Here is a 57,671-nt window from a genome sequence, read left to right as displayed (position 1 = left end):
GCGGAAAAGCGTCCCCTGCTGCAGGGATATACTGAGACTGAAAAGCTGGCCATATTCCTGGAAGAAAAGTTTGCCTACCGCCTGCCCTTTTATAAAAAAGCCAACCTGCACTTCCATAACCATGCTCAGGCAGATGTGCAGGAGCTGGTCGGGAAAATACAGGCCGGCCGACATAAGCAGAAATTTTAGAAAGTAAAGCCAGCAGTAAGTATGGCTGTTGTCTGGCGTTTGCCGATATTCACCAGTGGCGATTCGCTGCCAAGTGTATAAGGGTAATAATATTGCTGTCCGGTTTCGCGGGCAATGGCAAAGTCTACATAATAATTCCTGAATTTTAAACCGGCACCACCTGTCAGAATGTTGGAGTACCTGTCCATGCCATCCCTGTTCTGGTAGGGGTCGCCCTGTAAAGCATAACCGGCTCGTAGTCTGAAAATATCGAAGCGATATTCACCCCCTAATCGAAAGTTTACCACAGAAGTAAAATCATCCTGTATCGCCTGGTTATCTTCTCTTAAAGAGTTATCGTCATCGGTAAGGCGATTATTGCTGTAGTCGACGAATTCAACATCAGCCGAAATCAGGCCAGACTTTCCTACAAAATAGGCGGCTCCTAAGCCAAGCTTGCCCGGGGTGCGGAGCCTGTAATTAAATGCTCCTTCCCGGAAGTCGTAAGATTCGCCGTTAAGGTATACTTCTTCGTCCTCCTGTTCAGGTGTAAAATCGCTGATAAAAAGATCATTGTAATTAACAGTCAGTTCAGTAAAGCGATCTTCCTCTAGAGAATAGATAGTTGGGGTTTTATAGGTGACGCCAAGTGTTACATCCGGGAGGGCACGGGCAATAAATCCAAGAGAAGCATTAATACCGGAGCCTCTTACAATCTGCTCTTCAAATACATTAAAATAAGTAACATCATCTTCCGGCAGGTATTCTTCTGTAAAGTTCTTTTCCAGACGGTAATCTAAGCTGGTAAACCCTAATCCTGCCCCTATATAAAACCGGTCACTAATATTGCCTCCATAGGCAACGTTGAACTCATTTTGTGTTCCTGAACGGCTTACGGTTTCAGACTGCAGGTATTTGGCATCCTCTGTAGGATCATAGACAAAAGTGTAAAATGAATAAGGTTCTCCGGTTTCATCTACCGCTTCATAATCTCCCACAAGGTAAGTGCTGTAGGCAAGGTCTGTTAAAAGGTCCGGAGCGCCGCTAATATAATTTTCTTCCAGTACATCGATAAGCCCGTTATTGGCATTCTGGCCCTCATAGCTAAACTGGTCAGTGAAATTATTTGTCTGCTGATAGCTTAATGAAAAGTTTCCGCCCAGCCAGCCTTCAGTATTATCATTTTTTCCTCCGGCCAGTACCAGGCCTATATTGCTGATGTTGAAATCAGTATCGTAATTATAAGTATCCATGCCAAGATAAGTTGCATCATTGGCGCTGGAAAAAAAGCCGGGTGAAAGGGAGAATTCTGAGCGATTGTAAAATCCAAGTCCTGCAGGGTTGGTGTAGGCAGAGCTGATATCTCCGCCGAGGGCAACACCTATGCCTCCCATTGCCCTTATGCGGGCAGTGCCTGTAAGGCCAGTGCGGCTAAACAGCAGGGCTTCATTTGCATAACGAAAAGACTGGGCTATAACCTCCTGCAAGGGCAAAAGGGTAACTGCACTTAAGAAAATAAGTGTTAATATTTTTTTCATAAGAAAGTAAAAGTTGTTGGATTAAAAAGTGAAGGAAAAGGGGAGGCCTTTTCTAATTACCTCCCCTGCTTCTACTTCTTGTGTTATTGCTATTGCTGCGGGTATCGCTATCGTCGCTGGACGAAGAGCTGCGATGGCTTGGGGCACTGTAGCTTCGCTGTGCCGGGGCCGGAATGCTATAAGAGCGGCTTCTCCTGGGCGTAGCCGTAGAAGGGGCCGGAGCGGAATAGGTATTCCGCTCGCGGTATGAATTGTTATCCCTGCTGCTATTATAGCTGGGTTGTTCTATGCTGCTCTGCCTGTTATCATCTCTTCGGCGTGAGCGGGTATTATTGTCATTGTCATTGCTGCGCCGCTCATAAGAGGGAGAATTATCGCGTGAGCGGCTTGGAGTACTGCGCTCATTGCTACGCTCTCTTCTGTTATAATCATAGTCGCGGCGGCGCTCATTGGAGCGGGAATTGTTGTCGCGGCTCCTGCTTCTTTCGTAAGTAGGCGTTTCGCGACGCTCCCGTGTGCGGGTATTCCGTTCCGGCGCACTTCTGCGTGTATTGCGTTCATGGTTTCTCCAGCTTTCATCATTCTGGCGGCTTCTGCGTTCGTCTGGCGAAACTCTGCGGTTGTCCCTGTCAGTTCTGTAGTTTCTGTTTTCGTCGCTTCGGGTCCGGGTTCGAGTGCGAAGATTGTCGGCATCCATGCGAGCCCCACTGCGGGTAATATTTACCCTTTCGGCTACCGCACCACGCTGGCCTACTCCTAACTCACGGCTGGCAGAGCGAACGTTGCGGGGGCCATAATTAACATTACTGTTACGACCTTCGCCTACTACCACCACTGTATTCGGGTAATAAGAGCCCCAGTAGCCTCTTCTGCCGTAAAACCCATCGTAAAAGCCGTTTCTGTACCCATAGGCATAGGAGTTATGATAACCCCAGCTGTCAAATCCCCAGGGGCGATTCCAGTAAGAGGTGTATGAATAAGGGTTGTAATAAAAAGGATCGTAAAAGAAAGGATCATAAAAGCTGCCAAACCCATAGTTGAAACCGAAAGAAATCGAAAAACGGCTGTCCCATGGACGGCTCCAGTATGGATCGTACATCATCCATGGATCATAGAAGTTGCTTCCGCTATAGTAGTAGTTGTTATAAATGCGGGGAGCAGCATCCTCTTCATAATACTCATCTTCGTATCCCTCTTCCTCATAATATTCATCCTCGTAATAAGCTTCTGAATCATATTCATCCTCTGCATAATAATCGTCGGCGGCATCGGGATTTGTCTGGCGGGCAGAGGCGGGATCCTGTCCATTATAAATGGCACTTCTCTCAGCTCTGGCTTTTTCCTGCTCGGCGATGGCCTTAAGGCGTGCTTCTTTCCGTTCGTTGGCTATTTCTATCGCCATCTGCCGGTCTGCCGCCGTAAAGTACATATCATCGTACTCCACCCGACTGGCCGTCTGGCTGGTGCTGCAACTTGCCAGGAGCGCCAGGACAAGTGTAAAAGTGAGGGTATGGGTTATCGCTTTCATAATCTATCTGCCTTTCAGTTCAGTAGTAAAAATATACATATATTATTTAACGTGACACAGCTAAAAATAAGTTTTTTTCTCTCGAAAAACCTATATTTGATATCTGATATCATGAGAATTAATACAATAATCATACCAACTATAACAAAATGAGCAAAGGTTTACCAAAAAGAAGCGAAGATTATTCCCTGTGGTACAATGAGCTGGTAAAACGAGCCGATTTAGCTGAAAACTCTCCGGTGCGGGGCTGTATGGTCATTAAGCCTTACGGCTATGCTATCTGGGAGAAGATGCAGCAGCAGCTCGATAAAATGTTTAAAGATACAGGACATTCGAATGCTTACTTTCCCTTGTTCATCCCTAAATCCTACCTGAGCCGTGAGGCCAGCCATATCGAGGGCTTTGCCAAGGAGTGTGCGGTGGTTACCCATTACCGCCTGAAGAATGCAGAAGATGGCAGCGGAGTGATTGTCGATCCGGATGCAAAGCTGGAGGAAGAATTGATTGTTCGCCCTACCTCCGAAACGGTTATCTGGAATACCTACAAAAACTGGATTCAGTCTTACCGCGACCTTCCGCTGCTGATAAACCAGTGGGCAAACGTGGTGCGCTGGGAAATGCGTACGAGGCTCTTTCTTCGTACGGCTGAATTCCTCTGGCAGGAAGGGCATACGGCTCATGCCACCTCACAGGAAGCGGTGGAGGAAACCGTGAAAATAATGAATGTATATGCCGACTTCGCCGAAAACTGGATGGGGGTACCTGTTATCAGAGGACTTAAAACAGAAAGCGAACGTTTTGCCGGCGCTGTCGATACCTATTGTATAGAAGCCCTGATGCAGGATGGTAAGGCCCTTCAGGCCGGAACCTCACACTATCTGGGGCAGAATTTTGCTGAAGCCTTTGATGTGAAATATGCCACCAAAGAAGGCGGGCTTGAATATGTATGGGGAACCTCCTGGGGTGTAAGTACCCGCCTCATTGGTGCGCTTATTATGGCGCACTCCGACGACCAGGGGCTGGTGCTGCCGCCAAAGCTTGCTCCTATTCAGGTAGTAATTGTGCCTATTTACCGGAGCGATGAGCAGCTGGCGCAAATCAGCGAAAAGGCGCATAGTATAAAGGAAGCGCTCGAAGATTTGGGTATCAGTGTTAAATTCGACGACCGCGATACCCATAAGCCTGGTTTTAAGTTTGCCGAATGGGAGCAGAAAGGAGTGCCGCTTCGGATTGCTTTAGGCCCTAAAGACATGGAGAATGGGACCCTGGAGCTGGCCCGCCGCGACAATGGTACCAAAGAAACGGTTCCGGCCGATGATTCCCTGCCTAAAAGAGTAAAAGAACTGCTGAAGGAAATCCAGGAAGGTATATACAATAAAGCTTACCAGTTCCGCAAGGACAGTACCCATAAAGCAGACGATTACGATACCTTCAAGCAACTGCTGGACGATAAAGGAGGCTTTATCCTTGCCCATTGGGATGGTACAGCCGAAACCGAAGCACGTATCAAGGAAGAAACTAAAGCGACCATTCGCTGTATACCGCTGGGAGCAGAGGAAGAGGAAGGAAAATGTATCCTCACTGGTAAGCCCTCCAACAGGCGGGTGGTATTTGCAAGAGCCTATTAAACATAAGTTCTCCGGGAGCCCTGCCTGTGCGCAGGGCTTTTTTTATGCCTTATAGAAAATAAGGAATTAATTTGTAGATTTAGTGCAACAAAACAAGCTTTCGTAATGGTGCTGGAGTGGATTATTGTTATTTTTCTCATCCTGTTTGGCGTAGGCTTAATTATCGCGGAGATTATTATTGTTCCCGGTATGACCTTCGTGGGGATTTTAGGGCTTTTGCTGGCGGGAGCAGGTGTTTATATGGGCTTTACCAGTTTTGGTGAAACCGTGGGTTACTGGCTCATGGGTTTTAGCTTTGTTGTGGCCTTAGGTGCTATCTGGTACGGCTTACAGCATGATACCTGGGGGCGTTTTTCCCTGGAATCTACCAATAAAAGCCGCTTTAATGAAGAGATTGAGCATCAGTTAAAAGTAGGTATGACAGGAAAAACTGTTTCCGAGCTTCGTCCGCAGGGTAAAGCAGCCTTTGGGGATAAAATATATGAAGTCCGGACTTTTGGCCAATACCTGGAAAATGAAATGGAAGTGCGCGTTGCCAAAGTGGAATCGCTGACTGTTTATGTAGAACCTTTAAGCCTTTATAAATAAATTAATGGAAGGATTATCTTTAATACTCATCATTGTCGCCGTTGTTGTTGGCATCTTTATTTTCTTTTATTTCGTGCCGATCAATCTCTGGATTACGGCCCGCTTCTCGGGTGTAAAAATTAACCTCTTTGAGCTGGTTTTTATGCGGATCCGAAAAGTGCCGCCGCGTGTAATTGTTGATTCGCTGATTACTGCTCATAAAGCCGGCTTGAGCGATATTACCTCCAGCTCCCTGGAAACACACTACCTTGCCGGCGGCCACGTGCCTTCTGTTATCAGGGCACTTATTTCAGCTGATAAAGCAAATATCAACCTGACTTTTAAACAGGCAACAGCTATTGATTTGGCCGGCCGCGATGTATTTGAGGCCGTTCAGATTTCCGTGAACCCGAAGGTAATTAACACCCCTTCCGTGGCTGCGGTAGCGGCCGATGGAATTCAGCTGGTGGCTAAGGCGCGGGTAACGGTTCGGGCCAACATTCAGCAGCTGGTAGGTGGTGCCGGAGAAGATACCATTCTCGCCCGTGTAGGGGAAGGTATTGTTACCTCTATTGGTTCTGCCGCTACTCATAAAGCCGTGCTGGAAAATCCTGATAAAATAAGTAAACTGGTGCTGCAGCGTGGTCTCGATGCCGGAACGGCTTTCGAAATCCTCTCTATCGACATAGCCGATGTGGATGTGGGAGCCAATATTGGTGCGAAGCTGCAGATTGACCAGGCGAATGCCGATTTAAAAGTTGCCGAAGCCAAGGCGGAAGAAAGACGTGCCATGGCCGTAGCAGAAGAGCAGGAAATGCGCGCTAAATCGCAGGAAGCCCGTGCCAAGGTAATTCTGGCCGAAGCCGAAATTCCAAAAGCCATGGCCGATGCTTTCCGTTCCGGCAATCTCGGCATTATGGACTACTACAAAATGCAGAACATCCAGGCCGATACTGATATGCGCGAAAGCATCAGCGGCAATGACGAAGGCAGCAGCAATGCCAAACAAAATAAACTAAGAGGCGGTAACCAGGAGGGGGAGAATAGATAAAGGACATTCCTGTACAAATGCCGGCAAGAGCATTTGTACAGGAATTGTTGTCAACACAAGAGGTGAGAATAGCTGGGGTGATTGTGGAAGTATTGATAAAAGCGGCTGTAAATTCAGTTCCGGATAAATTTACAGCCGCCACTCCAGAAGGGGGTAACTTTTGCTCTCTTCACTATAGAGGAGAGGGTAAACTGCCAGGTTTTGCAGAACACTGATTAATGCAAAGAAAATCTTTTTAGCGAATAACCTTCCGCTCAATCTTTTCTCCCTCAGCGGATGCCAGGTACAGCTGGTTCAGTTCATCCCACAGCAGGATGTCGTACATCAGCGGAATAGTACTGATGCCCTCATAGTTGACTAGACCTTTCCTGCCATTCCGCTCCACCAGGAAATAGCCGTTCTTCAGGTCCTCGATATGGTCGTATTTTGCTGATAAGAGGGAGCGGGCATTTTTGTCGGTAATTCCCATCTGTCCATCTTTTACAATCAGGAAACGTCCGCTTTGTAGTGACTGAATCTTTTCGTATTCCGGCCGGATAATAACTTTTCCATTTTCATTGATAACCCCATAGGCGCCATTTTTGCGAATAATGGCCATTCCTTCTTCAAAAGGACCTGCCGCTTCGTAAAGAGGCTGAACCCTCAGGCGCTCCATCTTATCAATATAGCCCCACTGGCCCATGAGCTTGATTGCAGCAAAGCCGGCAGAGAACAAGCTAACACTATCATAGCGGTTGCTGATGCGTAAGCGGCCCTGTGTATCGACAAAGCCCTGCTGCCCTCCGATTTCAACCGCCAGAAAGCCCTCGCTCATGTCGAAGAGCTGGTCAAAAGTATCGGCCGACTCCGGAATGAAGCTCTTGCCGTCCCTGCTCAGAATACCTTTCCTGCCATTTTTCCTGGCCAGGAAGATGTCCCCTTCCTGTAGTTCCGAAATCCACTCATAGGTAGTGGGTGTCAGGCGTTTTCCATTGAGGTCGAACAAACCATACTGGAGTTGTTCGTTAATTTCCAGTAAGCCTCCCTCTACAGGCTTTAGCGCATGGGGAGTACGGAGGAGTTCTTTTCCCTCTTCATTGAGCAGGAGGTAGGCATTGGGTGTTCGTGCCACAAAGCGTGTGGGTGTTGCCATGCTGATATGCTCAGCCATCGGACGTACCTGCCACAGGCCTTCACGGTTTATGATTCCCATGCTTCCGCTGTAGCGGACGCGGGCATATGCCCCTTCGAAGGCATTAGTACTGTCGTAGCGGCAAATTAATACTTCTTTTCCCTGCTGGTCGATATAGCCCCAGCGGTCGTTTAGCTTTACCGGCATCAGGTCATCTTTTTGCGGAACAACGGCCCGGTAGGTTTCTCTGCTAACTTTCTTTCCATTAAAATCAAACACATGCCAGTACCACTCCCTGTTTACCCGAAGCCCTGCTACTATTGCCCGGTTGGTGAGTGCAATGGAGTCGAACTCTGCCGGCAAAAGATATTCGCCCGCCGCATTTATAACTCCAAAGCGACCTTTTTCTTCAATTTTTGCCACCTGCTTTTCCCGGCTGTCGTCAAAGGGGTAAATAAACATGGGGCGGTAGCCGATAAGCTGTTCCCACTTGCTATTCGTAAGGGCGGTCATGAGGGTTGGCTGGCCGGCGGCATTATAAAAGTTTATGCTGGTGGCCCAGCGGTCTTTTCCCAGGGGGCGGATGCTGTCGAACTGAAGCTCATTAAGGAGCTTGTTTTGCCCGTCAAGAATTTTCCAGTTCCGTAAATGAACGGCATCTACTGTGCTGTCGCTGCGGATAATAACATCTTTATAACGGGCATCGAGCAATATTTCCCCTTTTTTGTTGATAACACCCGCTTTTCCATTCTGGTAAAAGCGAGCCAGCTCTCCTTTAAAGGCCGTAATTGCCGCAAACTTAAAGTCCGTCTTTTGTTTGCCATCGCTGTCAAAGAGGGCTGCGGTACCGCTAAAGTTTTCTACCGAATAAAGTGTAAGGGCTACCGGAACAATATGGTTATAATCAATAGGAATGATTTTTTTATCGCGCTCCGAAATAACACCAGCCACTTTCTGGTGCTCCTGTCTGTCGAGGTAAGCGATGTACTGGTCCTGCAGCTCTGTATATAACAGGCTGTCGTACTTGGCCGGGATCAGTTCTTTGCCCTTCTGGTTAACTAATCCGTACTTGCTTCCTTCTCGCTTTATTAAAATTTTACGCTCAAGCTGATATAGCAGGTCGGGAATTACTTCGTAAGCAGGCTCAGTAGCGAAAAGGGAGCTGCTGAAGAAGGGGAGTATAATGAAAAGGAAGCCCTGTAGTACTCGTTTTTGCATGAAAATAAAGATTAGATGCAGCTGGACGGATTTCGACCACAACAGATAGCTGCGGCTGAAATGAAGATTGAAAGAGCTTATAAAATTAAGGCAGATTATTTAGAATTAATAATCTGCCTCTATCTTTTTTTATTCCTTTTCGGAGGGATGGTTTTGATTCTCAAGGTTAAACAGGTCGTTTAACACATCAATGAGGGTTTCGGCTTCGCCGCGCTTACAGGCTGCTTTCAGCTGTAGAACGGGCAGCTTCATAATCTTCTGCATCATGCTCCTGCTAACCATTTCCACTGCTTTGGCTTCCTTGCTGTTAAGATTTTTGAGATAGCGGGTCATTTCCTCCTGTCGAATCTGTTCCAGCGCATTCTTCAACTTATGGATGGTCGGGGAAACCATCATTTCTTTACTCCAGTCGTTGAATTCTTCGATGGATTCGGCAATTATCTCTTTTACCTGTGGAATGGCTGCCTTGCGTTTTTCCAGAGCTGCAGAGGCCTTACTTTCAATCTCATCTACATTGTAAAGCAGTACACCCGGAATATCTTCTGTGGAAGCTTCTATGCTGCGGGGTACAGACAGGTCAATCAGGAATTTGTGGCTCAGAATTTCCTGCTCTTCAATAAGGGCCTTGGTAATAAAAGGCTGATCGGCAGCTATGGAACACAGCACTACATCGGCTTCGGCAATAGCAGAACCAACCTCGCTGAAAGGAGTTGTTTGGAGGCCGCATTCATGGGCCAGCTCTTCGGCTTTTTCCATACTGCGGTTAGTGATGCGTACGCTGCCTCTTTCGAATTTGGCAAGGTTGCGGCAAACGTCGGTTCCTATTTCGCCCAGGCCAATTACCAGCACCCTCGGCTCAACTATATCGGCCGTAAGTTCATTAATGAGTTCCACCGCTGCATATGATACAGAAGCGGCTCCATCGCGGAAAGTAGTTTGCTGTACCACTTTCTTATTCGTAAAGAAAATGGTGTGCATGAGGCGGTGCAGGAACGGACCAGCCATATTTTCATCGGCCGACCATTGATAAGCTCTTTTTACCTGGTTGGCAATCTGCATATCGCCTACTACCTGTGCGTCCAGGCCCATGGCTACATGGAAGAGGTGGCTGATGGCCTCCTCCGGCTGAGTAAGCAGGTTAAAGTAAGCAGAATAGTCTGCAACATTTGCAATGTTCTTCTGAATTCCGAGCAGTTTAATAATGTCGCTGCTTAGATCTTCCTCGGAACTGTAGTATACCTCCGTACGATTGCAGGTAGAAAGTACCAGTACATCTGTTGCCATGGTGTAATCAGACAGCAGGTGCAATAAACCCTTGCAGGCCTCTTCACTCAACGAAACAAGCTCCCGTATTTCAAGCGGGGCTTTTTTGTAAGATAAACTAACTGCTTTAAAATGGTTTTGCATGCCTTATAAATTCGCTGACAAAATTAAGTGATAATGCGCTGAAAGTAAACTGCCTGTTAAACTCAAGTCCTTATTTAGAACAGTTTTAAATAATTTTATCTCCAGTTTCAGTGTCCTAACATCAAGATAAAGTGCTTAGTTCTGCTGTCTTCCGCACAGGAGGCAGCTTTCCGCGCTCTGTTTCCAGTTTCCTTACTGCAAAAGTACAGCAGGGAAGGAGGGTAAAAAATGACCTTCATCAGTATTTATAAAAATTGCGCAGGAAAAAAGCAGATGTTCGTCAGCTTTTCCGGCAAAGTATAGGGCTACCTGCTTTAAAAGAGGCTTTTGTTGCCGATACTATTTGTAAAAGATTCTTTGTTTTACAAAAGAATTGCATCTATTTTCGGGATTCTCTTTCCTGTATTTTACAGTGCAGGAAAATGGAGCACTTAATACTGCTCCTATACCTTAATCATTCAAGTTATTATTTTACGTAAATGAGCGCAAACAACGAATCCTGGGGAACCCGTGTGGGCCTGATTTTAGCCATGGCAGGGAATGCTGTCGGGCTTGGCAACTTCCTGCGTTTTCCGGTACAGGCCGTGCAAAATGGTGGCGGGGCCTTTATTATCCCTTATCTGATCTGTTTCCTGGTAATGGGTATTCCGTTATTGTGGATAGAATGGTCCATGGGGCGCTACGGTGGCCGCTTCGGTAACCACTCCACCCCTTTTATCCTCGACCAGATGACCCGCCGCAGGTTCTGGAAGTATTTCGGGGCCTTTGGTATCTTCACCAACATTGCCGTGGCCGCTTATTACTGCTATATTGAGAGCTGGACGCTGGCCTATGTATTCCACTCTCTCATGCAAACCTTTGCCGGCCTAACGCAGGGCGAGGTAGCCGCTTTTTTTGACCGTTATACTACCATCACCTCTGCTACTACAGGTGTACCTTATGAATCGGTGGTATTTTACATCCTTTGTCTTGTTCTCAATACCTACATTCTGAGCCGTGGCCTGAGCGGAGGGGTAGAAAAGGTAGCTAAAGTAGGCGTTCCGCTCCTGATTGTATTCGGCGCTTTCCTGGCCGTTCGTGGGTTTACCCTTGGCGATGCCGGTGCGCCTGAAGGCTGTACCGACTGTAACTCTTACCTTGGCCTTAACTTTCTGTGGGAACCTCAGTTCGACTCGCTTCTTGACCCGACCGTTTGGTTGGCTGCGGCCGGCCAGATTTTCTTTACACTTTCTGTAGGTATGGGTACTGTACAATGCTACGCCTCTTATATCCGTAAGAATGATGATATTGCCCTGAACTCCATGTCTGCCGGCTGGATGAACGGTTTTGTGGAAATTGTTCTGGGTGCTTCCATCGTTATTCCGATTGCCGTAGGGTACCTTGGCCTTGATTGGGTAAAGGAAAATGCAGGTTTTGCCATGGCTTTCCAGACCATGCCGTTCCTGTTCGACCAGTGGGGTACGGCCCTTGCAACGCTTGGAGGGGTAGCCTGGTTTGGCCTGCTCTTTTTCGCCGGTATTACCTCTTCCCTCGCCATGGGTACCCCATGGATGGGCTTTATGGAAGATGAGTTCGGCTGGAAGCGTGAAAAAGCAGCCTGGTCTTTCGGTGGTCTTGTATTGCTAATGGGTCTTCCAACGGTATACTTTTATAATGAAGGCGTACTGTGGGAGTATGATTACTGGGCAGGAACCGTTTCGCTGGTAGTATTCGCCCTTGCCGAAAGTATTATTTTCGCTTATATATTCGGCATTAATAACGGCTGGGAAGAAATTAATCGTGGAGCAGACATTAAAGTCCCTGCCATTTTTAAACCACTTATTAAATTTGTTACCCCTATTTTATTGTTAGTGGTGTTCCTGAGCAGTCTTGTTACGCCTGTAAACGGCGACTGGGGCAGGGCTTTCTCCGGCGACTGGGAACTTGACGATAACAGCATCATCGGTAAAATTACCAATCAGGGCTTCGATGCCAACCGCGAATACTTTGCCGACCACTTCGAGGCAACGGTTCCGGGAGAAATTGTAGCCATTGAAGAGGGGCCCGAAGGAGAAACAGTGGTAGCAGTAGCACAATTGCTGCCTTACCACCGGACTGCTACAAACGAAGCAGAACCGGTAATGGAAGCCAGCCAGCTGGGTAACCTGGAAACTTTCGATTCCCTGACCGTGGTGCAGACCTATAAATTTGAACCGGAAAACGAAATTATCGTTAGTGTAGGCGATGAGGTGGAGGTGAGGGAAACCATTGCACTGGGCGATTTTACGAACCCCATCTTTTACATTGATCTGGCTAAAATATTATTAACCCTGCTCTTTGTCTTTATTTGCGCCATTATTTATGTGGCTACTGTAAGAAGAGAAAAACAACCTGAAAGGAGATAAATTATGAGTACTTCAGCTATTATTACCATGGTGCTGGTGCAGGTATCAGTTACCATTATTACAGCTTACTTCTTTATGAAGGTCCTTCGCACACCGCCTAAGCCGGAGCCGAACTCCTACGATGAGGAGTAGGAGCTAAAGGATAAAACTAATCCATGAAGGCCTGTGTAGTTCTTCCGGTGGACATTACACAAAGCCCCTGCCTAACAATGTGGGGGCTTTGTGTTTAAAAGGTGTACCCAATTACCACAGCCACTAGAAGAATAACCAGAAACATCCAGAATATACCACTAAGGGTAGCTACTCCAATGCCAAAATCTTTTCGGGAGGCATTCTCGTCCATTCCATTGTCGCTGGCCGAAGTTTCGGTATTTGCTGGCGGGGAAGGCATAGCTGACAGAAGCAGGGCAACGATGATGCCAATAAACAATAAAGGTATCCAGGCAATTCCCCAGTAAACCGGCCCGAATGGGCTCACCCACAGGCTGGCGGCCCAAATGGAAAGAAAAAGCACAACGAAGAAGGTCCAGAAGTTTCCCCAGGGTCCTTTTACTTTCAGTACAAAGTAAAAAATAAGAGCAATGGCCACTGCAGTGAGAATGACCCCTGTTATAGCACCAAAAGTTTCCATGGTTCAGCTTATTTAGGTTAAAAATGTGTTACTATATGTATACGTGTTACAGCCAAATTGTTCATGCCGGGTTCCATAACAAGTTTAGTTGCTGGCTTAAAGAATTGCCGTTTATTTCTCTGGTCAGGGAAAGAGTCTCATCAATCCTCTATTTTTCAGGTACTTATCGTGCATGACCAGCCTGGCCTTTAGAATAGCAGCCAAATTTTCTAACGAAAAGAACATTTAAATGAAGAAGCGGTTTATCTCTTATGCTTCAGCGGCTGCTTCGGTATACCAAAATCTTCTTCAACTTCAGTAATGCAGAAGCCAAAGGCTTTTTGCTGATGGTAGGATTGCTGTTTGCTTACTTCCTGGGCTTCCTGCTGTATCGTCAGCTGCCTGCGGAGGGTTATACCTCCTTTCAGCAGGACCAGGCGCTCCTCGATAGCCTGCTGCTGCAGATGGAGGCCGCAGAACAGGAAGCTCCCTTGCAGTTTGCCGGGTATGATAGCAGGCAGGACTGGAAAAAGGAGAAAGAAGCTGCCAGCCTGCCTCGCCTGTTTATTTTCGACCCGAACAAGGTATCTGTCGATAGTCTGCAGTTGCTGGGTATGCCTCCATGGCTGGCCCGCCGCGTGGCCAACTTCAGGGAAAAAGGAGGAAAATTCAGGAAAAAAGAAGACCTGATGATTATTTACGATATGCCCGACAGTCTTTACCAAAAGCTGGCTCCATTTATTCACCTTCCGGCAAGCCTTACTGCCACTAAGAAGCCTGCAGAAACAGCCGGAGAGGAGGCGCGGCCGGTGTATAAGGAGAAGAAACTTACTGCCTTTGATCTGAACGAGGCCGATAGTCTTTTGCTGCAACAGTTAAAAGGAATTGGGCCGGTGCTGTCTTCGCGCATTGTTCGTTTTCGTGAAAAGCTGGGAGGTTTTGTGTCCCTCGATCAGCTGTCGGAAGTGTGGGGGCTCGATAGTGCTGTGGTACAGGACCTCAGGCAGTATGTTTTTATCGAAGAGAACTTCCGTCCTGCGCAGCTCAATATCAATGAAGCCAGCCAGGAAGAAATAGCGACCCATCCTTACTTTTCCCCGCTACAGGCACGCCTCCTGTATGCTTACCGGCAGCAGCATGGTCCTTTTCAATCCGTCAACGATTTGTTAAATATTCATACATTCGATTCTTCATTTGTCCGGAAAGTTGCACCTTACGTAAAGGTAGAGTAGGTGGGCCTGGATTTGGATAAAGGTACTGTAAGCTTTATTTTACCTACTGTTTAATAATTACTCAAATGCCTCCTAAGCTGCATTTTAAGCAGTGGAGTAGAGAGGCTGACGGATTTTACCTTATATGGAACAGCTGCTCAGGCAATATCTTCGCAGGCTCACGAACCTTACCGGCAACAACCGCTCTATTCTGTTGCGGAAGCTGCTGGCCGATCAGTTTATTGATCTGCACGACATGGACTTCTTGCACGATCAGCAAACAGCTTTCCAGCTTATTGAACAACTAATTGCCCGAACATCTGCTATTACCCTGGGGCCGGTGGCCGACAGCAGGCATAGCGCTGCCAATGTGGTGAGCAGGAAGCTCAAAAAGCTCCAGCGGATCAATCGGTTTATTTATGACGAAAGAGGCTCAAAAGACCTTTATGTGGGCTGGCCGTTCGTTCGGGGCCAGCTGGCCGATGGCACGCTCATTCGCTGTCCGCTCCTCTTTTTTCCGGTAGATATCGTTGAGGAAGACAGGCAGTGGAAAATGCAGCTGCGGCAGGATGTAAGCATATCGCTGAACAAGAGCTTTCTGCTGGCTTACGCCCACTTTAATGAGACAAGTATTTCGGAAGAGCTCTTTAGCCTTACTTTCGATGATTGGGAAACCGACAGCCGCGAGTTCAGGACTCAATTGTACAAGCTGTTCCGTGACCAGCCGCCGGAGATCAATTTTAATCAGGAAATTTTCATCGATAAACTCATTCCTTTTCAGGAATATAGCCGCACCCAGCTGGAGGAGGAAACAAAGTCTGGTGAGTTGAAGCTATATCCGGAGGCAGTAATTGGAATTTTTCCGCAGGCAGGTTCTTATTTTGTGCCGGATTACAACCACCTGCTCAGGCAGGAAAAGATACAGAGCATCGAAGATCTTTTTGTCAGCCGAATTCAGCGCGAAGAGCGGGAGCAGCTCTCCGGGCCGGCAGCTTCCCCGGCCGCACAGCACGAAGAGCTGAGTAATATACGGGAGGAAACCATTTTTGCCCCATTTCCGATGGATGCCAGCCAGGAAGCAGCCATCCGGGCTATAAAAGCCGGCCGATCCCTCGTAGTTCAAGGACCTCCGGGTACCGGAAAATCGCAGCTTATTGCCAATGTAATGGCCGACGCCATGGCCAAGGGAAAGCGGGTGCTGTTGGTGTCGCAAAAGAAAGCCGCGCTCGATGTGGTACACAAACGGCTCGACCAGAAGCAGATTGTTGATTTTGTGGCTTTGGTGCACGATTTTAAGTGGGACAGAAAAAAAATATTTGAGCAGATTGCCCGCCAGGCCGACCGGGTGCCGGAATATAAAGACCGTAACTATGGGCTGGATACCATTCAGCTGGAACGGAAATTCCTGCAGACCAGCCGTAGAATCGAACAGATAAAAGAGGAGTTACGGGAGTTTAAGCATGCCCTTTTCGACGATACCGAATGTGGCCTGCCGGTAAAAGACCTTTACCTGAGTTCTGATAAGAAAGGACCGGTGGTGGACCTGCGCCAGGAGTACAAAGACTACCCTTTTGCAGCCACCGAAGATTTTATCCGGAAGCTCAAAACCTCCAGGCGGCTGGCTGCCAGGCTTAACCAGCCGAATTACCCATGGCGCGAGCGCCTTTCCTTTGGCAGCTATGGTGTGGCTGACCAGCAGAAAATACAGGATGTCATCCTGGAAGTGCAGCCTTTTCAGGAACAGTTAAGTAAACAGCTGCAGGACCTCCTGCAGTCTGAGGTGAGCTTTGAAACCGCTGTTTACCTGTTAAACAGAAGAAAACAGTCCGATGAACTGCTGGAGCTTTTACAAGATCCTGCAGTTTATGAGTGCTTCCGGCATATGGTGGGTTTTAAACAATCGGCCATCGATGGGGAGTGGTTAGCTGGTATGGAAAGAAGCCTGCTGCAGTGCTTTGTGGGAGAAGGGCCTGAGTTAAGCCTGAATACCGGAGACCTGGGAGATTTTCAGGAAATACTGCAGCGAAGAATAGCTGCCCGGCGCAGCATTCTCAGGTGGGCCTCATGGCGCTACCTGGGCAAAGAAGAGCAAAAGGTGCGCAGGGTGCTGGTTACAAATAAACTAAAGGGGAGTAGCCGCGAAATGGCGATACTGGAACAGAAGATTGACAACCGCCTGAACCTGGAGCATAATCTCACCCAGCTAAAAGAAACTCCCTGGCTTTGGCAGGTGCCGGAAACCTACCAGAAGCTGGACTTTCAGCAATGGTTTGCTATTCAGAAAAATGCTATTGCGGCCCTTGAACTTTTTTACCAGATCCGGGGCTATGGCCACTATTTTAACGTGCGGAAGATCAGCTACAAAGAGCTTAAAGAGAAAATAGAAGCGCTCTATATTTTACTGGCGCAGGTACCAGAGGCAAGGGAGCGATGGCTGCAGTATTTAAGCCCCATGCAGCTGGAGCAGCTGCTTCAGACCGAAGGATATGCCGAGCAGCTAATGAATAGTCTGGAAGAGGACTTTGACTTTATTGCAGAGTTCGACCGGATGCAGGAGTCTCTTTCGGAGGAAGAGCGCTCCCTCATCAGAAAGTTAATTTCAGCGCCCGGGGCAGCAGGAGAGGAGCAGGTAGTGGCGCTGTTTGCAAACAGCCTGAAGATTGCATGGATTAATCATATTGAAGCCAAGTACCCGGTTTTACGATCTGTAAGTACACAAAGCCTTCAGCAACTGGAAGAAGAGCTGCGGCAGTGTATAGAAGAAAAAGCATCCGTGAGCCAGGAAATGTTGCTCATGAAAGTGCGGGAGCAAACTTACCAGGAGCTTGAGTACAACCGCCTGAACAATGTGGTTACTTACCGCGATTTGCGGCACCAGGCAGGGAAAAAGCGCAAAATATGGCCCCTGCGCCGCCTCATTCAGAATTTTGGCGAAGAACTACTGCGCCTGGTCCCCTGCTGGATGGCCTCTCCGGAAGCGGTATCGGCCATTTTTCCGATGGAAGAACTATTCGACCTGGTTATTTTCGACGAAGCCTCTCAGTGTTATGTCGAGAAAGGGCTGCCGGCGATGTACCGGGGGCGCCAGGTGCTGATTACGGGCGACAGCAAGCAATTGCAGCCCAGCGATATTTACCAGGTGCGATGGGAAGAGGAGGACGCGGAAGAAAGCGTGGACCTGGAGATAGATTCTCTGCTCGACCTTGCCGACAGACACCTGATGCAGATTAAGCTGAAAGGCCATTACCGCAGCATGGCCCCGGAGCTGATCGATTTTTCTAACCGCCACTTTTATGAGAATACCCTCCAGATGGTTCCGCAGCGGGAAATCGTCAACAAGAAGAAAGCCGCTATTCGCTTTCAAAAAGTGGAAGGGGTGTGGGAAGATCAAATGAATAAGCCAGAGGCAGAAGAGGTGGTTCAGCTGGTTATGCAGCTGATAAAAAAAGAGAAGGATAAATACTTTCAGTCGGGGCAGGAGGGCAAAGCCTGGTATGAGCCTAAATCAATAGGGGTACTTACCTTTAACCTTCGGCAGCAAAACCTTATCCAGGACCTGCTGGAAGAAAAAGCCCTGCAGGAGAACCTCCTGTTGCCGGAGGATCTGTTTGTGAAAAACATTGAAAATGTGCAGGGTGATGAGCGCGATATAATTGTGTTTTCCGTTGGTTATGCCCCCGATAAAGAAGGCCGCATGAGCATGCACTTCGGCAGCCTGAATATGGCGCAGGGCGAAAATCGTTTAAATGTGGCGGTTACCCGTGCCCGCCATCGTATTTACGTGGTGAGCAGCATCTGGCCGGGAGAGCTAAAAACGGAAAACAGCAAAAATGCGGGGCCGCATTTATTTAAAAAGTACCTGGAGTACGCGCTGGAAGTGTCGGAAGGAAAGTATCTGCCAGTGCCCAACCAGCCTGCTGCAAAAGGCTTTGGCCTGTACCTGAAAGACTACCTGAAGGAAATGCCCGAAGATCCTGCTTACCTGCTCGAGGAGCGCCAGCCTTTTGCCGACTTAACCGCCCTGAAAGATGGGAAGTATGGCGGAGTGGTATTTACCGACGATGCCCAGTATTTTGCACAGCCCTCCCTAAAAGAAATTCATGTATACCGGAAGCAGGAGCTGGAAGAGAAGCACTGGCGCCACCTGTTTGTATATAGCCGGGAGTACTGGCAGGACCCCGTCGGACTCCGGGAAAAGTTAAACCGTTTTATGCACCATTTATAAATGTTCAGGCAAAAACTCATCGGCCTCCTCCTGTTTGGCTATACCCTCTTTTGTAACTGCCCGGCCGACTGGCCTGAGGGAGAAGAGGTGGTGGAACCTGCTGTAAAAGGGTATGCCGTAGATGCTATTGCACGGCTGCCCCCATCTCTAAAGGAAAGTTCCGGTTTGCTGCCTGCTGGCAATGGCACCTTCTGGACCATGCTCGATGGAGGAAATCCTTCTACACTGTACCGTATTGGACCCGATGGAAGTTTAATCGATTCGCTTCCTCTGCCTTTACCCAACCATGACTGGGAGGATCTGGCAAAAGACCCGGCCGGGAACATTTATATTGGCGATTTTGGCAATAACCTCAGCAACCGTAAAAATCTCCGTATTTTCCGTCTTTCTCCTGATGGTGCGGATATAGATACCATTTCTTTTACTTATCCGGATCAGCAGACTTTTCCTCCGCAGGAAAAGAGCGAGCGGAACTTTGACAGCGAAGCCCTGATTTGGATGGGCGGTCGGCTTCACCTCTTTAGCAAGTCGTATGGAGATAAGGTTGTAAGGCATTACAGCCTGCCTGACACGGCCGGAAATTATTCGGCCCAGCTGGAAGAGAAATTACCGATGAAAGGCCTGATTACCGGGGCCGACATACGGCCTGACGGTCAGGAACTTGCGCTCCTCTCTTATGGAAAACTGTACCTTTTTAATGTAACGAAAGAAGGTCAACTGCTGGAAAATCCCTCCGGCTGTATCAACCTCTCCGGCAGGGGGCAGACCGAAGGAATTACCTATATAAATAACAGTCATCTGTTACTGACGAATGAAAAGGGACGGCTATTTTATGTGCATAAAAGATAAAAAAAGGCAGGTGTAATATATGCCGTTACAATTGCTCTCCTGATGGCCGGTAATTGATTAAAATTACAGAAAGAAAATCGAATATGATGAGAGCATCAGGAATCTTCATCCTGGTATTTTTTTGCTGGATAAAGAGCTTTTCGCAGGATTCACTCTCAGGCCTTGGGAAGGCGATAATTGATAGTGACAGTATTCATAAATACAACCAGCTTTCCAGCGAGCTCCTGGGCCGGGAGCCGGAAAAGGCTTTAGACTACAGCAACAAAGCACTAAGCGCTGCTACCATACTTAACTTTAAGCCTGGCATGGCAAAGGCAATGGCTAACCTGGGGCAGCTTTACCTGGATAAAGGAGAAACCAGTACCGCCCTGGAGTACTTTAACAACTATTACAGGCTCAGTCTTGAGCTGCAGGACAGCTTGCTGCTGGCCGATGCCTACTGCCAGTTAGGAGGGGTATATCGCCGGCAGCAAATATACCAGACGGCTCTTTCTTATTATTATGATGCTCTTTCCATTGCAAAGGAAAAGGATTATGAGGGTATATTAAGGCAGTGCTATAACCAGCTGGGTGGGCTGTACTACTTTAAAAAGAATTATAGGCTTGCCAACCGTTACTTCTTCAGGAGCCTCCATTTTATTAATCCCGAAACAGATAAGGCTGAATATGCTGCTGCCCTTAATAACATTGGAGTTGTCTATAAAGCCGATAAGCAGTACCGGAAATCGTTAAGTTACTTAAAGCAGGCCCTTACTCTTTTAGAAGAGCTTAAAAATACGCGCGACCTGAGCGTAGTAATGATGAATATCGGCGAAATTTACCAGGTTTATAATGATTATGATCTGGCGGAGATGTATTTCAATAAGGCGCTGGAGGCAGCCCGGAAGGTTAAGGCTGTGGACAGGATTGTAGAGAGCTATGAGTACCTGGCAGGTTTAATGGCCGAAAAGGAAAATTTTAAGCTTGCCTACGAGTACCAAACCTTGTATGCAGCTTATAAAGATACCCTTGCCCTTAATGAGCAAAGAAATCGCCTGCAGGAATTGAGTAAGAAACTGGAGGTAGAGAGGCAGGAGCAGTCTTTTAAGCAGCTGATGAAGGACAAGGAAATAGAACTGCTGAACAAGGAATTTAAAATCAGCAAGCTGGAGGGCATTCGCAAAAACCACCTGATATACCTGTCAGGCATCATTTCCATGCTGGTTACGCTGCTGGCCCTGGTTTTTTATAGTGGAAACAGAACGAAGCGAAAGCAAAACGAACAGCTGGAAGACCAAAACCGTCGAACGCATTTCCACAACAGGCAGCTACAGGAGGTTAATGAAAAGCTAAAGCAATCGGAACACGAGCTGAGGAGCCTGGTTGAGACTAAAGATAAGTTCTTCAGCATTATTTCGCACGATCTGCGGGGGCCACTGTATACACTTTCCGGTTTTATCCAGATTATGAAAAAGGATATCGGTGTGTTTACGCCAGCGGAGTTGAGCCGCTTTTCGATACAGATGGAGCGTTCCCTGCAGGGGACCACTGCTTTGCTCGATAATCTTTTTCAGTGGGCTTCCAGCCAAACCGGTCTGATTGAGTTCGCTCCTGCGGAACTGAAGCTTAATAAGGTGGTCGAGGAAAATAAGCAGCTGCTTCAGTCTGCGGCCGACCTGAAGGAAATCAGTCTCATTAATTCCGTACCTCCGGATTTGTCTCTGACGGCTGACATACAGATGATGCGCCTGGTGTTGCGTAATCTTATGGCGAATGCCATTAAGTTTACAGAAAAGGGGGGCTGGGTGAAGGTGCAGGTCCGGGAGGCAGAAGAGGAAACCATTATTTGTGTTGAAGATAATGGGATCGGGATGAGCAAAAAGGACCAGGATGGGCTGTTCAGGCACAAAAGAATTCCATCCCAAAGGGGTACCGATAATGAAAAAGGGAGTGGTTTAGGGTTGCTACTCTGCAAAGAGTTTGTAGAAATGCATAAAGGAAGCCTTCGTGTGCAATCTTCTGAAGGAGGGGGTAGCATCTTCTGTATTCATATCCCTAAGGTGGCCTGAAAGTTTACTGTCCACTTATTTCATGGTGCCTGTTGGTGGGGCAGGTAATCAACTTCCGGAAAGCACTCCTCCAGAAAAAAAGCTCCGGCTCCATCTTAGGTGGTGCCGGAGCCGGTAACTTTTTCCTGTTTAGCCGAAGGATTTTACTCTTCTTCCGGAGCAATGTCCTTTTCTACACGTACGCCAACAGACATAATGGAGGGGAGGTGGTTGTTGACCATTACCTTGTCGCGCATTTTGTGTTGCACTTCAATTAAATAGGTGCCTGGTTCAGGAAAACGGAAGCCGTCCAGCACTTTCACCTGATGATCAAAAATATCTCCCAGTCCATCGCCATAGGGCTTCCCTGTCTTTGGGTCGAACAATTCGATATTATTGAGGTCGCTGGTAAGCACCCTTCCTGTAGAATCCTGTACCTCTATCCGGAGGTATAGATTCTGGGTCGGGAAGTCTACGCCATTCCGGATATTATAATAAACATTATAAGGGATGGACGCATCGGCTATCTCCGTCTTAAACTGTAAGACAGAATCTTTATGCCAGGTATGGTCGGCAATATCAATGTTCTGTTCAAACACCCGCTGTTCGTCGCAGGCATAGAGCCCTGCGAACATCAGTATACCAAAGGCAAATGTCCTAACGCTTCTTCTCATTTTTCTGGTTCGCTTGGTCTTTGCGTGGTCCTTTACTCTTTCTTTTTTTCTTGCGCTTCGTACTTTTCGACTTTTTCTCAAAGCGCTTATCAAGCGTTTCGAGGTCGTGGTTCAGGCTTTTGAACTGTTGTTCCGGATCGGGCAGCTCATTTTCCAGTAAGGTGGCAGGCACTAAGTCTCTGCTGTTCATTTCCAGAATTTCCTGCACACGGCTGGCAGGCACCGGGTGCCACTGGTCATCGCCGGCAAAGCCAAACCACATTGTTTTCCGGAAGATATCGGTTTTCTGCAAAACGGCGGCTCCTCTGGCTGTGCGCAAGGGCTGGTTCACTGATGGTATATCCTCCAGTGCATCCATATAGGTTTCGAGCTCATAATTGAGGCAGCACTTCAGGCGCCCGCACTGTCCGCTAAGCTTGCTTGGGTTCAGCGAAAGGTTCTGGTAACGGGCCGCTGTGGTACTTACACTTTTAAAGTCGGTAAGCCAGGTGGCGCAGCAGAGTTCACGGCCACAGGAGCCGATGCCGCCCAGCCTGCCGGCTTCCTGCCGCAGGCTGATTTGCCGCATTTCTACCCTTAGCTTAAACTCACCGGCCAAAAGCTTAATCAGCTGGCGAAAGTCTACCCTGTCGTCGGCAGAGTAGAAGAAGGTGGCTTTGGTGCCATCGGCCTGGTATTCTACTTCGCTGAGCTTCATTTCGAGCCGGAGGTCGCGGATAATTTCGCGGGTACGATAGAGCACGGCCATTTCCTTGCTTTGCAGCTCTTCGTATTTTTCAAGGTCTTTAGCGGTAGCAATGCGGTAAATGCTGCGAACATTGTCGTCATTCCTGATTTTCCGCTTCTGCATTTGCAGTCGAACGAGTTCTCCCTGCAGTGAAATGTGGCCGATGTGGTGCCCGTTGGGTACATCTACCACCACGGCATCGCCGGTAGTGAGGTCTATCTGGTGGGTGTTTCTGAAGAACTCTTTACGTCCGCCCTTAAATCTTACTTCGGCAACGTCAAATTTATCGATAGCCGGCATATCCATATTGGAAAGCCAGTCAAAAACATTCATTTTATTGCAGCCGCCTGTCTGGCATCCGCCATTGCTGCGGCAACCGGCTACTTTTTCGCCAGTGCCGGTACTGCACGATTTACATCCCATTTCAATCTATATTAAAAATAAACCCGCCGGATTGTCCGGCACAGCTTATTGAAGTGTATACTATGAATCTATCTATAAACCCCTTCCGGCGCCGGAAGTAAAACACTTCTGTAGGGCCGGGTAAAGGGGCGCTAATCTTATAAAAGAACACAAAATATCAGGAATATTAGCAATAATCCCGGACTTTCCAAATTAAAGGATTACATCCTGCCCGATATCTCTTCTGTAATACCTGTTTTTCCAGTTAATTTTTTCCACCTGCTGGTACGACTTTTCCAATGCCTCCTTCAGTGAATCCCCTAAGCCTGTAACGGCCAGTACTCGCCCGCCATTGGTATGGAGCTTTCCATCTTTTTCAGTGGTGCCTGCATGGAAGACCATGGTATCTTCTGTCGCAGTCTCTTCCAGTCCGCTTATCGGATGCCCCTTTTCATAGGCTTCCGGATAGCCTCCTGCCACCATCACCACCGTGGTGGCGGCTCTTTGCAGCGTATGGATCTCCTTCTCATGCAGCTTGCCGATGCTCGTGGCAAGGAACAAATCAACCAGGTCGTTTTCAATGCGCGGAATAACCACTTCGGTTTCCGGGTCGCCCATGCGCACATTGTACTCAATAACGAAAGGTTCGCCTTTTACCTTCATTAACCCGATGAACAGAAAGCCCATAAACGGAATACCTTCCTGTTGAAGCCCGGTAATGGTACGTTTTACCACCCGGTCCTCGACCATCTGCATAAAGTCTTTATCGGCAATATGCACTGGCGATACCGCCCCCATGCCGCCGGTATTCAGGCCGGTGTCTTTTTCGCCTATGCGCTTATAATCTTTGGCTTCGGGGAGGATGAGGTAATCTTTTCCATCGGTTAACACAAAAACCGAGAGTTCCGTGCCATCAAGGTACTCTTCTATCAGCACTTTTTTTCCGGCTTCGCCAAATTTCTCCTGCATCAGCATTTCCTGCAGCGCGTCTTTGGCTTCATCGGTTTGCTGGCAAATGAGCACCCCCTTGCCTGCCGCCAGCCCATCGGCTTTTAATACTACCGGGGTTGGAATTTCTTCGAGATAGTTCAGTCCCTCTTCAAGCGTTTCTTTGGTAAATGTTTTGGCACGGGCAGTAGGGATCTTGTGGCGAACCATAAAGGCTTTGGAGAAGTCTTTGCTTCCTTCCAGCTGCGCTCCTTCCTTGCCAGGGCCTATTAAGTGAATGTGCTGTAGCTCTTCGTCCGCCTCAAAAAAATCGCGGATGCCGGCTACCAGCGGCGCTTCGGGCCCTACAACAACCAGTTCTATCTTTTTCTCGATTACCTGCTTTTTAATTCCTTCAAAATCAAGCGGGTCGAGCGGAAGGTTATGTGCCATGCCAGCGGTGCCTGCATTGCCGGGAGCGACATACAGCTGATTACACAAAGCGCTTTGGCTGATTTTCCAGGCAAGGGTATGTTCGCGTCCGCCTGATCCGATGATGAGAATATTCATGAGGAATCCTTTTTAGGGCTTAAAAGTCAGGTTATGTAAAATAAAAAAGCAGGCTCTCGATTTTAGCGCCGAGCCTGCTTCAAAATTAAGATTTATGCTTTAATTGGCATATTCCGACAGAAATTTAATTCGCATCAGCCGTAGTTCTTCTTCTGTATAATCATCGCCCAGTTCTTCCAGGGCCGTACGAATATTATCGGTTTGGGCATTCAGGAAATAGTCTGCAATATCGGCCTGCTGGTCCTCGTCGAGTATGGACTCGAGATAATAGTCGAGGTTAAGCTTGGTACCTGAGTAGCAGATATGCTCTATTTCAGAAAGCAGCTCGTCCATGCTGATATTCTGCGATTCGGCAATTTCGAACAAGTCAATTTTTCGGTCTATCTGCTGAATAACAAAAATCTTGGTTTTAGAGCGGTTTACCGACGACTTTACCACCACATCGGCAATGGTGTCGATATTATTTTCCTCCACATACTGCTGAATGGCCTGTATGAAAGGAGTGCCAAATTTGGCGACCTTGCCCATGCCTACGCCATTGATATGGCTGAGCGCATCTTTGGTGGTAGGGAAGAAGGTAGCCATTTCTTCCAGGGAAGGGTCCTGGAAAATAACATAGGGAGGAAGTCCTTTCTGGCGGGCAATGGTTTTGCGCAGGCTTTTAAGAATGGCCACCAATGCTTCGTCGTGCGGCTTCAGTACCGGTACTTCTTTTTCTACCTCTTCTTCCTCTTCTGTAGTAGAATAGTCGTGGTCGCGGGTAAAGGTAACGGAATAAGGCATAGCCATAAAATCGCGGCCTCTCTGGGTGAGTTTAAGGGTGCCAATATTCTCAATGTCCTTTTCCAGGAATTCGTACAGGAGCGATTGCCGCACCACAGATTGCCAAAGCTCCTGGGTTTCTTCCGCACCCTGCCCATACACCGGCAACTGGTTATGTCCGTAGCTCAGCACATACTGGTTCTCCGATCCTCTGATAACATCGACCAGGTGGTTTAAACCAAAGCGCTCTTCGGTTTGCTGTACAGCCCGTAAAACCTGCAGAAGGTAGTTCTCGGCTTCGTATTTTTCGCGGGGAACTTTGCAGTTATCGCAAAAGCCGCAGTCAGTATCGAACGATTCGCCAAAATAATGCAGCAGCTGGCGTCGGCGGCACACCGAAGATTCGGCATAAGATGACATTTCCTGCAGCAGCAGCTTGGCATTATCGCGTTCGGTAACGGGTTTATCTTTGCTGAATTTCTCCAGCTTTAAAATATCGTTATAGCTATAGAACATGAGGCAGTTGCCTTCCAGCCCGTCGCGGCCGGCACGGCCTGTTTCCTGGTAATAACCTTCAAGCGATTTAGGGGTGTCGTAATGCACTACAAAGCGTACGTCTGGCTTATCGATGCCCATGCCAAAGGCAATGGTGGCCACGATAATATCGCAGTCTTCGTTCAGGAAAGCATCCTGATTTTGCATCCGCACATTACTGTCGAGGCCGGCATGGTAAGGAGCTGCCTTAAAGCCATTTACCCGGAGTAGTTCCGCAATTTCTTCTACCTTTTTCCGGCTCAGGCAGTATACTATTCCCGATTTTCCTTTATGCTGGCTCACAAAGCGAACCAGCTGCTTTTTGATGTCCTTCTTGGGCCTGATTTCGTAGTACAGGTTTTTACGGTTGAAGGACGACTTGAAGAGGTCGGCATCTTCCATTTGCAGGTTACGCTGAATGTCCTGCTGTACCTTTGGTGTGGCCGTAGCGGTAAGGGCAATAACGGGGAGGTTGCCCAGCTGGCCAATGATTTGACGAATACGGCGATACTCCGGGCGAAAATCGTGACCCCATTCCGATATACAGTGTGCCTCGTCGATGGCGACAAAGGAAATGTGTACCTTATGCAGGAAGTCCAGGTTATCTTCCTTCGTTAAAGACTCTGGTGCAACATACAGGAGCTTGGTTTTGCCCTCAAGCGTTTCCTTCTTTACCCGGTTGATTTCAGACTTGGAAAGAGTGGAATTAAGGAAATGTGCATTGATGCCGAAGGCATTCAGCTGGTCGACCTGGTTCTTCATCAGGGCGATGAGCGGAGAAATAACAATGGCGGTGCCAGCCTGCACCAAAGCGGGTAACTGGTAGCAGAGCGATTTGCCTGCACCGGTTGGCATAATAACGAAAGTATTTTTTTTATCTAGAATATTTTGAATAATGGCTTCCTGATTCCCCCTGAACTGATCGTAGCCGAAAATCTCCTTCAGCTTATCTTTTAGTATCTCCTTTTGGTCTACTAACATCTTGCACACTTCTAACAGTTAACCTATGATTTTTATATATTTGCAATTTAATTAAAAAAGCATTCCAATTTGTCAAAAGATAAGAATTTAACGAAAATCGCACAAAAAGTATTGCTGCAGGAAGCCGATGCTTTGCGGCGGATGAGTGAACTGCTGGATGGCAGCTTTACGGCCTGTGTGGAAGCGATTTTGCAACTAAAAGGAAGGGTGGTTATTACAGGCGTTGGGAAAAGTGCCATCGTGGCGAACAAAATTGTCGCCACCCTCAATTCTACCGGAACGCCTGCTCTTTTTATGCATGCGGCCGATGCCATCCACGGCGATTTAGGCATGGTGCAGCAGGACGACCTGGTGGTTTGTATTTCTAAAAGTGGCAACACCCCTGAAATAAAAGTGCTGGTGCCCCTGCTCAAAAGAACAGGCGCAAAGCTGGCCGCCCTCGTCAGCAACACAGGCTCCTATTTAGCCCAGCAGGCCGATTTTATACTGAATGCCACCATTGAAGGAGAGGCCTGCCCGAATAATCTTGCCCCCACCACCAGTACCACCGCTCATATGGCCCTGGGCGATGCACTGGCCGTATGCCTGGTAGAGACCCGCGGTTTTACCAGTCAGGATTTTGCCCGCCTGCACCCGGGTGGCTCGCTGGGCAAGCAGCTTTACCTGAAGGTGTCAGATATTTATCCGGATAACCAGAAACCTGTCGTTTTTATGGAAGATTCGGTGGAAAAGGTGATTGTTGAAATTTCGGGCAAATGCCTGGGAGCCACAGCGGTGGTAGGAGAAGACGGGAAGCTGAGAGGTGTAATAACAGATGGCGACCTGCGCAGAATGCTGGGCCGCACGACCGATTTCAGGAGCGTTAAAGCCAAGGACCTGATGTCGGCCAATCCTAAAACGATAACGCCCGATGACTATGCGGTGAAGGCGTTAAACATCATGCAAACAAACAATATTAGCCAATTGATAGTATTAAGTGATACCGAAGCAGAAGAAGTAGTAGGCTTTGTGCATATACATAATCTTATCAAGGAAGGCATCATCTAAACTCTACATAATGAACCCAAACTGGTATGTGGTAATCATGGCCGGCGGTATAGGGAGCCGCTTCTGGCCATACAGCCGTAATAACTTCCCAAAGCAGTTTCTCGACGTGCTTAATACCGGGCAATCGCTGCTGCAAATGACGGTACAGCGTTTTAAAACGGTTTGTCCGGCAGAAAATATCTATATCGTAACCAATAAAGATTACGAGAACCTGGTAAAAGAGCAGTTGCCGGAGCTGCAGCCGGAGCAAATACTTAGCGAGCCCGTTAAGCGCAACACGGCCCCCTGTGTAGCCTATGCTTCCTATAAAATCCGGCAGAAGAACCCGGAAGCCACCATGGTGGTTGCCCCTTCCGACCACGCCATTTTTAATGAAACTGAATTTATTCAGTCCATCAAAAAAGCCCTTACAGAAGCCCAGCAGGGCAACAAGCTGATTACCCTTGGTATTAAGCCAAACCGCCCTGAAACTGGCTATGGTTATATCCAGTACATAGAGGATACCGGTTCAGAGATGAAAAAGGTAAAAACCTTTACTGAAAAGCCCCAGCTCGAACTGGCCAGAAAGTTTTTGGAAAGCGGCGATTTTGTATGGAATGCAGGTATTTTCATCTGGCGGGCCGATGCCATTATTCGGGCATTTGAGGAGCATTTGCCTGAGCAGGCCGAGATTTTTGAAGAAGGAAGCAGCCTGTATTACAGTGAAAGGGAAGAAGGATTTATCAGGAAGGCTTATTCGCAGTGCAAGAATATATCGATTGACTACGGCATTATGGAAAAAGCCGGCAATGTATACGTTATGCTCGCCGATTTCGGCTGGTCTGACTTAGGCTCCTGGAACTCCCTGCACGAAATAAGAGAGAAAGACCAGGACAGCAATGCCATAGACGGCAATGCACTGCTTTTCGATAGCCGGGAGTGCATCATTAAAGGCGATAACGACCGCCTCATTGTGGCCCAGGGCCTTGAAGGTTACCTGGTGGCCCAGTGCGATGATGTAACGCTTATCTGCAAAAAAGATGATGAACAGCGCTTCCGCGAATATGTAAGCGAGGTAAAATCGAAGAAGGGTGATAAATATTTATAAGCGTATTTTACCTAAGGAATTGGAAAAAAACCTGCTGTTACCGGCAGGTTTTTTTGTGCAGAAAAGCTTGTTTTGTCATGCCCGAAGGGCATCTTATTAAGTATCACTAATAAAGTAAAGCCAAATGAAGGAGGTGGAGTCCGGTTTCCACTACCTTGTTTTATCTTTTTATTTTACCTTTTACTCCTCAGATGCCCAAAGGGCATGACACTACGGGCTGTGTTTCCCCAGGAGCTCCGGGCGCGACGCCTGTATCAGGAGATGGGATAGGAATTGAGTTTGACCAGCTAAAGTTAAGATAATCTCCTTTGCCGGTCTACTTCGTACAGGCACATTGCGGAGGCGACCGAAACATTGAGCGAGGCTATCTGGCCCCGCAGCGGGATTTTAATCTGTTCATCGGCCAGTTTTAAATATTCAGGGGATATGCCATCTTCTTCAGAGCCCATAATCAGGGCCAGAGGTCCCTGCAGGGAGGCTTCCCAGCTTTCTTTTTCGGCTTTTTCGGTACAGGCAATCAGCTGAATGCCGCTGTCTTTCAGGTAGCGGAGAGTATCTTTTAAGTTGGCTTCTCGGCAAACAGGTATGTAGTGCAGGGCACCGGCAGAGGTTTTAACGGCGTCGGAACCAATGCGGGCATTACCGCGGCTGGGAATTACCAGGGCATCGACGCCCATACATTCGGCGGTGCGGGCAATGGCGCCAAAGTTGCGCACATCCGTAACCCGGTCCAGTATCAGGAGCAGGGGCATACGGCCCTCCGCAAAGGTGCTGTTAACGATATTGTCGAGCGAGGCATAGGTAATGGGCGACAGAAAGCACACTACTCCCTGGTGGTTTTTGCGCGTTACCCGGTTCAGCTTCTCGGCAGGCACCTTTACAAACGTAACCCCATGTTCGGCGGCGGTCGCTTTCAGTTCCTGTATCAGCTCATTTTGCAGGTCCTTCTGAATGAGCAGGCTCTCGACTTCCTTGCCGGAACGGATAGCCTCTATCACGGCCCGGGTTCCGAAAATCATATCTTTATCGAAGGCGGGCGCCTCCGGTGCTTTTGGTGTGCCTGTTCTTACAAAGTTTTTCTTCCTCTTCTCCATTGACTGATGGTATCGTAATGTGCTTTTGTGTATTCCTTGCGCCTTAACAGCACCAGGTGCCGGTCGGTAAACGGATTTTTTACGCGCACAAAAGTAAACTTTATTTCCGGATTGATCGTGGTTTTATGGTATATCCATTCCTCCTGCCCTTCCGTTACATTTACCACATCCGGCGCGCCATAGAGGATGTAAATCATTCCCTGGTCGGTTTTCCAGCCTTCTTTATAATTGGTGAAATAACGATTGGCGGCCTCTACGCCTTCATAATAGCCCTTAATCATCTTTTTGGCCCGCTCCTCGGTCTGGCCTATTTTGAGCCAGAAGCGATCGACAGCCTCTTTGCTAAAGTTATTTTGTTCCAGCCGCTTCCACTCCTCCCGGGTGCTGATGTAGCGGATAGGACCGCTGAGGTCTTCCAGGGTTCCTACTTCGGGGTAGAAAGGGTTTGTCACCCGAATGCTTTGCCCGCTCATCCGGCTGGTGTCTTGCTGAATAAAGTAAAGCCCTTCTGTGTCAAGGGTGAAGAGAGAGTCGGCCGAAAGCTGAAAAACACTGTCGACGGCCAGAACATCGGAGGCGGCAGGAGTGGCGGACATGGGCGGGGCTGCCGGGTCAAAAGCTTTCCGGTAGAGAAAGGCGGTATAGGTAGTATCCGCTCCCCTGAGCAGCAGCGGCTCATTTTTGTTGATGAAGGTTTGCATAACAGGAAGAGAATCGGCTACCCGTGCAGGATAGAAAGAGGGCGGCGGGAAGTTCCGCTCCGGGTCCAGTACGGCCATTGCCAGTATATTACCACCATCCTCTGCGCCAGCCTGAGCTTCCAGTAGCAGGTAATGAAGACTGTCGGAGAAGGGGAGGGAGGCGCGGAAGTAGGATTGGCCATTTTGACGGCGGAGAGGCTGAAGCTGTAGGGAATCGAACGCTTGCCGGGCATCCAGCCGGACAGAATCAAGGCTGTTCAGGAAGAGCAGCTGCAGGCGAACAGAATCAGAATTCTCCGGCAGGCGAGCAAAGACGGTAAGAGAGTCGGGGGCTGAACGCCACAGGAGGAGCTGGCCTTTGGGTGCATCGGCCTGGTACCACCCGGCCAGATTAGTGTCGGAAATATCCTGTGAATATGCCTGAACAGGGCTCAGACAGCACAGAGTGACCAGCAGAAAGCTGGCCGGAATAAGAGGGCTTTTCAATCGTTTCATCATTTAAAAAGTATCAGGGCCTGAGCAGTAAAAGTAAATTGTAAAAAGATTCCTATTTTTGTACATCACAGCCCTGGTTGTGGCGTGGCTGTTTGCAATGAGCGGAGCTTTGCCTGTATGGGACTGCGGAGCAAGGAAGCAATCTGTTGAAAGTTCAAAATGAAGTTACCTGAGGAAACCTGCCTTTTAAAACCAACTATCCCGCTTTATAAGGGAGATTACTTCGTCGAGCCACCTTGTAATAACAGCTTTCAACCAGCCACATAAACCAGGAATGTAAAATTATCGACGACCAACAAACAACGACACCATACCAATAAATATTCTTAAAAAATGGCATTTTTCAAAACGGAAGTTACCTCTGACGAGATTCAGTCTGACAATCCCATCCATCAGCGGCTCCTGAAGCCATACATTTATGTAAAGGATAAAATAGGCGGAACTGTTGTGGAAATAGGCTGCGGCGACGGCCGGGGTATTGAACTACTGGCCCCTTTGAGTGAGAGGTATATTGCCCTCGACAAGAATACAGCCGTTATTGAGAAGAAAAAAGAAGCTCATGAAAACCTGGAGGTGGTGGAGGCAACCATTCCGCCCATCCGCCAGCTGGAGGATAATACAGCCGATGTCCTGATTTCTTTCCAGGTAATAGAACATATACTGGACGATACTCTTTTTCTGGAAGAAATATACCGGATATTGAAGCCAGGCGGAAAGGCTTACTTTACCACGCCCAATATTAAAATGACGCTGAGCCGAAATCCATGGCACATCCGGGAGTATACCGCCGATGAGCTGACGCGCCTTTCGGCGGCTATTTTTGATGAAGTGGAAATGCTGGGGGTGGCCGGCAACGAACGGGTGATGGCTTACCATGAGGAGAACCGGCGTTCGGTGGAGAAAATTACCCGCTTCGATATTCTGAACCTGCAGCATAGACTTCCCTCAAGCCTGCTCAAAATTCCGTATGAGGTGCTGAACCGTCTGAATCGGAACCGTCTAATGAGCAGTAACAATCAACTGGTCGATTCTCTGAGCCATGAGGATTATCTTATCAGCCGGAATGCTGACAGCAGCCTTGATTTATTGCTGGTAGCAAAGAAGAAATAAAGAAAGATCGAATTCCCTCAGCCAAAGAGCCCATTTACTTTCTGATTTGCAAAATAAGAGAAACAAAAAAGAGAGGGTTGCTTTTACAGCAACCCTCTCTTTTTTGTTAAATGGGAGAAAACCGGATTAACGGAGACCGGGGCTTGCACTGAGGCCACCGTAATGTTCGCCCAGAATGGTCTGGTATTCCAGTGCTTTTTCCTGTAAACCGGCGGCGGCCATGCTTCGGGCCAGCTGGCTCAGAATAATCAGGTTTTTTTGCCGCTCATTTCCTATTTCCGTATTCTCCTCGTTCAGGTAAGCCAGTAGTTCATCTGCCCGCTGGCTCAGGAGGTCGGCAATTTCGATGGCCTTTTCCTGTTCACCTACCTGTAGCAGCAACTGCACCGTTAAAGCAGTTACATAATCGAAAGGAACCCCTGCATCCGGCATTACCTTCAGGTTGTACAGCAGTACCTCACGGGCCTTCTCTGTCTTTCCTTCTTCAATTAAGGCCTGGGCAAGGGTATTGAAGCTGGAGCGGTGGTTTAGTACGAAGTTGCGGTAATCTTCATTATAATACACATCCGGGTTGTCCAGCTCCCGCCAGAAGAAGTCGTTCATCATATTGTCGTACATCACTTCCGTATTCACCATTTCGGCCTGCGGGTTAGGGTTTCGAATGGGAAGCAGGCGATAAGCGGTTCCTTCATGTATCACATATTCCGTTAAGTCGAAATTGATGCTTTGCAGCGAAGTATTGTTGAAGTAAATCGGCCGCTCCCAGTCATTGGTGGCAATGAGGTCCAGGATCATAAGGTCGTTTTTGTAAAGTGCGTTTCCTTTCAGCTGGAAAACCATTTTGTCTACAATCAAATCTTCCTTGCTTTCGGGTATAATTCCGCTTTCCAGTACCTCTTCTTTATTTACATCCAGTGCTATTACCTTACTGGGAATAGTATTAAACTCTTCGCCTCCGTTGGAGATACGAATGGCCGGATGGTTTTCCTTTACCAGCTTAATATACTGCTTCAGCGGCAGGGCCCCTTTTACGTTCTGGTTCTCCACATAGTAGATAACATCATTAAGGCCGCCCTGGCGGTAGTTAGGTTCTTCAAGGCTGAATGGAAGCGGTTCCGATTCATACACCTGTCGCGTCATCTGGTCGATATACCAGTCGGTATTGAAGTAGGTAAGTACAATTACCCGGACATCGGTGCGGAATCCTTCTACCTCCTGCGCATACCAGAGCGGAAAGGTATCGTTATCGCCACCTGTAAATAAAATGGCATTGGGCGCCAGCGACGCCAGGAAGTTTTTAGCCGAATCGACCGAGAAGTAGCGATCGGAACGGTCGTGGTCGTCCCAGCCTTCTGCGGCCATAATACCCGGCACCAGCAGGCAGACAGCGGTGGCGATGGCCGGTATAAGGGCCGACCGCTTTTTCATTACTTTTACCAGGCCTTCGGCAATGGCATATACGCCAAAACCAATCCAGAAGGCAAAGGCATAGTAAGAACCTACATAAATATAGTCGCGCTCACGGGGCTCTACCGGTGGTGAGTTCAGGTAAAGAACCAGTCCAAGGCCGGTCAGGAAAAACAGTAAAGCCACTACACTAAAGCCTCTCACGTCGCGCTTATATTGAAAAACAGCACCAATAAGGCCGAGAATAAGCGGAAGCATCAGGAAGTTATTCCTGGCTTTATTTGTCTCCAGCATGTACGGAAGCTCTTCTTCTCCAAAAGCATCGGCAGGAGACAGCCAGGCGGCATCTTTAATATCACTTTCTCTGCCGGCAAAATTCCACATAAAGTAGCGCCAGTACATATGCCCCATCTGGTAGCTGAACATATATTCGAGGTTATCGAAGAAGGAGGGTGCCTCATTTGGTCCCAGGCCAAGGCGCTCGCGATAGAGCTGCTTATGGTTTGGTTGGATGCTGTAGATACGGGGAAGGAGCATTTTATTTCCGTCGGAATACACATACTCCTGCTTATGATAAGCCACCTCATACTCATCTTCCCCTTTGCGGTATACCGGTTCTCCTTCTTCGTAGTCCACTACTTCTGAATTAAAGGTGTGGCCGTACAACAGAGGGCGATCGCCATACTGCTCGCGCTTCAGGTAAGATACGAAGGAGATCACATTCTCCGGGTTGTTCTCATCGATAGGCGGGTTGGCATTTGAGCGGATAACAATAATAGCATAGCTGGAATAGCCAATCAGCACAAAGGTTAAGCAAAGAAGGGCGGTGTTCAGGAGCACCTTACCTTTTTTGTGAGAGTAGATAATGCCATAGATAAGAGCGCCCAGGAATATCAGGGCAAAAAAGATAATCCCGGAGCCGAAAGGCAGTCCAAAGCTATTGACAAACAACAGCTCAAACCAGCCGGCCACGGAAGGCAGTCCGGGGATGATGCCGATCATGACAATACCGACAAGCGCAAGTCCGCCGGCCAAAGCAGCAATTACTCCTTTAGTGGTTACTTTCGGGTACTTCTTGAAATAATAAATTAAGGCCAGGGATGGGAAGGCTACCAGGTTGAGCAGGTGTACCCCAATGGAAAGGCCCATAATGTAAGCAATCAGGATCAGCCACTTATTTTCCAGCTGGGGGTCTTTTATCAAATCCCATTTGAGTACGGCCCATACCACAATGGCCATAAAAAAAGATGACATGGCATACACCTCTGCCTCTTCGGCCGAAAACCAGAAGGAGTCGGAGAAGGCAAAGGCCAGTGCACCAATCATTCCGCTGCCAATCAGGGTTACGGTTTGGTAAGGCGTTTCGCGCCCGATTTCTATTTTGCCAATTTTACGGGTAAGCAGTACAATAGACCAGTACAGGAACATAATGGTAAAACCGCTGCTGAGGGCGCTTACCATATTTACCCAGAAGGCGACGGTATATACATCGGCTGCCAGCATGGAGAAAAGCCTGCCGATGAGCAGGTACAGCGGAGCCCCGGGAGGGTGAGGCACCTGTAGTTTATAAGCAACCGCGATAAATTCCCCGGCATCCCAGTAACTGGCTGTTGGCTCAATAGCCAGGATGTATACCAGCGAGGAAATCAGGAACAAAGCCCAGCCTGTAAGGTCATTAAGTAGTTTGAAATTACGCATAAATGGGGTTTTTTCGATTGCAGCAGGGTTTTACTGTTTGCTAATGCCAACGAAGGTCTTTGCTGCAGCCGTATACAATTGGCCTTTTAAGAATGTTAAAATTTGTTAAATTTTGCCGCACAAGATACTTTCTCCCCGGCTAAATTCATACAAAATTATTTTTTTTAGCCACAATATAAAATTTCTGCCTCCCCTGTTTTCCTGAAGGAGCGATAAAGAGCCTCTCCTAAATAAGGAAGTGGCCTTTTAAGCGTTTCCCTGAAAAGAAGAAACTTCTTTTTGGCAAAACCGGCTTTCTGTAAATTTTGCAATGACGGGCTGCTATCGGTAACAGGGAGGAAGGTGTTGCCTGTTCTGTATCCTTTTGATTAGCTGCAGGTTTTAATTTTGGTTCTAAACTTACATATCTGAACTAATTAAAAGGATTAATTCTTTAGGAGAAGGGTAGGAAAGGGGCAGGAATTCCGCCTCATTAAAAAGAAATTACCCTTAACCGCTTCTGTGGCAGGCAAACCTGTGGCAGGCAAACCTGTGGCAGGCATAGTTGAACTCCTGAAGGTTTAAGGGAATGGAGCCTGACAGATATTCAGAAAAAAATATTGATAATAGCATGCAAAAAGTAATCTCGTTTATACTGTGTTTCCTTATGGTAGGTGCTGCCATGGCCCAGACCCAGTGGGAGGGTGAAGCTTGGGTGGATCAAAATGCCAAAAAGCAGGAAAAAGAAATGCTCCTGCTGAATATGAACCTCCAGATAGAAGCGACACAGGCGGTAAACGATATGTATAATTTTAAGTTTGAGAAGGCTGAACAGCAGTTTCGCTGGCTCAAGCAAAAGTATCCTACTCATCCCTTACCTTACTTCCTGATGGGCCTGAGCGAGTGGTGGAAGATTATGCCCAATATTAATGTGGAGCGTTATGACGAGAAGTTCGTCGCCTATATGGATACGGCCATTTACTGGGCCGATCGTCGCTTTCAGGCCGATCCGGAAGATGCCGAAGCTTCCTTTTTCCTTTCAGCTGCCTATGCCTTTAAAAGCCGCCTGCATTCAGAGCGAAAGAACTGGCGGAAAGCGGCCTCAACAGGAAAAGAGGCTCTGGATTACCTGGCCATGAACAGGGATAAGGAAGGACTGGGACCTGAATTCCTTTTTGGCGACGGGCTCTACAATTATTATGCAGAGTGGGTGCCGGATAATTACCCGCTCCTGAAGCCGGTGCTCATGTTTTTTCCTGATGGCGATAAAGAACTGGGGGTAAAACAGCTGCGGGAGGTGGCAAATAATGCCTTTTATACCCGTACCGAAGCACAATATTTCCTGATGCGTATCCTTGCCATGGATGAGAATGAGCCGCGCGAAGCCCTGCGGATATCGGAATACCTGCATACCTCTTTTCCTGATAACCCTTACTTCCATCGCTATTATGCCCGTATGCTGTACAGCACCGGCCGCTATAATAAGATGGAAGAGGAATCGGTGGAAATTCTGGCGAAAATCGATAGCGGCATGGTGGGCTATGAGGCTACCAGTGGCCGCTATGCCTCCTTTTACCTCGGGCAGATGAATATGAATTTTAAGCGTTGGGAAAAGGCAAAGCACTACTTCGAACGGACCGTTGAATTTGCCCAGGATAATGAGGCCTATGATTCAGGTTACCTGCACTACGCCCTGCTGTCTTTAGGAGATATTGCCCGGGAAATGGGAGAAGAGAAGGAAGCAAAGCGCTATTATAAGAAAGTAAAAAAATATGCCAAGCGGCGGGACAATTCTCATGAACGCGCCCGCGAACGCCTTAAGGATATGTAAAAAGTTGCTTGCTGGTTGTTAGTGGCTTGGGAGTGGTGCAATAGGTATGGCTGTAATGGTGACTGTCATTGCGAGGGATTAAACTTCGGGAAGTACGAAAAGTTACGATGACAATTCTTTTGCTCGTCATGGCGAGGCACGAAGCCATCCCTGCTATGGTCTTTCTGTAGCTTTAATTTATCCAATACATAACTTGTCATTGGTAGCGCAGTGAAGCAATCTGCTGCCTACTTGCACGTACTCTTATTGTTGCGGAGACGGGAAGCTGCTCTTTTAAACTCCTTTTCACATAGATGGAGATTGCTTCAGCCTCCTGCGTCACCTTCGCAATGACAGCAGTTTACAGGCTTTTCCCGTTCTACATCTTACATCCTGTGTCTTATGTCTTAAATCCAATGTCTCAAGTCTCCCGTCTCAAATCTCCTCCTTAAATTCTATAAAATTCCTTATCTTTCCTCTCAACAATGAGCTAGTTTAGCAACCATGGAACTGCGCGACCTCCTGCTTACACCCATTTACCTGGGGCTGTTTACCTTCCTGGCTCTCCTGTTGCGCCCCCTGGTGACCGATCGATACACGAGGAAATACTTTCTTCCGGGGCTTGGGGTAAAAATTGTGGGAGCGCTGGCCGTTGGTTTCATTTACCAGTTCTATTACAGCGGGGGCGACACTTTTGCCTATTACCATGATGCAAGCCTGGTGTGGAAAGCTTTTCTCGATTCGCCCCTGAAAGCGTTTCGGCTCATCACAGCCAGTGGAGAGTACCTGCCGGGAACCTTTGATTATGCCTCGCAAATGTATTTCTTTCATGACGCCTCCTCCTATGCGGTGGTACGTTTTGCCGGCCTTTTCTCCCTTTTCTCCTTTAACACCTACGCAGTTATTGCCTGTATTTTTGCTGTGCTGAGCTACAGCGGCCTTTGGGCCCTGTACCTGACCTTTTACAGGCTGTATCCGCATTTGTATAGACCCCTGGCCTGGGCAGTACTGTTTATTCCATCGGTGTTCTTCTGGGGCTCGGGCCTTCTAAAAGATACCCTAACACTGGCAGCAGTTGGCTGGGCAACTTATGCCGTATACAAAATTTTCTTCAGGCGGGAGTATGTCTGGTGGTTTAGTGTGGTTCTGATCCTGAGCTGCTGGGTCATTTACAGTATTAAAATATACATCCTGCTTTGCTTTTTGCCTGCCGTTATTTTATGGGTGTTTTTGTCGAGGCTGAAGAAAATCAAATCAGCAGCCGTAAAGCTGGTGACAGGGCCTTTAGTAATTGTCGTCGCTGCAGGACTCGGGTACCTGGCCATTATCGAAATAGGAGAGGAAAGTCATCGTTATAATATTGATACTTTTTCCTATACCGCAGAATCCACCGCCCGCTGGCTTACGTATGTGGGGCAGCAGCAGGGAGGTTCTGTCTATACACTGGGCGATTTCGACTACAGCCCTGTGGGAATGCTGAAAAAGACACCGCTGGCCATTAATGTAACCCTTTTCCGGCCCTATCTGTGGGAGGTTGATAATCCGGTGATGCTGCTTGCTGCCCTGGAAAGCTTTGGCCTTCTTTTTTTTACCCTTTACGTTTTTTATAAGAGAGGCGTGGGATCTACTTTTAAGGCGATTGCCGGCAGTCCCTTCCTAATATTCTGCTTTATCTTTTCCATCAGCTTTGCCTTTGCTGTAGGCATTGCTACCTATAATTTCGGTTCCCTGGTGCGCTATAAAATTCCGCTCCTGCCCTTTTATGTGGCGGCCCTAGTGGTATTACTGCCTGCAAAGCCTGCGAAGAGATCTAAAAAATTACCGGCGTTCGCTTCCACCGAAAAACGGCCGGTAACCGTCTGACGCCCCCGCTGCCCCAGCTCCTGCCTTAATTCAGGGTCCTGAATGAGTTTGCCCAGGTAAAGGAGCCATTCATCAGGAGTATCAGCCAGAAAGCCATTCCGTCCATGCTGAATGATCTCTTTATTCACCCCCACCGGGGAGGCCACCGCCGGAATTCCCAGGGCCATATACTGCAGGGCCTTGAAGCCGCATTTGCCTTCCGACCAGCGATCAGCAGTTAAGGGCATCAGCCCTATGTCGAACCGCTGTAGGTCTTTCATTTCTGTGGATTTCTTCCAGGGGATGTATTCCATGCGGGGCAGCTGAAAGTCGGGCGGCTGGTTCGAGATCAGCTGAAAGCTTACCTGCGGGTATTCTTCTGCTAATTGGTGTAGGGCCGGCTGCAGTTCCTTCAGGTATTTTAGCGTGGAATGAGTGCCGGTCCAGCCGATAACAAGCGGCTCGTTCGCCCGCTGCTTTTTAGGAGGAAGCTCCAGGTGGAGCGTATCAATGGTAGTAGGATTGACTACCACCCTGGCTGCGCTATGCTGCCGGGCAAAACGGGCCAGGTAGCTGTTTCCACAGCTAATGGTATGGCTCCAGCGGCAAACAGCCGCTACCTTCCGGTGAAATTTAAAGAAAGAGGCCAGCCGGTTGGCCTCTGAAATGTTGGGGATCCAGATAGCATCATCAAAATCGTAAATAATGGGCTTCCTCCAGGCCTTTGCAATCAGCCACTCGAAAAGAGGAGGGCCCATCGGGCTTGCTTCCCGGTGGATAAACACTCCTGAATAGCGGTGCAGGCGAAAGAGCATTTTAAAGCGGCGGAAGAAGCCAGCCACTACCCCCCCTGCTTTCTGCCAGCCGCTCCCTTTTTTGTACAGCACTTTCCAGCTTTCTGCAGAGAGAAAGGGCTGTACGGTATAGTCTATGCCATGCTCCTTTAAGAGCGGCAGGTACTGCTCAAAACGGAAGCGCTGCGAAGGCGCTTCTCCCGGCGGGTAGGGTACAAGAAAGAGAATCCGCATGGACAATTATTGCTTATTTGAAGCCCCGGCAGAGGAAGGAGGGGTTTCGTAAGCTTTCCTTATTGTATCGCAGTGCATTCCCTCCGCTGAGCACCTTTCCGCCCGCGGCTTCCAGTATGGCCTGTCCGGCCGCCGTATCCCATTCCATGGTAGGGCCGTGGCGATAGTAGAGGTCGGCCGTGCCATCGGCTACCAGGCAAAACTTAATGGAGCTGCCGGTAGCGACATAATGCTCCACCGGAAATGAGCGGATAACTTCCATTTCATCTTCGGAGGTGTGGGAGCGGCTGCGAACGGCGGTAAGAGCTTTTGATCTTTCTGCCACCTTTACAGGGGCTTCTTCACTGTCGGTACTCTTTTTAAAAGCCCCTGTCCCCTTTGTGCCGTAGTAAAAGGTTCCTGCTTCCGGAATGAAGATAACACCCAGCAGGGGGGCATTTTCATACATCAGGGCAATATTAACGGTAAACTCTCCATTGCGCTTAATAAACTCCTTGGTGCCATCCAGCGGGTCCACCAGCCAGAAGGCTGTCCAGTTTTTACGCTCCGCATAGGGCGTTTCTTTTCCTTCTTCAGAAATAAGAGGTACATCAGGATAGGCTTTGCTGAGTCGTTCTTTTATTACCTCGTGGGAGCGCTGGTCAGCCACGGTCAGGGGCGAATCGTCCGATTTATAGTCGACCCTGTCGAAAAGCTCTTTCTGGCCATATACTTCCATGATGGCCTCTCCGGCCAAACGTGCTGTCTCCAGCAGGTAATCCATTTTTATCTGGCTGAGTAATTCTTTTTCTGTCATTCTTTTTGTTGGTGGTTGCTCGTTGTTCGTTTTTGGTGCTGGGTGTGTTAATAAGCCAATGATAGAATGAGTGAATAAAAGTTTGGCTATTCATTTGCTCTTACTCCTGTCATTGCGGAGGAGGGGCCTGCCCTTTGACGCTCCCTTTCAGTTTGATAGAGACTGCCGCGCTTCGCTCGCAGTGACAGTGCTTTGTTAGTTATTTAAATCAATAAACCAAATACACCATCTGGCGATCAGTAGGCAGACTATCTTCTATTCTCATATCTCCAGTCTAAAATCTCCTGTCTCCGTGCCGCAGCGGCCGACCGCCCACTACTCATGACTCACCAGCCCTGTAAAATGTTCCCGTAAAATTAAAGAAAGTCCGGAGCAATAGGGAGGTGTTTGGGTAAAAACCTTAATTTTGTATTTACACGGATAAATAAAAGCATCAGTGGAAAATATACACCCGATTTTTGATACTGTTTTACAGCGGGAAGAGAAGGAAGCGCTGCTCCGCCAGAAAAGTGTGGTACTCTGGATGGTTGGCCTCTCGGGCTCCGGTAAAAGTACCATTGCCCGTGCCCTTGAAAGAAAATTACATGCTGAGGGTTACCTGAGCCAGCTGCTGGACGGCGATAATATGCGCAGCGGGATAAATAGTAATTTAGGTTTTTCGGAAGCGGACCGGGCGGAAAACCTGCGGCGCTCGGCCGAAACCGCCAAACTTTTCCTTCACTGTGGCGTCATTACCATCTGCTCCTTTATCAGTCCCACGGCAAAGGTGCGGGAACAGGCCCGGCAGATTATCGGAGCCCCTGATTTTCTGGAGCTTTCGGTAAAGTGTTCCTTCGAGGCCTGTGCCCGTCGCGATGTAAAAGGTCTCTATAAAAAGGCCCTCAGGGGAGAAATTAAGAACTTTACAGGCCTCGATGCTCCCTTTGAACTTTCGGAGCACCCATGGCTGGAGGTAGATACAGAAGAGCAATCGCTGGAAGAAAGTGTGGAAACAATTTACCGCCAATTGAGTATTAGAATCAGGAGAAATTAGTAGCTGGTCATCCTTAAGGTTCATGCTTAGCGTGTCCCGACCGTTTCGCCCGGGTTTTACAGCGTGTAATGATACGGAACCTTATACCAGCATCCATACTAAAAACGACCAACCAACAACGAACAAATCAGCACATAAATATGGCATCCTATAATTTAACACACCTGAAGCAGCTCGAGGCTGAAGCTATTTACATTATGCGCGAAGTAGCTGCCCAGTTCGAGCGACCTGTTTTACTTTTCTCCGGAGGGAAGGACTCTATAGTCATGACCCGCCTGGCGGAAAAAGCTTTCCATCCGGCAAAAATGCCCTTTCCGCTGATGCACATCGATACCGGGCACAACTTTCCGGAAACCATCGCTTTCCGCGATAAGCTGGTGGAGCGTTTAGGCGTGCAGCTGATTGTTGGCAGCGTGCAGGAATCGATTGACCAGGGTAAGGCACAGGAAGAGAAGGGGCCGAACCCGAGCCGAAACGGACTGCAGACGATTACGCTCCTCGACAAAATAGAAGAATATGGTTTTGATGCTGCCTTTGGTGGCGCCCGCCGCGATGAGGAAAAGGCCCGCGCCAAAGAGCGCTTCTTCTCCCACCGCGATGAATTCGGGCAGTGGGATCCTAAGAACCAGCGCCCGGAGCTCTGGAACCTCTTTAACGGACGTAAAAATCCTGGAGAGCACTTCAGGGTATTCCCGCTGAGCAACTGGACCGAAATGGATGTGTGGCAGTACATTGCCATGGAAGGGCTGGAAATTCCGAGCATTTACTTCTCCCATGAGCGGGAAGTTGTAAACCGCGGTGGCATTTTACTGGCGAAATCAGAATTTATTACGCTGATGGAAGGAGAGGAGTACGAGAAGAAAACCATCCGTTTCCGTACCGTAGGAGATGCCAGCTGTACCGGTGCTGTTGAGTCGCCTGCTGCCACCCTCGAAGATATTATCCAGGAAGTGGCTTCTGCCCGGGTAACCGAGCGGGGAGGGCGTGCCGACGACCGCCGCTCCGAAGCTGCCATGGAAGACCGTAAGAAGCAGGGATATTTTTAAATTTAGTTGTTAGTGGTTCGTTGTTGGTTGTTCGAAACTTGATTCTATAAGTATCGGATGCCTGAAACTTAACAAGTTGTAGGTGTTCAATTAATAAAACCAACGACAGGCTGCTAACCAACAACTATCAACGAACAACCAACAACGAATAAGAAATGTCAGAAAATAATACCATAGCCAAAACGCCTGAAGTGGATAACCACTACCTGAACATGGACCTGCTCCGCTTTACCACGGCGGGCAGTGTAGATGATGGGAAGAGCACCCTCATTGGCCGCCTGCTGTTCGACTCAAAAGCTATTTTTGAAGACCAGATTGAAGCCATTGAGCGCAGCAGCAAGCAGAGAGGAACCGAATATGTGGACCTTTCGCTCCTGACCGATGGCTTAAGGGCCGAGCGGGAGCAGGGAATTACCATCGATGTGGCCTACCGCTATTTTGCCACCCCGCGTCGCAAATTTATTATTGCCGATACCCCCGGTCATATCCAGTATACCCGCAACATGGTAACGGGAGCTTCTACGGCTAACCTGGCGATTATCCTGGTCGATGCCCGCCACGGTGTAGTGGAGCAAACCCGCCGCCATGCCTTTATCGCCTCTCTGCTGCAGATTAAGCACCTGGTGCTGTGCGTGAATAAAATGGACCTGGTCGATTACAGCGAAGAGGTGTTTAATAACATTCAAAAAGATTTTCAGGAATTCAGCTCTAAGCTGAATGTGCCGGACATCCGCTTTATTCCTATCAGCGCCCTTAAAGGCGACAATGTGGTAGATAAGTCCAAGAATATGGACTGGTATAATGGCTCCACGCTGCTGTATACACTGGAGACCGTTAATATTGCTTCCGACCAGAATCATGTCGACTCCCGTTTCCCGGTACAGTATGTAGTGCGTCCGCAGTCTGATAAGTACCACGATTTCCGTGGCTATGCCGGCCGTATTGCCGGTGGTGTGTTCAAGCCCGGCGATGAGGTACTTGCCCTGCCATCCGGCTTTACCTCTAAAATTAAAACAATTGAGAGCTATGAAGATAAGCTGGAGGAAGCCTTTGCCCCCATGTCTGTAACCCTTACCCTGGAAGACGATATCGATATCAGTCGCGGCGATATGCTGGTGAAGCCGAACAACCAGCCCGAAGTAGGGCAGGACATCGAGCTGATGGTTTGCTGGCTTAATCAGAAGCCCCTGCAGGAGCGTGGCAAGTATATCGTGCAGCATACTACCAAAACTGCCAAGTGTATTGTCAAGGAAGTGCGCTATAAGGTAAACATCAATACCCTGCACCGCCTGGAGGATGATAAGAATATCGGCCTGAATGATGTGGGGCGTATCCAGATTCGGACCACTGAGCCTCTTTTCTACGACAGCTATAAAAAGAACCGAAATACCGGCAGTGTCATCATTATCGATCAGTTCACCAATGAAACCATTGGAGCGGGCATGATCATATAGTTGTTCGCTGGTGGTTGTTTGTTATTAGAACCAGGTGCTTCTTAGTGCCTGGTTTTTTATTGTTTGCCATTGATTAGCGCTGCCCGGCACGGGAAGCCATAAGCCAACCTGGCAAGTTTCCTGCCAAGGTGCAGCAGCACTATCATCAAGGGTGATTATCATTGCGAAGGTGGGGGCGCCTGGCTGACGCAGGAGCTCTGGCAATTTCTTTATAGCTTCTTCATTTAAACCTGTTATTGCCGAACTCTTACTGCCAGATACCAGCCACTGAAACAGATTGCCAGCAACTGCCAACAGACAACTACCAACCCACTTCTTACCATGTCAGTTTTTTCTTAAATTATTCCCTTCTTTTTCGGTAAAATATACTATTTTTGAATTTAGATTAAAAATGATGATAAACTACTGATGCACAGGACTATTGTCGATGCCGATAAGCAAAAATTGAATCTGAACCTGCGGGAATTGTTCAATTACCGCGATCTCTTCCTGATTCTCGCTTATCGTGATCTAAAAGTGCGCTATGCGCAGACCTTTCTGGGCTTTTTCTGGGCCTTTTTGCAGCCGGCGGCCACCCTGCTCATCTTCACTGTTGTGTTTGGCAGAGCCATTCAGGTCGATACCGATGGGGTTCCCTATCCGCTCTTTGCCATTACCGGCATGACCGCCTGGACCTACTTTGCCTTTGTGCTGAACCAGTCCGGTAATTCTGTTATCGGGGCACAGGAAATGGTGAAAAAAATCTATTTTCCCCGCCTGGTGATCCCGCTATCCAAAGCCGTGGTAGGCTTTGTCGATTTTGCCATTGCCTTTCTGATCCTGGGGGTGATGATGCTATTCTACTGCTTTAGCCCTTCGGGGAATATCCTGTACCTGCCCCTCTTCATCCTGCTGACCATCATTTCGGCCCTAGCGGTAGGAATCTGGCTCAGCGCCCTAACCATTCGTTACCGCGACTTTCAGCATGTAGTGCCTTTCCTGGTGCAATTCGGGCTTTATGCCACACCAACCGCTTATCCGGCCGAAACGATCATCAACAGCTTGCCCGATTGGGCCGTAGCCATTTACTACCTCAACCCGATGGCGGGTGTAGTGGAAGGCTTCCGCTGGTCAGTGTTAGGAGGCGCTCCTCCTTCTGACTTTGCTTATATTTCTTTTGTCCTGATTGGAATCCTTTTCATGAGCGGGCTGTATTATTTCAGGAAAGTGGAACGTGTAATGGCGGATATTGTGTAGCTCATGAGTGATATAGCAGTACGCGTAGAAAATTTAGGCAAGTGCTACCAAATTGGCCATGCAAAGAGCGGTGATTTTCGAGAAAGCTTCGATAGCTGGATAAATAAACTACGGGGCATTAACAATGGACAAACTGGCGAAAGCAAAGAATTCTGGGCACTGAAAGATATTGATTTTGAAATTAAGAAAGGGGAAGCAGTAGGTATCATTGGCAGCAATGGTGCAGGCAAAAGTACTTTACTAAAGATTCTTAGTCGTATTACAGAGCCAACGAAAGGTCGCTTTGAAATTAATGGTAGAGTAAGCTCTCTGCTGGAGGTGGGGACTGGATTTCATCCTGAATTGAGCGGACGCGAAAATATCTATCTCAATGGTACCATTTTGGGCATGAAGCGTCGTGAAATCAAAGCAAAATTCGATGAGATTGTCGCCTTTAGTGGTGTGGAGAAATTTATCGATATCCCGGTAAAGCACTATAGTAGTGGCATGAAAGTTCGCCTGGCTTTTGCTGTGGCCGCTCATTTGGAACCTGAAATATTAATAATAGATGAGGTTTTAGCGGTTGGGGATGCTGAGTTCCAGAAAAAGTCTTTGGGTAAGATGGAAGAGGTAACAGGGAAAGGAAGAACAGTTCTATTTGTTAGTCACAATATGGGAGCAGTGCGTGATTTATGTTCAAAAGGGGTCTTTCTTTCAAAAGGGACTATTAGCCAACAGGGTGAAATGTCTAAGGTTTTATCTGATTATGTTAATTCAGAAGCAAAGATTAATAAGGAGGGAGGAGTTGTTGTAAATGTTAGTCCATTAGATAAAGAAGGGAAATGGTTAAAAGGGACTTTTTTGAAAGTAGAAGTTGAGTGGGCAAGGAATCTCTTTCAGGAAGGGATTAATTTCGACTTCTCAATGAGAACCGTTGATCGAGTGAAACTTTTTGCATTTTCTTCTGAAAAGAGGCCTGATTTTAAGGATTTGCATAAAAGATCAAAAATTACATTGCTAATTGAAAATATTGGATATGTGAATAATGAGCTTTTTATTGATGTCGGTTTTAAATATGTAAATAAGGACAGCTACGAAGCTCTTATTCTAAATGAACAACTAATAACCCCATCAAAGGAGAAGATTGAAAGCTTCTTAAGAAGAGATATTCTAGTAGTTCCTGGTTTTCAATACATTATAGAATAATGGAGTGATTAAATTAAAGAGTATGACAATCAAAATAAAAGCTCCTTTAACAATTTCTTAAAAGTTACAGTACTTGTTGCCAAAACAAAGTCTATCAATGATTCTTTCAGTTGTCATTTGTACACATAACAGGTGCAGTATTTTAATGGACTGCATTGACTCAATTATTCCTCAGATGGGATTGGAAAGTGAGCTGATTGTTGTTGATAATAATTCATCTGATCAGACAAAAGAAGTTTGTAGTAGGTATGAGGCAAGCTTTCCATTTTTTAAGTATGTTTTTGAGCCAAGAACAGGTTTAAGTGTTGCTCGTAATACTGGAGCAAGATCAGCCAAAGGATTATGGGTTTTTTATATTGATGATGATGCTATAGTTGAGCAGCAACTTATACAAAGAGCATTTTCTTTGATTAGAGACTTTGATTTTGATTGTTTTGGAGGAACTTATGATGCATGGCATTATCATAAAAAACCCCCATGGATATCTTCCTCTTTTGGCGCAAAAGCCCGGCTTTTGGAAAAAGTTGGTTTATTACAGAAAGGATATTTATGTGGTGGAATTTTTGCTATCAAAAAGGAAATACTAGATAAAGTAGGAGGTTTCCCTGAGAATTATGGAGTGAAAGGGAAGAGTTTGGCTTATGGAGAGGAAGTTTATGTTCAAAATATAGTACGTGAACAGGGATTTAGAATTGGGTATGATCCTGACTTGAAAATGAAGCATTTAGTTGCAAAGAAAAAGTATAGGCTAATTTGGCAGTTAGAAAGCCACTATAAGTTAGGAACAGTATGGTACTTATCTCAAGGTTTGATAACAAGTAAACTTTCTTTTGTAGATAAACTTTATGTCATTCAAGATGGGGGTTTAATAATGTTTAAGAATTTCTTTTACAAGCTCAAAAGTTTAGTTCTGGATGAGAAGTATTATTGGCAGAACTATGTCATAGATACACTTGGAGTACTTTTTTTTTATTGGGGGAAATTAAAAAGTGGAAAACGAGAATAAGAGGGAACGTAAAAACGCTGTTATTAATGGATATTATAACTAAGCTGAGACGTGCTAGGTGGCATTTTATTGAGCGAAGGAAAATAAAACGAGAAGTAAATGCTGCAGCGTTAAGAGGTAAAATTAAGGTGATTGTTGGGGCAGGGTCTACGGGATATTCTGGTTGGATAAAAACTGATTATCCTTTTTTTAACCTTTTAAATTCAAGGCACTGGGAGTACATTTTTTCAAATGATAAAAAAGTTGATAACTTTTTAGCAGAGCATGTTTTTGAACACTTTACAGAAAGTCAGATCCAATTTATTTTAAAGAAGGCAGTTGAATTTATGAAAAAAGGAGGATGCTTCAGGATTGCTGTTCCGGATGGTTTTCATCCGGATAAAAAATACATTGACTATGTTAAACCTAATGGCTCAGGTCCCGGTTCCGATGATCACAAAGTGCTGTTAAATTATAAATGTTTATCTGATATTTTGAGGAATTGTGGGCTTGAACCAAGATTGGTTGAATATTGGAATGAAAACGGTGACTTTCAGGGTTGGGAATCTGAAGACGAAAATGGTCATATAATGCGGGTCATGAGAAACCAGAATGACTCGGCCAAAAAAGATCAACGTGGTTTTTTTTATACTTCTTTGGTAATTGATGGGATAAAAAATAAGAACTTTTAAGTTTGAATAAAATTCTTTTGGAATATAAAAGCAATTCCTGAAAATAGTTTCATGGTTACTGGCAAAAGTTTTGTTTTAAGGAGAACAAGAATGTCGTATAATACAAAAGTTTCAATAATCACCCCATCCTATAATTCAGCTGCTTTTATAGAGCAAACAATAGATTCAGTTCTATCTCAAGCTTACCCAAAGTTACAATTTATAGTTATTGATGGTGGTAGTACTGACGGAACGGTAGATATTATTAAAAAGTATGAAAAGTACCTGAGCTATTGGGTTTCGGAGCCAGATAAAGGACAAAGTCATGCAATAAATAAAGGGCTTAAGAAAGCAACGGGTGAGGTTGTGAACTGGTTGAATGCAGATGACTTTTATGAAAAAGGCTCACTATTGAAGATAGTTGAGGGTTTTCAGGATCCTTCTGTAGATTGTTTGTGTGGGCGAAGTAATATAGTAGATGAAAAGGGAGTGTTTATTCAAAAATCTTTAGGCACAGATATTTATGAGAACAGTTTAACAAGAACGATTGGATGGGCTAGAATAGATCAGCCGGAAACTTTTTTCAGGAGAACCGTTTTTGAAAAGCTGAGGGGAGTTAATGAGCAGCTGCATTATGTTATGGATAAGGAATTGTGGATTCGCTATTTGGCAATGAACGGGCTTGCAGGGATCAAAAGAACAGAGGATGTAGTTGTGAACTTCCGCATCCATGAAAATTCAAAAACAGGAGCTCAAAAAAGCAAGTTTGAGGAAGAGACAGATCAGCTTTATTTAAAACTGGCGGAATCTTTTGGTTATAAAATGGAAGAAAAGATATTCGCTTCTTTTACGGAGGAACCAGGGTTTGATTTTGCTTTTCCTGCTAAACTTTTTTTGGCGAAAGAAGACCTGAAGGAAGTTTTACATTATTACCTGCTTCATAAAGCAGATTATTTCTACTACCACCATAAAAGGGGTTTAAGTAAAGCATGTCTACAATATATAGATAGAGCATGCTTAGATGCATTCAGCCAAAAGCTTTTTGATAAGTTAAAGTGTAGAACAAGATTCTTCCCAGTAGGAGTTGTTAAAATGTTTCGACAACAATAATGGTATCGATAATTGTACCAACTTATAATGGAGCACATAAACTTTCCGGCATTTTAGAATCGCTGGATGCGCAAAGCGTTAAAGATTTTGAAGTAATTATTGCTGTCGATGGATCAACCGATCATACTATAGAGGTTTTGGAACGGGTGCAGCCGAATAATTATACATTAAATTTTTTTTATCAGCAAAACAGGGGAAGGGCTGCAATTCGCAATTTTGGTGCAAAAAAGGCAGCAGGAGATCTGCTGATTTTTTTTGATGATGATATGCGTCCGGTTCCTTGTTGTGTTGAGCGACATATAAAGCATTTTAAGGATTTTCCGGGTAGCTTGGCAACAGGGAAACAGATTGAAGAGGAGCAGGCAATGCAGTCTGATGTTCAAAAGTTTAAAAGGTATTTGAGCTTAAAGTGGTATAAGCCTTTAGAGAGTACCTTTCGCCAAGCAAGGGAATCTTTGTCCTTTACTGCTGCAAACTGTTCTCTGCCTGCCAGTATTTTTTGGGAACTTAATGGTTTTGATGAGCAACTTTCGGATGCCGAAGATTATGATTTGGCTCAAAGAGCAGCTGCACTGGGCAAGAACGTATTTTACCTAAATGATGCTATTGGGTATCATGATGATTTTATTTCGGCCAGAAGCTTTTTGAAAAGGCTACGGCAATACCGGGAAGCTCATCAAAAGCTTACAGAGATTGGCCGAGGGAACATTCATAAGGAAGGGAAAACAGCACCATTTAAATTATTTATTTATAAAATTTTTAGCCATTCTTGTTGGGTTAATCTTATCGAACAGGAGCAGCTTTCTTTCCTCCCCAGGCGCCTAAGGTATAAATTGTATGATGTGATTTTTACTTCTTTATCACGACATTTCCCTGGTGTTCGAATCTAAAATTATTTTCTAGAATAAATTGAGGAAGAAAAAGTTAGTTTACATCATTTCAAAAGTAGATAAGTCTTTGGCTTTTGAGTGGCTGGCAGCATCTGATCTGCAAAAAAGAATTGAGCTTAATTTTATTTTGCTAAACCCCGGGGAAAGCTACCTGGAGACATTTTTAAAACAGAAAAATATACCTGTTACCTTGGTGAAATATTCTGGAAAGAAGAGCATGGCACGTGCATTTACTCAGGTATTTTTTAAGCTGATTAAACTAAGAGCAGATGTTGTTCATGCTCATTTCCTAGACGCTAACCTAGTTGGAATTAGTGCTGCATTTCTGGCCAGAGTTCCAAGGCGGATTTATACCAGGCATCACTCTTCTTTCCACCATTTTTATTTTCCAAAAGGAGTCTACTATGATATGCTTGTAAATTATATGTCCACTAAAATAGTAGCAATAAGTAAGGTGGTTCATCAAATCCTTGTAGAAAAAGAGCGGGTTTCGGAAAGTAAAATATCTCTAATCCACCATGGTTTCCATTTGAATTTGTTTGAAAATGTTGATAACAGCCGAATAGAAGAGGTCAGGAAGCGAAATAAGGTGCCAGAGCATAGCTATCCCCTTCTGGGAGTAATTGCCCGGTTCGAAGATTGGAAAGGAATCCAGTTTATTGTCCCTGCCTTTAGAAAGTTGTTGGAGAATTATCCTGAAGCCCACTTAATTCTGGCTAATGCAAATGGTGTTTATGAAGGGGAAGTAGATAAACTGTTAGCTACGCTCCCAGAAAAATCCTTTACAAAAATCAGGTTTGAGTATGATATACCTGCTCTTTACAAGCTCTTTGATGTATATGTTCACACTCCTGTAAATAATCATTCTGAGGCTTTTGGCCAGACATATGTGGAAGCCCTGGCCTCCAGAGTTCCAAGTATATTTACAGCTTCAGGAGTTGCTACTGAATTCATCGAAAATGAGGTTAATGCCCTGGTGGTTGATTATCAGAATTCGGGCCAAATTTATGATGCAGTAATTCGTTTACTGGAAAATGACCAACTCCGCGAAAATCTTAAAGGAAATGGATATGCAAGTGTTAAAAAAAGGTTTGAGCTTCAAAAGATGGTTGATAGCTTAACTCAGCTTTATCTCTCCTAAAACTGAAGCCTAAAACTTATAATGGTAACAACAGCCTTTTAAATTAACTCACTCTATGAACATCTTATATTTTGGGTATTGGGGAGCAAGAGATGGTTTATCCGTTGCTACCATCCACCCTCATCTTGAAATATTAGCTGAGTTTGAGTTTGTTCAGTCAATTTATTTTGTATCAATTGAACGTGAAGGGCAAAAGGAGCCAATTGATTTGAAAATTAAAAAGGTTCGTCATATACCATTAATTAGTAATCGAGTTTCGTCTGTTTTATTGAATAAAATAGATGATTTTATTCGTTTCCCTCAGAAGATAACGGAATTTATAAAACAATTAGATATTTCTCTTCTTATTTGCCGAAGTTCTCCGGCAGGCATTCTAGGATATTTAGTCCATAAAAAAACAGGGGTGCCATTCTGGGTTGAGTCTTTTGAGCCGCACGCCTCTTATATGGCTGAAGCCGGTGTTTGGAAAAAATGGGATCCTCGCTATTTAATCCAGGTAGTTGGAGAAAGGCTTCAGCTTAAAGCAACTGAAATTGTATTTCCTGCCTCTGAAAACTATAAGAGAAGGCTGGTTACACAAAAGAGGCCGGAGGCACTGTTGACGATTCCTTGTACAGTCAATACAGACTGCTTTGAATTTAACGAACAAAATAGAGAAAAGGTGAGAAATAAGTTAGGGATCGGTAATGATATGTTTTGTGGGATTTATACAGGTAAATTTGGAGGCCTTTATTATGATTATGAAGCTTTTGAGATGTTTGGGCAGGCAAAAGAAGTCTTTAAAAACTTTTTTCTTATTGTTTTAACTCCTCATCCTGTTGAGGAGATCAAACAGAAATTGCGGAGGGTAGGGCTTTCTGATGGCCATTCCTTTGTATCATTAGTTCCTCATCAGGAGGTTCCTGCTTATATGCACGCCGCAGATTTCGCATTTTCAACCATAAAATCAATTCAGTCACAAAGGTTTTCATCACCAATTAAATTGGGCGAATACTGGGCAGCAGGCTTGCCGTTTCTACTTACTGAAGGCGTTGGAGATGAGTCTGAAATATTGAAAAATGGAAAAGGGGGAGTCTTATTTAATATAAAAAGTAGTAGAGAAGCCCTTTCTAGAATGAAAGAATTATTGAAGGGGTCAAATAAAAAAACGTATGTAGAGTTAGCAAAAAAGTACAGGGCAAGAGGTTTGGTGAAAGAAGCTTATGAAGAAGCATTTAAATTGAATTTCAAAGCTAAATAAGAAGGTTGTGAACTTATACCGCTAGAAGAAGTAAGTGTTTTACAGTTAAAAAGAGGAATTTTTTAAAGAATTGAAAAATAAATTAATACTTCAAACATATTAGGAGTAAAGAATAATATTTAATTTAAATCGCCTCCTATATTTATGCAAATAGGTGTGATTCTGGTGTTTGGAGAGTAAAAGGGAAAGGGCAATTGATTTGACTAATTAAGGGTTTATTGAAAATGGAGATGTAAAGGCGTTTATGCTAGATGCCAATTTAAAGTAACTTATAAATTATCTAATTAATGGTGAACAGTGACTTTATAGATACTCCTGTTCTATTATTAGTCTTTAATAGACCAGAAACAACCAAAAGAATATTTGAGGTTATTCAAAAAGTAAAACCAAAACAGTTATTTATTGCAGCTGATGGACCGCGTGAAAACAATCCTTATGATGAAGTGCTATGCGAGAAAGTGAAAAAGATTATTTCATTTGTTGATTGGGATTGTGAAGTAAAAACATTGTTTAGAGATATTAATTTAGGATGCAAATTAGCTCCCAGCTTAGCTATAACTTGGTTTTTTGAACATGTAGAGGAGGGCATAATTCTAGAAGATGATATTCTTCCTCATATTGACTTCTTCCGGTTTGCTCAAAAAATGCTACATCAATACGCTGATGATGAGCGAATTATGATGATTTCCGGTTTTAATGTAGCCAGTTGTTGGAAGGAAGAAAAACAAGATTATCATTTTAGTCTTTTTGGAGGATGCTGGGGGTGGGCTACTTGGCGAAGAGCCTGGACTTTTTTTGATCCGGAAATAAAGAAATGGTCAGATCCAGAGGTTAAAAAGCTCTTGAGAGAAAATTTAGGTGGAGGTTATGATTTTGAATTTAGGTCTAAACTATATGATCAAATTCATCAGGGAAAGTTAGAAACTGTTTGGGACTACCAATGGACTTTTGCTAGGTTGGTGCAAAGTGGACTTTGTATAGTTCCTTCTTTAAATACTATTGAAAATATTGGTTTTACTGAAGGCGCCACTCACACCAAGAGTCAGCCAGAGCACTTAAAAGAACTCAAAGTCCACAATCTCCCAAGTTCCTTTAGATTAAATGATTTTGTTATGAGAGATCATGAATATGATAGGTTTTTTACTCAATTAATGCAAGGCTCTGGTAGCAGGCTTACCTTGGCTTTTCGCCTATTAAAAAAGCTTCAATGGACTTAAAAAACTCGCATTTAGACTTGATGGGCAAAGCTAGAAAAAAACAAGCAGTCCTTGAAAAATTTTTTATGTTTCGATTGTTCCCGAAAGTATTGGACAAAAAGGTTAGACGTACTGAACTTTTTCAAGAGTGGTTCAGTCAATTTATGAATTATCCTAGAATAATTGAGCTGTCGCTTACACTTGAACTACTAGAATTAAAAGGTGTTAGTAGTAAGCGGGTGCTGGATATAAGTAGTCCAAAGTTGTTGGCGTTGTATCTGGCTTTAGAAACATCTTCAAAAGTTCATGTCTCAGACGTTGAGGACTACTTCATTTCAGATTTTGAAATATATAGAAAGAAATTTAAAGAGCATTTTGAACTGGAAGTTTTTGATGCACGAGAAATCCCTCATAGGGAGAATACTTTTGATTGTATTTTTAGTATAAGTGTATTAGAACATGTAGCAGGAGATGGGGATGGTGAAATTATGCATGAGGTGCAGAGGGTTCTTAAACCTGGAGGCATAGCAGTAGTAACACTACCTGCTTGGAGGGAATATATTGAAGAATGGCAGAAAGAAAAGCGCTTTTACTGGCCTACAGAGGAGAATGAGAGAGGTGAATTATTTTACCAACGCCGCTATGATATCCACGCCATTAAGAAGCGGATGCTAGTAGATGGGTTAAAAATTAACAAAGTGATTTTTGTGGCAGAACAGCCAATAGAACAGCCTAAATTTGATGCTAATGGTATGTTACTGCACAATGCACATTTTGCAACTAAAAAGGCTTCTACTAAAGAGGGAAAGCTACCATTAAGAGAATACCTTGTTTATAAAAAACTGTCTAAAAAATATCATTACTTAACTACTGATGGTACTGATCCTAATGTAAGGCAGGTAGTTGTACAATTTAAGAAAGATGAGTAAAAAAATAGCTTTTATTACTACAGTAAACCACAATGTTGGGGATGATTTTGTAAGAGAAGGGCTAAAATGGTTATTCCGAGAGTATTTTCAGTCTGATAAATTAAAATTCACTAGCATCCACAAACATGTACCAGCTACTAGCTATTATGGTTTGGAGAATTTGCGGAACCTCGTGTGGTCGGAGAGGGTGGAAAAGTACCTGCCAGTTATTTCTCGTATAGATCGAGTAATGCAATCAGATATATTAGTCCAGAGCGGCGCACCCGTTTTTTGGTATCATCCAGGTTACAGTGACTGTGTTTCTGGAAATGAATGGTATTTTCCTTTAATTCACCGCCGATTTTTGAAGAAGAGAGGGGGCGTTTTAGCAAACATTGCAGCAGGAACATGTCAGAAGTACTATTCTGATGGTTCTGAATTCTTAGAATCAGATCATATCAAGAATTTTATTAAAGAATTTCATGAGTTAAGTCAAGTGACAACCCTCAGAGATAGCCTTTCAGGTAGTGTCCATACAAAGTTGGGATTGGATGCTCCTGTTATTCCATGTAGTAGTATTTTTGCCATTAATGAACATAAGGTGGAGCAAAAGCCAGGAGAGTATGTTGTGGTTAACTATATGCATGGAGGGGCGCATTATAATTTTGGTCAAGATATTGACTTTGAAGGTTGGTTCAACCATTTCCAGAAATTTTATTTTGAATTGAAGAAAAAGGAAAAGCATGTCATTTTTTCTTGTCATAATTTGAAGGAAAAAGAGGATGCTCAGAAAATAGATCCAAATGGAGAGTTCTTTTTTAGTTCTCGTTTCGAGGATTATCTTAAATTTTATGCAAAGGCAAAATATGGTGTAATGAATCGAGTTCATGCTGGTTTTATTTTAGCCAGCTTAGGAAAACCGGCTGTTATTATTGGAAATGATAGTCGGGCGCGAATGGCTGAGCAAATTCATGTGGAGGATTATTTTGTTAATGATGTGGATAGTGAAGTGCTTCTGAAAGAAGCTGAGCGTCTTGATTCTGAGCGCGGAGAATGGCTGCACAAAATTCAGGTTATTAAATCAAATTCCTATGAGCGCTATATGGAGGCTTTTTCAAAGTTTGAAAGGTGATTATACTAAGAAGGTTGTGGAATTTAGTAAAGGAAGTGTATAACTTCCGCTTTCCTTACAGAAAGAAAGCTTTAGGAATATTAAAACTAGACCGAATTGGGGACTTTCTGTTGTTTAGGAACTTTTTAGAAGCTTTGCGGAGTGACAGCACTTACAAAGACTATGAAATTGTGCTTATCGGAAACTCTCTTTGGGGGGAGTTAGCGCAGAAATTAGATAGTGAATGGGTAGACAAATTTTTGTGGATTGATCTTTCAAAATTTGAACAAAGCCGGAAATACCGACTTTTGAGTATTTTAAAAATAAAGTGGCTTAGACTAGAAGTAATAATCAACCCAACTCGCTCTCGGGATTTCTATATAATGGACTTTCTAGTGAAAACAAGTGGTGCAGATGAAAAGATTGGTCATGCAGGGGACTTTAGTAATATAAATGAAATCAAAAAAAAAGAATCTGATAAATATTATAGTCAGCTTATTGCAACGCAAGGGGAAGGTCAATTTGAATTTTACACTAATAGAGAGTTCTTTCGAGTGTTATTACCCCATACTAAATTACCGAAAGCCCCTCTTTTACCTTTAGAGCCGAGAAAAATTAAGGAACCTTATGTCATCCTTTTCCCAGGAGGGAGTGCTAGCCATAAATGTTGGCCTGCTTCTAATTTTCTTTCAGTGGCCCGTTCCATTCTAACTCATACATCATTAAACCTGATCATTGCAGGAGGGGGGGATGATCTAATAGTAGCTAACTTAATATCAAATCCTCTTCTGGATACAGGACGGGTAAAAAATCTTGCTGGGCTCACAGACCTTTATCAACTTAGTCAATTGATTGGCCATGCAAAGCTGCTTTTAACTAATGACACAGCTGCTGTGCATATGGGGGCAGCAACAGGTGTACAAACTATCGTACTGTGGAAAGGAGATCATTATGGCCGATTTCTACCTTATCCGGAGAAAATGGAACTGCCGGTTCATACAGTTGTGCCTTCCATGCTTCAAAGATCTGATGTTGTGAAATTTGCCTATGTTAGCGCTCAAACTGTATCTAAACTTCAGATAGAAGATATTGATCCTTCAGATGTGGAAGCAAAGATATTTGAGTTGCTAGAGAAAGGATTTGAGTTTAAAGGAGAGAGATCATGAATCTTGAAAAAATGTTTGTATTATAATGGACCCCGAAAATAGGACAGCAGGTTAAGTGTAAATTATTAACTTGTTATCCTATGCAAAAGAGAAGACAATTTTCAGC

Annotated in this window: 44 protein-coding genes (1 of these 44 running past the window's edge); 30 read left to right on the top strand and 14 right to left on the bottom strand. The window is 45.9% G+C overall.

Going from position 1 to position 57,671, the window contains the following annotated elements:
* A protein-coding gene (locus F752_RS24010) for a shikimate kinase (RefSeq protein ID WP_017732028.1) crosses the window boundary here: on the top strand, window positions 1-189 show its final stretch. 360 nt of this gene lie to the left of the window's left edge; the window shows 189 of its 549 coding nt (coding positions 361-549); its start codon lies beyond the left edge, outside the window; the stop codon is at window positions 187-189.
* On the opposite strand, the gene F752_RS0112190 is transcribed toward F752_RS24010, so the two are convergent.
* Together F752_RS0112190 and F752_RS0112185 are read right to left on the bottom strand one after the other, a co-directional pair.
* On the bottom strand, window positions 186-1,706 hold the full coding sequence (locus F752_RS0112190; protein ID WP_017732027.1) for an OmpP1/FadL family transporter: 1,521 nt from the start codon (window positions 1,704-1,706) through the stop codon (window positions 186-188). The genes F752_RS24010 and F752_RS0112190 overlap by 4 nt on opposite strands.
* Before the next feature lie 52 nt (window positions 1,707-1,758).
* Window positions 1,759-3,234 carry a hypothetical protein gene (locus F752_RS0112185; protein ID WP_017732026.1) on the bottom strand — a complete coding sequence of 492 codons (1,476 nt, stop codon included), beginning with the start codon at window positions 3,232-3,234 and terminating at the stop codon, window positions 1,759-1,761.
* 149 nt (window positions 3,235-3,383) lie between these two features.
* On the opposite strand from F752_RS0112185, the gene proS reads away from it, so the two are divergent.
* From proS to floA, 3 genes are all read left to right on the top strand, one after another.
* Window positions 3,384-4,862, top strand: a complete 1,479-nt coding sequence (gene proS / locus F752_RS0112180; protein WP_017732025.1) for a proline--tRNA ligase — start codon at window positions 3,384-3,386, stop codon at window positions 4,860-4,862.
* A 105-nt stretch (window positions 4,863-4,967) separates the two neighbouring features.
* Entirely contained in the window at window positions 4,968-5,450 is a 483-nt protein-coding gene (locus tag F752_RS0112175; protein ID WP_017732024.1) for an NfeD family protein, read from the top strand.
* Window positions 5,451-5,454: 4 nt separating this feature from the next.
* Entirely contained in the window at window positions 5,455-6,480 is a 1,026-nt protein-coding gene (gene floA, locus F752_RS0112170; RefSeq protein ID WP_017732023.1) for a flotillin-like protein FloA, read from the top strand.
* 235 nt (window positions 6,481-6,715) lie between these two features.
* Here the strand turns inward: floA and F752_RS0112160 are convergent, their stop codons facing one another.
* Both F752_RS0112160 and hemA read right to left on the bottom strand, forming a co-directional pair.
* Window positions 6,716-8,809, bottom strand: a complete 2,094-nt coding sequence (locus F752_RS0112160) for a WG repeat-containing protein (RefSeq protein WP_017732021.1) — start codon at window positions 8,807-8,809, stop codon at window positions 6,716-6,718.
* Between the two features lie 129 nt (window positions 8,810-8,938).
* Window positions 8,939-10,216: a glutamyl-tRNA reductase gene (gene hemA, locus F752_RS0112155; RefSeq protein WP_017732020.1), complete on the bottom strand. Its 1,278-nt coding sequence runs from the start codon at window positions 10,214-10,216 to the stop codon at window positions 8,939-8,941.
* Window positions 10,217-10,695: 479 nt separating this feature from the next.
* On the opposite strand from hemA, the gene F752_RS0112150 reads away from it, so the two are divergent.
* On the top strand, window positions 10,696-12,600 hold the full coding sequence (locus F752_RS0112150; RefSeq protein WP_017732019.1) for a sodium-dependent transporter: 1,905 nt from the start codon (window positions 10,696-10,698) through the stop codon (window positions 12,598-12,600).
* Window positions 12,601-12,603: 3 nt separating this feature from the next.
* Window positions 12,604-12,732: a hypothetical protein gene (locus F752_RS26835; protein ID WP_017732018.1), complete on the top strand. Its 129-nt coding sequence runs from the start codon at window positions 12,604-12,606 to the stop codon at window positions 12,730-12,732.
* 94 nt (window positions 12,733-12,826) lie between these two features.
* Here F752_RS26835 and F752_RS0112140 read toward each other — a convergent pair whose 3' ends face one another.
* Window positions 12,827-13,231 (bottom strand): hypothetical protein, encoded by a 405-nt coding sequence (locus tag F752_RS0112140; protein WP_017732017.1) that lies wholly within the window; start codon window positions 13,229-13,231, stop codon window positions 12,827-12,829.
* A 251-nt stretch (window positions 13,232-13,482) separates the two neighbouring features.
* On the opposite strand from F752_RS0112140, the gene F752_RS0112135 reads away from it, so the two are divergent.
* The 4 genes from F752_RS0112135 (at window position 13,483) to F752_RS0112120 (ending at window position 21,543) form a co-directional block, all read left to right on the top strand.
* Window positions 13,483-14,442 (top strand): ComEA family DNA-binding protein, encoded by a 960-nt coding sequence (locus tag F752_RS0112135; RefSeq protein WP_017732016.1) that lies wholly within the window; start codon window positions 13,483-13,485, stop codon window positions 14,440-14,442.
* Window positions 14,443-14,566: 124 nt separating this feature from the next.
* The gene (locus F752_RS0112130) at window positions 14,567-18,646 is read left to right on the top strand and encodes an AAA domain-containing protein (protein ID WP_017732015.1); all 4,080 of its coding nucleotides are present in this window, start codon (window positions 14,567-14,569) and stop codon (window positions 18,644-18,646) included.
* Complete coding sequence (locus F752_RS0112125; protein ID WP_017732014.1) at window positions 18,647-19,495, top strand: SdiA-regulated/phytase-like domain-containing protein; 849 nt, start codon at window positions 18,647-18,649, stop codon at window positions 19,493-19,495.
* Window positions 19,496-19,578: 83 nt separating this feature from the next.
* Window positions 19,579-21,543 carry a tetratricopeptide repeat-containing sensor histidine kinase gene (locus tag F752_RS0112120; RefSeq protein ID WP_017732013.1) on the top strand — a complete coding sequence of 655 codons (1,965 nt, stop codon included), beginning with the start codon at window positions 19,579-19,581 and terminating at the stop codon, window positions 21,541-21,543.
* A gap of 143 nt (window positions 21,544-21,686) precedes the next feature.
* Here F752_RS0112120 and F752_RS0112115 read toward each other — a convergent pair whose 3' ends face one another.
* From F752_RS0112115 to recQ, 4 genes are all read right to left on the bottom strand, one after another.
* Window positions 21,687-22,196, bottom strand: a complete 510-nt coding sequence (locus F752_RS0112115; RefSeq protein ID WP_026135706.1) for a gliding motility lipoprotein GldH — start codon at window positions 22,194-22,196, stop codon at window positions 21,687-21,689.
* Window positions 22,180-23,346 carry a PSP1 domain-containing protein gene (locus tag F752_RS0112110; protein ID WP_152425125.1) on the bottom strand — a complete coding sequence of 389 codons (1,167 nt, stop codon included), beginning with the start codon at window positions 23,344-23,346 and terminating at the stop codon, window positions 22,180-22,182. The genes F752_RS0112115 and F752_RS0112110 overlap by 17 nt, the downstream gene beginning before the upstream one ends.
* 192 nt (window positions 23,347-23,538) lie before the next feature.
* Window positions 23,539-24,822 (bottom strand): phosphoribosylamine--glycine ligase, encoded by a 1,284-nt coding sequence (gene purD / locus F752_RS0112105; protein ID WP_017732010.1) that lies wholly within the window; start codon window positions 24,820-24,822, stop codon window positions 23,539-23,541.
* 99 nt (window positions 24,823-24,921) lie between these two features.
* Entirely contained in the window at window positions 24,922-27,099 is a 2,178-nt protein-coding gene (gene recQ, locus F752_RS0112100; RefSeq protein WP_017732009.1) for a DNA helicase RecQ, read from the bottom strand.
* 69 nt (window positions 27,100-27,168) lie between these two features.
* Between recQ and F752_RS0112095 the strand changes: the two genes are divergently transcribed.
* Together F752_RS0112095 and F752_RS0112090 are read left to right on the top strand one after the other, a co-directional pair.
* Window positions 27,169-28,146, top strand: a complete 978-nt coding sequence (locus F752_RS0112095) for a KpsF/GutQ family sugar-phosphate isomerase (protein ID WP_026135705.1) — start codon at window positions 27,169-27,171, stop codon at window positions 28,144-28,146.
* 10 nt (window positions 28,147-28,156) lie between these two features.
* Window positions 28,157-29,233, top strand: coding sequence for a mannose-1-phosphate guanylyltransferase (locus F752_RS0112090; protein ID WP_017732007.1), 1,077 nt, complete (start codon window positions 28,157-28,159; stop codon window positions 29,231-29,233).
* 293 nt (window positions 29,234-29,526) lie between these two features.
* On the opposite strand, the gene rlmB is transcribed toward F752_RS0112090, so the two are convergent.
* Complete coding sequence (gene rlmB, locus F752_RS0112080; RefSeq protein ID WP_017732005.1) at window positions 29,527-30,327, bottom strand: 23S rRNA (guanosine(2251)-2'-O)-methyltransferase RlmB; 801 nt, start codon at window positions 30,325-30,327, stop codon at window positions 29,527-29,529.
* Window positions 30,300-31,526 carry a GWxTD domain-containing protein gene (locus F752_RS25375; RefSeq protein ID WP_081604557.1) on the bottom strand — a complete coding sequence of 409 codons (1,227 nt, stop codon included), beginning with the start codon at window positions 31,524-31,526 and terminating at the stop codon, window positions 30,300-30,302. Before F752_RS25375 ends, rlmB begins: the two co-directional genes overlap by 28 nt.
* 330 nt (window positions 31,527-31,856) lie before the next feature.
* Here F752_RS25375 and F752_RS0112070 point away from each other — a divergent pair, with 330 nt between their 5' ends.
* A complete protein-coding gene (locus tag F752_RS0112070; RefSeq protein ID WP_017732003.1) occupies window positions 31,857-32,633 on the top strand; it encodes a class I SAM-dependent methyltransferase in 777 nt (258 codons plus the stop codon).
* A 126-nt stretch (window positions 32,634-32,759) separates the two neighbouring features.
* Here F752_RS0112070 and F752_RS24000 read toward each other — a convergent pair whose 3' ends face one another.
* Window positions 32,760-35,738, bottom strand: a complete 2,979-nt coding sequence (locus tag F752_RS24000) for a glycosyltransferase family 117 protein (RefSeq protein WP_017732002.1) — start codon at window positions 35,736-35,738, stop codon at window positions 32,760-32,762.
* Between the two features lie 610 nt (window positions 35,739-36,348).
* Here F752_RS24000 and F752_RS0112055 point away from each other — a divergent pair.
* Window positions 36,349-37,548, top strand: coding sequence for a tetratricopeptide repeat protein (locus tag F752_RS0112055; RefSeq protein WP_026135704.1), 1,200 nt, complete (start codon window positions 36,349-36,351; stop codon window positions 37,546-37,548).
* Between the two features lie 483 nt (window positions 37,549-38,031).
* Window positions 38,032-39,390, top strand: coding sequence for a hypothetical protein (locus F752_RS26050; RefSeq protein ID WP_152425124.1), 1,359 nt, complete (start codon window positions 38,032-38,034; stop codon window positions 39,388-39,390).
* On the opposite strand, the gene F752_RS0112045 is transcribed toward F752_RS26050, so the two are convergent.
* Together F752_RS0112045 and cysQ are read right to left on the bottom strand one after the other, a co-directional pair.
* Window positions 39,288-40,397: a glycosyltransferase family 4 protein gene (locus F752_RS0112045; RefSeq protein ID WP_017731998.1), complete on the bottom strand. Its 1,110-nt coding sequence runs from the start codon at window positions 40,395-40,397 to the stop codon at window positions 39,288-39,290. The two genes, F752_RS26050 and F752_RS0112045, sit on opposite strands and share 103 nt — an antisense overlap.
* A gap of 13 nt (window positions 40,398-40,410) precedes the next feature.
* Window positions 40,411-41,193, bottom strand: coding sequence for a 3'(2'),5'-bisphosphate nucleotidase CysQ (cysQ, locus tag F752_RS0112040; RefSeq protein WP_017731997.1), 783 nt, complete (start codon window positions 41,191-41,193; stop codon window positions 40,411-40,413).
* Between the two features lie 436 nt (window positions 41,194-41,629).
* Here cysQ and cysC point away from each other — a divergent pair, with 436 nt between their 5' ends.
* The 15 genes from cysC to F752_RS0111960 all read left to right on the top strand — a co-directional run bounded on the left by cysC (window position 41,630) and on the right by F752_RS0111960 (window position 57,565).
* Entirely contained in the window at window positions 41,630-42,226 is a 597-nt protein-coding gene (gene cysC, locus F752_RS0112035) for an adenylyl-sulfate kinase (protein WP_017731996.1), read from the top strand.
* 68 nt (window positions 42,227-42,294) lie between these two features.
* On the top strand, window positions 42,295-43,272 hold the full coding sequence (gene cysD, locus F752_RS0112030) for a sulfate adenylyltransferase subunit CysD (protein ID WP_262491831.1): 978 nt from the start codon (window positions 42,295-42,297) through the stop codon (window positions 43,270-43,272).
* A 155-nt stretch (window positions 43,273-43,427) separates the two neighbouring features.
* A complete protein-coding gene (gene cysN / locus F752_RS0112025; RefSeq protein ID WP_017731994.1) occupies window positions 43,428-44,726 on the top strand; it encodes a sulfate adenylyltransferase subunit CysN in 1,299 nt (432 codons plus the stop codon).
* Between the two features lie 408 nt (window positions 44,727-45,134).
* Window positions 45,135-45,962, top strand: a complete 828-nt coding sequence (locus tag F752_RS0112015) for an ABC transporter permease (protein WP_017731992.1) — start codon at window positions 45,135-45,137, stop codon at window positions 45,960-45,962.
* Window positions 45,963-45,965: 3 nt separating this feature from the next.
* Entirely contained in the window at window positions 45,966-47,147 is a 1,182-nt protein-coding gene (locus F752_RS25780; protein ID WP_017731991.1) for an ABC transporter ATP-binding protein, read from the top strand.
* Window positions 47,148-47,244: 97 nt separating this feature from the next.
* Complete coding sequence (locus F752_RS0112005) at window positions 47,245-48,153, top strand: glycosyltransferase family 2 protein (protein ID WP_081604556.1); 909 nt, start codon at window positions 47,245-47,247, stop codon at window positions 48,151-48,153.
* A 26-nt stretch (window positions 48,154-48,179) separates the two neighbouring features.
* Entirely contained in the window at window positions 48,180-48,824 is a 645-nt protein-coding gene (locus tag F752_RS23990; protein WP_017731989.1) for a class I SAM-dependent methyltransferase, read from the top strand.
* Window positions 48,825-48,914: 90 nt separating this feature from the next.
* Complete coding sequence (locus F752_RS25370) at window positions 48,915-49,913, top strand: glycosyltransferase family 2 protein (RefSeq protein WP_017731988.1); 999 nt, start codon at window positions 48,915-48,917, stop codon at window positions 49,911-49,913.
* Complete coding sequence (locus tag F752_RS0111990; protein ID WP_017731987.1) at window positions 49,913-50,803, top strand: glycosyltransferase family 2 protein; 891 nt, start codon at window positions 49,913-49,915, stop codon at window positions 50,801-50,803. Before F752_RS25370 ends, F752_RS0111990 begins: the two co-directional genes overlap by 1 nt.
* 19 nt (window positions 50,804-50,822) lie before the next feature.
* Window positions 50,823-51,944, top strand: a complete 1,122-nt coding sequence (locus tag F752_RS0111985) for a glycosyltransferase family 4 protein (RefSeq protein WP_152425123.1) — start codon at window positions 50,823-50,825, stop codon at window positions 51,942-51,944.
* A 55-nt stretch (window positions 51,945-51,999) separates the two neighbouring features.
* Complete coding sequence (locus F752_RS0111980; protein WP_017731985.1) at window positions 52,000-53,184, top strand: glycosyltransferase; 1,185 nt, start codon at window positions 52,000-52,002, stop codon at window positions 53,182-53,184.
* A gap of 287 nt (window positions 53,185-53,471) precedes the next feature.
* Window positions 53,472-54,401, top strand: a complete 930-nt coding sequence (locus F752_RS0111975) for a hypothetical protein (RefSeq protein WP_017731984.1) — start codon at window positions 53,472-53,474, stop codon at window positions 54,399-54,401.
* Window positions 54,392-55,309: a class I SAM-dependent methyltransferase gene (locus tag F752_RS0111970; protein ID WP_017731983.1), complete on the top strand. Its 918-nt coding sequence runs from the start codon at window positions 54,392-54,394 to the stop codon at window positions 55,307-55,309. The genes F752_RS0111975 and F752_RS0111970 overlap by 10 nt, the downstream gene beginning before the upstream one ends.
* Entirely contained in the window at window positions 55,302-56,420 is a 1,119-nt protein-coding gene (locus F752_RS0111965; protein ID WP_017731982.1) for a polysaccharide pyruvyl transferase family protein, read from the top strand. Before F752_RS0111970 ends, F752_RS0111965 begins: the two co-directional genes overlap by 8 nt.
* Before the next feature lie 14 nt (window positions 56,421-56,434).
* Window positions 56,435-57,565, top strand: coding sequence for a glycosyltransferase family 9 protein (locus F752_RS0111960; protein WP_017731981.1), 1,131 nt, complete (start codon window positions 56,435-56,437; stop codon window positions 57,563-57,565).
* Window positions 57,566-57,671: the final 106 nt, after the last annotated feature.

Origin of the sequence: Nafulsella turpanensis ZLM-10, from assembly GCF_000346615.1 — a bacterium.
GTDB classification, from domain to species: Bacteria; Bacteroidota; Bacteroidia; order Cytophagales; family Cyclobacteriaceae; genus Nafulsella; species Nafulsella turpanensis.
Note: the sequence above shows the minus strand (reverse complement) of the source record. Positions and strands in the feature narration are given on the sequence as shown.

Bases quoted from the DNA above. Each gene is read 5' to 3' on its own strand.
- F752_RS0112190 (WP_017732027.1), bottom strand. From the start codon at position 1,706: ATGAAAAAAATATTAACACTTATTTTCTTAAGTGCAGTTACCCTTTTG.
- F752_RS0112185 (WP_017732026.1), bottom strand. From the start codon at position 3,234: ATGAAAGCGATAACCCATACCCTCACTTTTACACTTGTCCTGGCGCTC.
- proS (WP_017732025.1), top strand. From the start codon at position 3,384: ATGAGCAAAGGTTTACCAAAAAGAAGCGAAGATTATTCCCTGTGGTAC.
- F752_RS0112175 (WP_017732024.1), top strand. From the start codon at position 4,968: ATGGTGCTGGAGTGGATTATTGTTATTTTTCTCATCCTGTTTGGCGTA.
- floA (WP_017732023.1), top strand. From the start codon at position 5,455: ATGGAAGGATTATCTTTAATACTCATCATTGTCGCCGTTGTTGTTGGC.
- F752_RS0112160 (WP_017732021.1), bottom strand. From the start codon at position 8,809: ATGCAAAAACGAGTACTACAGGGCTTCCTTTTCATTATACTCCCCTTC.
- hemA (WP_017732020.1), bottom strand. From the start codon at position 10,216: ATGCAAAACCATTTTAAAGCAGTTAGTTTATCTTACAAAAAAGCCCCG.
- F752_RS0112150 (WP_017732019.1), top strand. From the start codon at position 10,696: ATGAGCGCAAACAACGAATCCTGGGGAACCCGTGTGGGCCTGATTTTA.
- F752_RS26835 (WP_017732018.1), top strand. From the start codon at position 12,604: ATGAGTACTTCAGCTATTATTACCATGGTGCTGGTGCAGGTATCAGTT.
- F752_RS0112140 (WP_017732017.1), bottom strand. From the start codon at position 13,231: ATGGAAACTTTTGGTGCTATAACAGGGGTCATTCTCACTGCAGTGGCC.
- F752_RS0112135 (WP_017732016.1), top strand. From the start codon at position 13,483: ATGCTTCAGCGGCTGCTTCGGTATACCAAAATCTTCTTCAACTTCAGT.
- F752_RS0112130 (WP_017732015.1), top strand. From the start codon at position 14,567: ATGGAACAGCTGCTCAGGCAATATCTTCGCAGGCTCACGAACCTTACC.
- F752_RS0112125 (WP_017732014.1), top strand. From the start codon at position 18,647: ATGTTCAGGCAAAAACTCATCGGCCTCCTCCTGTTTGGCTATACCCTC.
- F752_RS0112120 (WP_017732013.1), top strand. From the start codon at position 19,579: ATGATGAGAGCATCAGGAATCTTCATCCTGGTATTTTTTTGCTGGATA.
- F752_RS0112115 (WP_026135706.1), bottom strand. From the start codon at position 22,196: ATGAGAAGAAGCGTTAGGACATTTGCCTTTGGTATACTGATGTTCGCA.
- F752_RS0112110 (WP_152425125.1), bottom strand. From the start codon at position 23,346: ATGGGATGTAAATCGTGCAGTACCGGCACTGGCGAAAAAGTAGCCGGT.
- purD (WP_017732010.1), bottom strand. From the start codon at position 24,822: ATGAATATTCTCATCATCGGATCAGGCGGACGCGAACATACCCTTGCC.
- recQ (WP_017732009.1), bottom strand. From the start codon at position 27,099: ATGTTAGTAGACCAAAAGGAGATACTAAAAGATAAGCTGAAGGAGATT.
- F752_RS0112090 (WP_017732007.1), top strand. From the start codon at position 28,157: ATGAACCCAAACTGGTATGTGGTAATCATGGCCGGCGGTATAGGGAGC.
- rlmB (WP_017732005.1), bottom strand. From the start codon at position 30,327: ATGGAGAAGAGGAAGAAAAACTTTGTAAGAACAGGCACACCAAAAGCA.
- F752_RS25375 (WP_081604557.1), bottom strand. From the start codon at position 31,526: ATGATGAAACGATTGAAAAGCCCTCTTATTCCGGCCAGCTTTCTGCTG.
- F752_RS0112070 (WP_017732003.1), top strand. From the start codon at position 31,857: ATGGCATTTTTCAAAACGGAAGTTACCTCTGACGAGATTCAGTCTGAC.
- F752_RS24000 (WP_017732002.1), bottom strand. From the start codon at position 35,738: ATGCGTAATTTCAAACTACTTAATGACCTTACAGGCTGGGCTTTGTTC.
- F752_RS0112055 (WP_026135704.1), top strand. From the start codon at position 36,349: ATGCAAAAAGTAATCTCGTTTATACTGTGTTTCCTTATGGTAGGTGCT.
- F752_RS26050 (WP_152425124.1), top strand. From the start codon at position 38,032: ATGGAACTGCGCGACCTCCTGCTTACACCCATTTACCTGGGGCTGTTT.
- F752_RS0112045 (WP_017731998.1), bottom strand. From the start codon at position 40,397: ATGCGGATTCTCTTTCTTGTACCCTACCCGCCGGGAGAAGCGCCTTCG.
- cysQ (WP_017731997.1), bottom strand. From the start codon at position 41,193: ATGACAGAAAAAGAATTACTCAGCCAGATAAAAATGGATTACCTGCTG.
- cysD (WP_262491831.1), top strand. From the start codon at position 42,295: ATGATACGGAACCTTATACCAGCATCCATACTAAAAACGACCAACCAA.
- cysN (WP_017731994.1), top strand. From the start codon at position 43,428: ATGTCAGAAAATAATACCATAGCCAAAACGCCTGAAGTGGATAACCAC.
- F752_RS0112015 (WP_017731992.1), top strand. From the start codon at position 45,135: ATGCACAGGACTATTGTCGATGCCGATAAGCAAAAATTGAATCTGAAC.
- F752_RS25780 (WP_017731991.1), top strand. From the start codon at position 45,966: ATGAGTGATATAGCAGTACGCGTAGAAAATTTAGGCAAGTGCTACCAA.
- F752_RS0112005 (WP_081604556.1), top strand. From the start codon at position 47,245: ATGATTCTTTCAGTTGTCATTTGTACACATAACAGGTGCAGTATTTTA.
- F752_RS23990 (WP_017731989.1), top strand. From the start codon at position 48,180: ATGGATATTATAACTAAGCTGAGACGTGCTAGGTGGCATTTTATTGAG.
- F752_RS25370 (WP_017731988.1), top strand. From the start codon at position 48,915: ATGTCGTATAATACAAAAGTTTCAATAATCACCCCATCCTATAATTCA.
- F752_RS0111990 (WP_017731987.1), top strand. From the start codon at position 49,913: ATGGTATCGATAATTGTACCAACTTATAATGGAGCACATAAACTTTCC.
- F752_RS0111980 (WP_017731985.1), top strand. From the start codon at position 52,000: ATGAACATCTTATATTTTGGGTATTGGGGAGCAAGAGATGGTTTATCC.
- F752_RS0111975 (WP_017731984.1), top strand. From the start codon at position 53,472: ATGGTGAACAGTGACTTTATAGATACTCCTGTTCTATTATTAGTCTTT.
- F752_RS0111970 (WP_017731983.1), top strand. From the start codon at position 54,392: ATGGACTTAAAAAACTCGCATTTAGACTTGATGGGCAAAGCTAGAAAA.
- F752_RS0111965 (WP_017731982.1), top strand. From the start codon at position 55,302: ATGAGTAAAAAAATAGCTTTTATTACTACAGTAAACCACAATGTTGGG.